Annotated in this window: 31 protein-coding genes and 1 tRNA gene; 14 read left to right on the plus strand and 18 right to left on the minus strand. The window is 57.6% G+C overall.

Translation table 11 applies throughout. From position 1 onward, the window contains the following. The first annotated feature begins 440 nt into the window (after positions 1 to 440). The gene (gene rcsC / locus ACK13D_RS12770) at positions 441 to 3,293 is read left to right on the plus strand and encodes a two-component system sensor histidine kinase RcsC (protein WP_022625067.1); all 2,853 of its coding nucleotides are present in this window, start codon (positions 441 to 443) and stop codon (positions 3,291 to 3,293) included. Between the two features lie 54 nt (positions 3,294 to 3,347). On the opposite strand, the gene rcsB is transcribed toward rcsC, so the two are convergent. From rcsB to ACK13D_RS12785, 3 genes are read right to left on the minus strand one after another with little or no spacing between them, the layout of a single operon-like run. Beyond that, positions 3,348 to 3,998 carry a response regulator transcription factor RcsB gene (gene rcsB / locus ACK13D_RS12775; protein WP_009089068.1) on the minus strand — a complete coding sequence of 217 codons (651 nt, stop codon included), beginning with the start codon at positions 3,996 to 3,998 and terminating at the stop codon, positions 3,348 to 3,350. A gap of 1 nt (position 3,999) precedes the next feature. Next, positions 4,000 to 6,657 (minus strand): phosphotransferase RcsD, encoded by a 2,658-nt coding sequence (gene rcsD, locus ACK13D_RS12780; protein ID WP_010248389.1) that lies wholly within the window; start codon positions 6,655 to 6,657, stop codon positions 4,000 to 4,002. A gap of 19 nt (positions 6,658 to 6,676) precedes the next feature. Continuing rightward, entirely contained in the window at positions 6,677 to 7,831 is a 1,155-nt protein-coding gene (locus tag ACK13D_RS12785) for an MFS transporter (RefSeq protein ID WP_033767459.1), read from the minus strand. 736 nt (positions 7,832 to 8,567) lie between these two features. Between ACK13D_RS12785 and ACK13D_RS12790 the strand changes: the two genes are divergently transcribed. The 6 genes from ACK13D_RS12790 to ompC all read left to right on the plus strand — a co-directional run bounded on the left by ACK13D_RS12790 (position 8,568) and on the right by ompC (position 35,578). Continuing rightward, positions 8,568 to 26,573: an Ig-like domain-containing protein gene (locus ACK13D_RS12790; protein ID WP_418796529.1), complete on the plus strand. Its 18,006-nt coding sequence runs from the start codon at positions 8,568 to 8,570 to the stop codon at positions 26,571 to 26,573. Between the two features lie 348 nt (positions 26,574 to 26,921). Further along, entirely contained in the window at positions 26,922 to 28,865 is a 1,944-nt protein-coding gene (locus ACK13D_RS12795; RefSeq protein ID WP_320513286.1) for an Ig-like domain-containing protein, read from the plus strand. A 304-nt stretch (positions 28,866 to 29,169) separates the two neighbouring features. Then, entirely contained in the window at positions 29,170 to 30,525 is a 1,356-nt protein-coding gene (locus ACK13D_RS12800; RefSeq protein ID WP_010248373.1) for a TolC family outer membrane protein, read from the plus strand. A 16-nt stretch (positions 30,526 to 30,541) separates the two neighbouring features. Continuing rightward, positions 30,542 to 32,695, plus strand: a complete 2,154-nt coding sequence (locus ACK13D_RS12805) for a type I secretion system permease/ATPase (protein ID WP_010248371.1) — start codon at positions 30,542 to 30,544, stop codon at positions 32,693 to 32,695. Beyond that, the gene (locus ACK13D_RS12810; protein WP_010248368.1) at positions 32,692 to 33,861 is read left to right on the plus strand and encodes an HlyD family efflux transporter periplasmic adaptor subunit; all 1,170 of its coding nucleotides are present in this window, start codon (positions 32,692 to 32,694) and stop codon (positions 33,859 to 33,861) included. The genes ACK13D_RS12805 and ACK13D_RS12810 overlap by 4 nt, the downstream gene beginning before the upstream one ends. Positions 33,862 to 34,459: 598 nt before the next feature. Further along, positions 34,460 to 35,578, plus strand: coding sequence for a porin OmpC (gene ompC / locus ACK13D_RS12815; RefSeq protein WP_010248366.1), 1,119 nt, complete (start codon positions 34,460 to 34,462; stop codon positions 35,576 to 35,578). A gap of 17 nt (positions 35,579 to 35,595) precedes the next feature. Here the strand turns inward: ompC and ACK13D_RS12820 are convergent, their stop codons facing one another. Further along, positions 35,596 to 35,790, minus strand: coding sequence for a hypothetical protein (locus ACK13D_RS12820; RefSeq protein WP_010248364.1), 195 nt, complete (start codon positions 35,788 to 35,790; stop codon positions 35,596 to 35,598). A 149-nt stretch (positions 35,791 to 35,939) separates the two neighbouring features. Continuing rightward, on the minus strand, positions 35,940 to 36,050 hold the full coding sequence (locus tag ACK13D_RS12825; RefSeq protein ID WP_010248361.1) for a hypothetical protein: 111 nt from the start codon (positions 36,048 to 36,050) through the stop codon (positions 35,940 to 35,942). A gap of 171 nt (positions 36,051 to 36,221) precedes the next feature. On the opposite strand from ACK13D_RS12825, the gene apbE reads away from it, so the two are divergent. The 3 genes from apbE (at position 36,222) to ACK13D_RS12840 (ending at position 39,658) form a co-directional block, all read left to right on the plus strand. Beyond that, positions 36,222 to 37,268, plus strand: a complete 1,047-nt coding sequence (apbE, locus tag ACK13D_RS12830) for an FAD:protein FMN transferase ApbE (RefSeq protein ID WP_418796531.1) — start codon at positions 36,222 to 36,224, stop codon at positions 37,266 to 37,268. Then, entirely contained in the window at positions 37,268 to 37,909 is a 642-nt protein-coding gene (gene alkB / locus ACK13D_RS12835) for a DNA oxidative demethylase AlkB (RefSeq protein ID WP_033767444.1), read from the plus strand. Before apbE ends, alkB begins: the two co-directional genes overlap by 1 nt. A gap of 96 nt (positions 37,910 to 38,005) precedes the next feature. Next, a complete protein-coding gene (locus ACK13D_RS12840; protein ID WP_010248354.1) occupies positions 38,006 to 39,658 on the plus strand; it encodes a multidrug ABC transporter permease/ATP-binding protein in 1,653 nt (550 codons plus the stop codon). Between the two features lie 169 nt (positions 39,659 to 39,827). Here the strand turns inward: ACK13D_RS12840 and ACK13D_RS12845 are convergent, their stop codons facing one another. From ACK13D_RS12845 to ACK13D_RS12865, 5 genes are all read right to left on the minus strand, one after another. Continuing rightward, positions 39,828 to 40,544, minus strand: coding sequence for a 4'-phosphopantetheinyl transferase family protein (locus tag ACK13D_RS12845; RefSeq protein WP_418796534.1), 717 nt, complete (start codon positions 40,542 to 40,544; stop codon positions 39,828 to 39,830). 71 nt (positions 40,545 to 40,615) lie between these two features. Beyond that, positions 40,616 to 40,819: a hypothetical protein gene (locus ACK13D_RS12850; RefSeq protein ID WP_003854174.1), complete on the minus strand. Its 204-nt coding sequence runs from the start codon at positions 40,817 to 40,819 to the stop codon at positions 40,616 to 40,618. 440 nt (positions 40,820 to 41,259) lie between these two features. Continuing rightward, positions 41,260 to 41,336 (minus strand) — tRNA-Pro (locus ACK13D_RS12855). A 73-nt stretch (positions 41,337 to 41,409) separates the two neighbouring features. Continuing rightward, positions 41,410 to 43,164, minus strand: a complete 1,755-nt coding sequence (gene yejM / locus ACK13D_RS12860) for an LPS biosynthesis-modulating metalloenzyme YejM (RefSeq protein ID WP_022625056.1) — start codon at positions 43,162 to 43,164, stop codon at positions 41,410 to 41,412. 22 nt (positions 43,165 to 43,186) lie between these two features. Then, positions 43,187 to 43,414, minus strand: coding sequence for a YejL family protein (locus tag ACK13D_RS12865; protein WP_010248348.1), 228 nt, complete (start codon positions 43,412 to 43,414; stop codon positions 43,187 to 43,189). A gap of 158 nt (positions 43,415 to 43,572) precedes the next feature. On the opposite strand from ACK13D_RS12865, the gene yejK reads away from it, so the two are divergent. Then, positions 43,573 to 44,577 (plus strand): nucleoid-associated protein YejK, encoded by a 1,005-nt coding sequence (gene yejK, locus ACK13D_RS12870; protein ID WP_010248346.1) that lies wholly within the window; start codon positions 43,573 to 43,575, stop codon positions 44,575 to 44,577. Between the two features lie 118 nt (positions 44,578 to 44,695). Here the strand turns inward: yejK and rplY are convergent, their stop codons facing one another. Continuing rightward, entirely contained in the window at positions 44,696 to 44,980 is a 285-nt protein-coding gene (gene rplY, locus ACK13D_RS12875; RefSeq protein ID WP_003854168.1) for a 50S ribosomal protein L25, read from the minus strand. Positions 44,981 to 45,156: 176 nt separating this feature from the next. Continuing rightward, entirely contained in the window at positions 45,157 to 46,911 is a 1,755-nt protein-coding gene (locus tag ACK13D_RS12880; RefSeq protein ID WP_031292692.1) for a DEAD/DEAH box helicase, read from the minus strand. Positions 46,912 to 47,066: 155 nt separating this feature from the next. Here ACK13D_RS12880 and rsuA point away from each other — a divergent pair, with 155 nt between their 5' ends. The 3 genes from rsuA (at position 47,067) to ACK13D_RS12895 (ending at position 49,647) form a co-directional block, all read left to right on the plus strand. Beyond that, positions 47,067 to 47,786: a 16S rRNA pseudouridine(516) synthase RsuA gene (gene rsuA, locus ACK13D_RS12885; protein ID WP_010248342.1), complete on the plus strand. Its 720-nt coding sequence runs from the start codon at positions 47,067 to 47,069 to the stop codon at positions 47,784 to 47,786. A 49-nt stretch (positions 47,787 to 47,835) separates the two neighbouring features. Next, entirely contained in the window at positions 47,836 to 49,032 is a 1,197-nt protein-coding gene (locus ACK13D_RS12890) for a Bcr/CflA family multidrug efflux MFS transporter (RefSeq protein WP_010248339.1), read from the plus strand. 294 nt (positions 49,033 to 49,326) lie between these two features. Beyond that, on the plus strand, positions 49,327 to 49,647 hold the full coding sequence (locus ACK13D_RS12895; protein WP_010248336.1) for a hypothetical protein: 321 nt from the start codon (positions 49,327 to 49,329) through the stop codon (positions 49,645 to 49,647). On the opposite strand, the gene yejF is transcribed toward ACK13D_RS12895, so the two are convergent. The 6 genes from yejF to mepS all read right to left on the minus strand — a co-directional run bounded on the left by yejF (position 49,634) and on the right by mepS (position 57,576). Beyond that, positions 49,634 to 51,238 (minus strand): microcin C ABC transporter ATP-binding protein YejF, encoded by a 1,605-nt coding sequence (gene yejF, locus ACK13D_RS12900; RefSeq protein WP_418796538.1) that lies wholly within the window; start codon positions 51,236 to 51,238, stop codon positions 49,634 to 49,636. The genes ACK13D_RS12895 and yejF overlap by 14 nt on opposite strands. Continuing rightward, positions 51,239 to 52,261: an ABC transporter permease gene (locus tag ACK13D_RS12905; protein ID WP_418796541.1), complete on the minus strand. Its 1,023-nt coding sequence runs from the start codon at positions 52,259 to 52,261 to the stop codon at positions 51,239 to 51,241. After that, the gene (locus tag ACK13D_RS12910) at positions 52,258 to 53,352 is read right to left on the minus strand and encodes a microcin C ABC transporter permease YejB (protein ID WP_010248326.1); all 1,095 of its coding nucleotides are present in this window, start codon (positions 53,350 to 53,352) and stop codon (positions 52,258 to 52,260) included. Before ACK13D_RS12910 ends, ACK13D_RS12905 begins: the two co-directional genes overlap by 4 nt. 11 nt (positions 53,353 to 53,363) lie before the next feature. After that, positions 53,364 to 55,172, minus strand: a complete 1,809-nt coding sequence (locus ACK13D_RS12915) for an extracellular solute-binding protein (RefSeq protein ID WP_418796543.1) — start codon at positions 55,170 to 55,172, stop codon at positions 53,364 to 53,366. A 43-nt stretch (positions 55,173 to 55,215) separates the two neighbouring features. After that, on the minus strand, positions 55,216 to 56,778 hold the full coding sequence (locus ACK13D_RS12920) for a cyclic di-GMP phosphodiesterase (protein WP_263054150.1): 1,563 nt from the start codon (positions 56,776 to 56,778) through the stop codon (positions 55,216 to 55,218). Between the two features lie 222 nt (positions 56,779 to 57,000). After that, positions 57,001 to 57,576, minus strand: coding sequence for a bifunctional murein DD-endopeptidase/murein LD-carboxypeptidase (gene mepS / locus ACK13D_RS12925; protein ID WP_010248316.1), 576 nt, complete (start codon positions 57,574 to 57,576; stop codon positions 57,001 to 57,003). Between the last annotated feature and the right edge of the window lie 95 nt (positions 57,577 to 57,671).

Below are 57,671 nucleotides of genomic sequence, written 5' to 3' on the forward strand. Positions count from 1 at the left end.
GATGGGCGTGTTGTTTGAGGTCTTAGAGGCGGGTCGGGAAAATGGCTGGTGGCTGGTGGCTGGTGGCTGGTGGCTGGTGGCTGGTGGCTGGTGGCTGTGAGTCGGGAGCCGTCGCAAGGCCTGCTGTGCCCGATCGCAAAGGATTCCCGCATCCATGCGGATCGGCCACGCCATCGCGGGCCAGACGCTTTGCTCTTCGGGCACAGCAGGCCTTTCTTGTTGGGGTTGTGGTGTCGCTTTAAGGAGATGTGTGCGTGCATTTGTTTGAGGGGGAGAGGCGGCGACTTCTTCCTAAGATAAAGATGTTGCTTTGGCTGTCTTAAAAGATTCCCAAACCGCCCGCTAAGCCTGCGGCTGGCTGGCTTTTTACGCCCGATAAAGCTAGTGTATGGGCATTAAAAATCGATGATGCGACTAACCTTGCCAACTGCGAGTTACCTTTGAAATATCCTGTCTCTTTCCGCACTACGCTTCGCATCTCGCGCTATCTTTTCCGCGCGCTGGCGCTGCTAATCTGGACGCTGGGCGCCGTTCTTACTGCGTTTTACATTATCAGCGTGCTGCACAATAAAGAGACGCAGGTTCGGCAGGAGTTTGCCAGCAACTACGGCACCATACAGTGGTATGTGCGTCATTCGGCGGACATGATGCGTGAGCTGAAATATATCACCGAGAACCGCTTAACCAACGCCAGCAGCGGTCTGGATGTGCTGACCGGTATGATGCCAGGCAAAACATCTCAGCCGCAGTTTACGCCCCTGTTTTCGGATGGCGACTGTACCTCGATGAGCAATACCTGGCGCAACTCGCTCGATTCACTCAGTTACTACATCAATTACTGGAAAAGTAACTTCGCCTCATCGTATGAGCTGAATCGGGTGTTCTTTATCGGTGGCGAGAGTCAGTGTCTGGCCGACTTCACGATTGGCAGCAGCAATGCTGACCGGGAACGCAGCCTGAAATCGCTGCGTGAGAATGTGCTGCGCTATCGCAATAGCAGTGAAGAAGATCGCCGTAATCCGATGTACTGGATTAATAGCAGTGCTCAGCCAGGCGTCGGAACCTTCTTTATGGTGGTGCCCGTCTACGTTGCTAATAAGTTACAGGCGCTGCTGGGCGTCGAACAGAATATCCGGCTGGATGAGTTTATTCAGCCGGGCAGCCTGCCGATTATCGCGTCCATTACCGATGAAAATTATCGTCCACTGCTAAATTCGCGGCGCGGCGGGCTGGGCTTCTCGCTCGATAGTCTTCCTGATGATAAAACCTGGTTCGGATACCTGAATGGTTATCGTCAGCTGGTTCTGAAAAAGCCGCTGCCGCCTTCCGATCTTAACGTGGTGTGGTCGATATCTACCGACGTGATGGTGGATCAGCTCAAGCTGATGATCATTAATGCGCTGCTGCTCAATATTTTCAGCGCTGTCATTCTGTTTACCCTCGCCTGGCTGTTTGAGCGCCGGATGTTCCTGCCGGCGGAGGAGAACGCGCACCGGCTGGAAGAGCATGAGCAGTTTAACCGTAAGATTGTCGCCTCTGCGCCGGTCGGGATCTGTATTTTACGCACCAGCGACGGCACCAATATTCTGAGTAACGAGCTGGCGCACAATTATCTGACGTTGCTGACGCAGGAAGATCGCCTGCGGCTGAATGAGATTATTGGCGGGCAGCAGGTCAACTTTGTCGATGTGCTCACCGGCAGTAATACCAATTTGCAAATCAGCTTCGTGCATTCACGCTATCGTAATGAGAACGTGGCGATTTGCGTGCTGGTCGACGTCTCGGCGCGCGTGCGGATGGAGCAGTCGCTGCAGGAGATGGCCCACGCGGCAGAGCAGGCGAGCCAGTCAAAATCGATGTTCCTTGCCACAGTCAGTCACGAACTGCGCACGCCGCTTTATGGCATTATCGGTAATCTCGATCTGCTGCAGACCAAAGAGCTGCCCAGCGGTATCGACTCGCTGGTGACGGCGATGAACAATTCCTCCAGCTTGCTGCTGAAAATCATCAGCGATATTCTCGACTTCTCAAAAATCGAATCAGAGCAGCTGAAAATTGAGCCGCGTCCGTTTGCACCTCGTGAAATCGTGACCCACATCGTCGGCAACTATCTGTCGCTGGTGGTGAAGAAGCGGCTTACGCTCTACTGCTTTATCGAACATGACGTTCCGCAGGTGCTGGACGGCGATCCGCTGCGTCTGCAGCAGGTGATCTCGAACCTGCTGAATAACGCGATTAAGTTCACGCATACGGGCTGTATTATCCTCCACGCTTACGTTGCGCAGGGCTATCTGGCATTCCGCGTCCGTGATACTGGCGTCGGCATTCCGGCAAAAGAGCTGCCACGCCTGTTTGATCCCTTCTTCCAGGTGGGAAATGGCGTGCAGCGTAATTTCCAGGGCACCGGGCTGGGACTGGCGATCTGTGAAAAGCTGATCAATATGATGGACGGCGACATTGAGGTCGACTCAGAGCCAGGCATGGGCAGCCAGTTTATTGTGCGTATTCCAATCTACAAAGGCCAGAAGCCGTCACTGATGCTGCTGGAGGATTTACAGGATAAGAAAATCTGGCTGGCGATGCGCAACGAGTACCTCGCGGAATTTATCACGCGTCAGATTCAGCAGCAGGGCATTCAGGTCGCGGAGTATAACGGTAAGCCTGGCCATGACGATGTGGTGATGACCGATTACGAACTGGATATTGATGTTCCGTTGCGGGCACTGGTCACTTTCGATGGATCGCATGTGGATATGCCGCGTGAACGTCAGCCTGGCCGCTGGATCCACTCTACCGCCACGCTGCATGAGGTTCCGGCGCTGCTGGCGCGCATCTATCGAATCGCACTGGGCAACGACGCCGCAGATGCGCTGTTGCTGGCCGCGCCGGTAGAAGAGAAAGTGCATAACGATGACATCATGGTGCTGATTGTCGATGACCATCCGATTAACCGCATGCTGCTGTCGGAACAGCTCGGCACGCTGGGCTATCAGGTGAAGACTGCGCAGGATGGCGTTGATGCACTTAATGTACTGAGTCGTAACGAGATTGATATCGTACTCACCGACGTGAACATGCCGAATATGGATGGTTATCGCCTGACGCAGCGGTTGCGTCAGCTGGGCCATCTCTTCCCGGTGGTTGGCGTGACGGCGAATGCGCTGGCGGAAGAGAAACAGCGTTGCATGGATGCGGGCATGGATAACTGCCTGTCGAAACCGGTGACGTTAGATGTGCTGAAAGTGACGCTGGCAATCTATGCTGATCGGGTACGTAAAACGCGGATGGGATAGGGCAGGAAAGGGCAGAGGCGAGGCGGTGCAGGCTGCACCGCCTCAGGAAGTAACTTAGTCTCTTTCGACCTGAGTCTGGCTGACAGACGACAGGTAGTTCAGCAGTGCGATATCGTTATCCACGCCCAGTTTCATCATCGCTGATTTCTTCTGGCTACTGATGGTTTTGATACTGCGGTTCAGCTTCTTGGCAATCTCGGTCACCAGGAAACCTTCTGCAAACAGACGCAGCACTTCGCTCTCTTTCGGTGACAGGCGTTTGTCGCCATAACCACCCGCGCTGATTTTCTCCAGCAGTTTCGCAACGCTTTCCGGCGTATATTTCTTGCCTTTCTGCAGTGCAGCCAGTGCCTTTGGCAAATCGGTTGGCGCGCCCTGTTTCAGTACAATCCCTTCGATATCGAGATCAAGCACTGAACTCAGAATCGCCGGGTTATTGTTCATGGTCAGAACAATAATCGAGAGATCCGGGTAGTGGCGTTTAATATATTTAATCAGCGTAATACCATCGCCATACTTCTCACCTGGCATAGAGAGGTCGGTGATCAGGACGTTGGCGTCAAGCTTGGACAGATTATTGATCAGTGCTGTTGAGTCTTCGAACTCACCTACAACGTTAACCCATTCAATTTGTTCCAGAGATTTTCGGATACCGAAAAGGACAATTGGATGGTCATCGGCAATAATTACGTTTAAGTTATTCATCTTATTGGTTACCTTGCTGCAGCAGTTGATTGACGTAAGCGTCAATATCACTGGTGGTATTTGTAATGTTTGAATCGTCACACGCTTTAATGTGGTGTTCTAACTCTTCACAAAGCTGTTTGCCGGGAGTCAGATTGAGCATGGCAAACACGCCCTTTAGGCGATGCGCTGTCTGAGCAAGCGAGGCGTAGTCCTTTTCCGCCGACTCAGTATACAGCCTCTTCACATCAACCGGTACTGTCTCCGTAAACAGCTGGAAATAGCCGCCGCTCATCAATGGCGTGGCCGCGTCGTCTTCCGTGTCGTTATCCATCACATCATGCGACAGTTGCTTCTCTATCAGTGCCAGCAATGCATCCAGCAGCGCATTACTGAGATTGAAATTGACCCGATACTGCTGGTCGTTCAGTGCATGGTGCCCCAGTTCATCTTCCGCCAGCAGCAGTGCCCAGCCGCTAAGCTTTGATGGATCGTCGGTCACCAGCACATCGTGATCCTGACCGGAAATGCGCTCGTCGGGTGTCAGACAACGCGCTCCCCAGTTTTCCAGATGGCGGCAGACAATTTTATGCACGTCCTCCACGGTGATCTCCACCAGCGCGGTAACGCCATCCAGAATTTTTTCCTCTTCTTCTTCGCGCTTCTGCTCCAGCACCAGCGGCAACTGCATGTTGTAGCGCGTGCCGATATCCGCTTTTGCCACGATATCCAGGCTGCCACCCATCTGCTTGCAGAGCTGCTTACAGAGGAAGAACGCCATGCCAGAAGCCTGTCCGTAGCGATCCTGACTGGTATCGCCCAGGAACGGGAAGTCGACATTGGCCAGTTCATCCACCGTCAGGCCCGCACCGGTATCCACCAGCTCGATAATCAATCTATCGGCCTGCTTGTCCGCAGCCTTAACTTCCAGGGTGATTTTCCCCCAGCGGGTGGTGGTCAGGGCGTAGTGCATCAGCGTGGTCAGCACTTTACGCAGGGCGCGACGGTCGCCAAAGCGCGTCTCATCATTAGCCAGGTGATTATTCACCACCAGCGACAGCCCTTTGCGGCGCATCAGCGGCAGGCTTTCCAGCGCGATCTCATCCAGCAGTTCCTGCAGGTTAAAGACGGTCGCATCGGGTGACCAGTCGTGCGCCTCAAGCCGGTTCAGCAGCACGATATCATCCACCAGCCGCGCCAGCCCCTGACTCTCATCAAGCAGGTCCAGCACGGTCTCATCGGCATCACGCTGGCTGAGCTGTACCAGCTGCGTCACCATCTTCTCCAGGGGCTGATTCAGCGCGTGGCCCAGATTGTGCAGCAGCTGCTGTCGCATCTGATGGTTACGATCCAGCACCTGCTGCGCTTTTTGCAGCTTCTTATTCACCAGCAGCTCACGATCCTGGTCACGCATCATAAACAGCTGGGTATGCGGCGAAAGCACGCTGCGGGCGTGGCGAATCTCATACACTTCGTTATTGATGGTGGCCTGCAGCACGCCCTGATGCTGGTCGGACATATTAATGATCTTCTGCAGATTGAGGTGAGGCAAAAGATGTTCAGCAATCTTATTGCTCAACAGGGTGCGGTTGCTGGCAAAGTCATACACCAGCAGGCCGACCGGCAGACTGGCCACAATCTCTTCATTCAATACCCGCAGCGAATCGAGTTCAGCGCTCTGGTTCTCGCTGGGACGCAGCGACTGCTGGCGCAGCAGCACGATACCCGCCAGTGAAAGCAGGAACAGCAGCAGGTTAATCAGCAGCGGCCAGAGCAGATTATGCAGGGTGTCGATAATCAGACGGCCAATCGGCACCTGATAAACCAGCTGCAGCGAGGTGCTGGGCAGGGTGGCCGTAATCTCGATATTGGGATTAACCAGTGAGATGCGGGTATTTTCCACCTCCTGCTGTTCACTACTGCTGGCAGGCATTGAGCTGTCCTGACGCAGCTGGAAATTTTCCAGCGGCATGTTCTGCGGAACAATATCGTTAACCGGCAGATCAAAGGCGACCACTGTGGCCAGATGGCCTGGCTGATTAAAGGTGGTACGCAGCGTGAAATAGTGATCGTTCTGGAAGGCGAGGTGGCGCAGCGGTGAGAAACTCTCGCGCTCATCGAGCGCATTCGCCTGCTGCAACATCTCAGCACGACGGCCATCAACCATTGAACTGATGGCGCTCTCTTTATAACGCGTCGCCATATCTTTCAGCGGCAGGGTCGAGATCATAATCAGGCTATTGTCCTGACCATTTAAAAAGTACATCGACCAGGTGGGATTTTCTGCGCCCCACAGCGTGTCGAGATAGTTCGACATCCGCATGGTCATGTCCAGCGTGCTGCTGTCATGTGAGCCGAAAATCAGCGCTTCCGTTTTACGCCGGGTTTTTTCCAGGTAGTAGACGTCGGGACGCAGTCGCGTCTCCTGCAGGTTACTGCCGGGTGTTGCACCTGCCGCACTGGTAGAGAGGTTTTCATAGATCTGCCAGGTGGCAAAGCGATAGGCATCAATGCGCTTCTGAACGTCACGAGCCAGATCGTCCATGGCATAGCGCTTCCCGGTCAGCCAGGCATTCACCGAGTTATGCACCATAAAGCCCAGCGCCAGCAGGAGCACCAGATTGAAAACCACAAAAAAGCGGGTGACGTTGCCGGAGGTCAGTGGAAACTTATACAACATAGCGTGTCAGGTACCTGAATTATTGCGCAACTTTTCGCGCACTGGCGGCTACCGCTAACAGCAACAGGGCGATCGCTAAAAATGCGCCGCTGAGGCTGATCCATTGCGAAATGAATCCGATTAAAGCCGGACCTGAGAGAATACCCGCATATCCCAGCGTTGTCATGGCAGAAATCGCCAGGTTCGCAGGCATATCCTGTTGATTCCCGGCAGCATTGAACAACATCGGCACCGTGTTAGATAAACCAAAGCCGACCAGCAGGAAAGCCAGCAGGGCGATCTCCGGCCACGGCAGCCAGACGGCCAGACTCATGCCCGCGGCGGCGGTCAGCGCGCCGGTCAGCATCACCGGGTAGCGACCAAAACGCTGGATGATCTTATCGCCGCTAAAACGGCCCAGCGTCATCGCCACGGAAAAGACCGCATAGCCCAGTCCTGCCCAGGCGGGTGACATCTCCGGGTTCTGCAGCAACAGCAGCGCGCCCCAGTCCAGCACGGCCCCTTCCGCCAGGAACAGAATAAAGCAGAGCAGGCCAAGAAACGCGACCCAGCCGCGTGGGATCACCAGCCAGGGTTGATCGGGCTGATGCAGGCGTTCATTCATTAAGACCGGCAGTCGCCACAGCAACAGCAATAACATCACTGCCATTACCACCAGCGTGGCGGCCAGGGGTGAAAAAGACTGGCTCAGCAACAGGCTGACCGTGCCCGCACCCAGAATCCCACCAAGACTGAAGAAGCCATGGAAGCCGGACATCATCGGTTTATCCGCCGCCTGCTCAACCTGAACCGCCTGATAATTCATCGCCACATCCAGCATGCCCAGCCCGGCGCCAAACAGCATCAGCGCAGCCGCCATGATTAGATGAGAGTCAGCCGTGGCCAGCAGCGGCATCATCATCAGCACTAACAGGGTAGAGAAGCACATCACCCGACGGCAGCCAAACCGCGCCACCAGTGTGCCGGTCACCGGCATCGCGGCCAGCGAACCAATACCCAGACAGAGCAGTAACGCGCCCAGTGATGCACCGCTGAGCTGCAGACGATCGCGGGCAAACGGCACCAGTGGAGCCCAGGCTGACATTCCTAAGCCATTGATCAAAAAGATGGTGCGTGTGCCCCAGTTCAGGCGGCTCTGATGTTTGTTTTGTTGTGCAGCGTCCAGTGCGGTCATAGGTCAGATTCATCAATGGTAAAGCGGAAAAGTGTAGCACTGGCCGTGAGTCAGTGGTCGTTGCGCCTCTTATCAGGAAGGGGGCAGCAACATGGCATAAATGACAAAACCGGGAGTTTACCGACTTTTGTCGCGCTGCGAATTTTTTCCAGAACTTTCCTGGCATGACCACCGCCCGCAGAATGACTTAACTCAAATTTCACTGTCGTTTTTCAACGACTTGCTGCTGAAAAACCGGATCAGGACCACGCATAAATGATGGCTGAATCGCTTAATGAACAAATTTTTTTTACAGCCCTGATGTTTCGGTAGTGGTGGTTTTTTAACCTTTTCGCATCATTTTTGGAAACAGTCAGCAACAAATTGACATGTAAAAACAAAGGCAAAGCGGATTTTATGAAAGCCTTATTTCAAGTGAGGCTTATGTAATGAAGATTAAACCATAATGAAATCTGTACATTGAAATTGTTTTTTAACACGGCTACGCTAAAAGTTAATCTGTCAGAAACGTTACATTTTGCGTGAGTCTGTACAAGTAAAACTAACAATAACACCGTCACTCGCCACCCTGATTAGAGCGTGTGCCCAGCTTTGGCTTTGCCGTTTCGACATACACCAGGTTAAGACATCTTCTGATTTTCAGAAGATGAAACTATGTGTGAACACTGTAAGCATAAAATAATTTTATGTTTATGGATTCAGTATATTAGCTAATCTGGTGGAGTAGAGGTTACAAATGGCAGAACTCACGCAAGGCCGTGTAGACATTATCTCGCGCGAAAACGGCACACTCATCTCGCAGTCCGTCAGCGGTTCATCACAATCCATTAACCTCACCGAGCCCAGCGTCGTGCGCATCAGCGGCACCCGCGACATGGTGACGCAGTATGAGCGCCAGGGTAACGATCTGGTGCTGCATATGCGCGACGGCAAGACTGTCCGCTATCAGAAATTCTTCCTCGACGACGCCGATGGCCAGCACAGCGAACTGGTGTTCGATGATGGCGTCAACCCACCGGAACACGCGCTCTTTCCGCAGACCGCAGAAGGGGCTGAACTCGCTTCGACGTCGGTCACGCCAACCTATGAATCACTCGACAGCGTAGAGCCGCTGCTGCTGGCAGATAACGCCAACACCTCGATGGGGGTGATAACGGCGGGCGGTCTGGGTGTGCTCGGCTTAGCCGGTCTGGCCGTTGGCGTCGGCGGTGGTGGTGGCGGCGGTGGTGGGGGTAACGGTGGCGGCAATGACGGTGGCACCGATCCCGGAACACCGGTCACGCCGGGGACGCCTGCCATCACGCTCAATGCGTTCGCTGGCGATGATGTCCTGGATAACGCGGAAAAAAGCAGCGATCAGGTACTGAGCGGCACCACCAGCAATGTCGAAGCGGGTCAGATTCTCACTGTCACGCTGGGCGGCCAGACCTACAACGCCACCGTCGGTGCTGACGGCAGCTGGAGCGTCACTATTCCTGCTTCCGCGCTGGCGGGACTCGCCGCAGGCACCACCACCATCGACGTCAGCGTCACTAACGCGGCGGGCACGACGACCACCGGCAGCCTGCCCATTACCGTCGCGGCAGCCGATCCCGGCACACCGGCTGCGCCGTCCATTAGCCTGAACCCGTTTGCGGGCGATAACCTGCTGGATAACAGCGAAAAAACCACGCCACAAACGTTGTCCGGCAGCACCAGCAATGTCGAAGCGGGCCAGCAGGTCAGTGTGACATTGGGCGGACAGAGCTATAACGCCACTGTGGGGGCGGATGGCAGCTGGAGCGTCTCAATTCCGGCTGCCGCACTCTCGGCGCTGGCTGCAGGCAGCAGCACCATTTCGGTCAGTGTGACCAGCGCCGCGGGCACGGCGGCTGCCGCCAGCCTGGGTATCCAGGTGCAGGCACCTGACACCACCCCTGGTGTGCCAGCCCTGACGATCGCCCCGTTTACCGGCGACGACGTGCTGAGCAACGCAGAAAAAACCAGCGATCAGACTCTTAGCGGCAGCACCACCAACGTCGAAGCCGGGCAGATCGTCACGGTTACCCTGGGCGGCCAGAGCTACAGCGGCAGCGTGGCAGGCGACGGTAGCTGGAGCATTACCGTGCCTGCTGATGCGCTGACCGCACTGGCATCCGGCACCACCACGGTGACTGCCACCGTTGCTAACCAGGCAGGAACCGCTGCCAGCGGTAGCCTGACCGTAAACGTAGAACCACCACTGACTCAGCCGGGTACGCCCGTTATCACCATCGATCAGTTTGCCGGTGATGACATTCTCAGCAATGCCGAGAAAAGCAGCGATCAGGTTCTTAGCGGCACCACCACCAATGTGGAAGCGGGCCAGGTTGTCACCATCACGCTGGGCGATCAGACCTACAGCGCAGTAGTGGATGCGCAGGGCAACTGGAGCGTCACGCTCTCGCCTGCGGCACTGAATGCGCTGGCAGCCGGTTCGGTGGCGATTTCCGCGGTCGTCACCAGCCAGGCTGGCATTGAAGCCAGTGAAAACCGCGCGATCAGCATTGATACGCCGGTCGTTCCGGGCCCGCCATCCGTCACGCTGGATGATTTTGCCGGGGACAACGTGCTGAGTAATGGGGAGAAAGCCACCGATCAGACACTCACCGGCAGCACCAGCAATGTTGAACCCGGTCAGCTGGTAACCGTCACCCTGGGCGGCCAGACTTACAGCGGCAGCGTTGATGCGCAGGGCAACTGGAGCGTTACTTTGCCATCGGCGGCCCTGAGCGCCCTGGCGGCAGGTGAAACGACGCTGACGGTTTCAGTCAGCAATGTGGCCGGTGATACCGTGACCGGCACGCTGCCCATCACCGTGGAAGCCCCTGTCACATTGCCGGGCGAACCCACCGTCACCATTGGTCAGTTTGCCGGGGATGACATCCTCAGCAACGATGAAAAAGGGACGGCCCAGACGCTCTCCGGCTCCACCACCAACATCGAAGCGGGCCAGACGGTGACCGTTACCTTCGGTGGCCAGACTTACCTTGGCACCGTCGATGGCAGTGGTAACTGGAGTGTAATTGTTCCGGCAGCCGCGCTGGGTAATCTGCCAGCGGGAGCTAATGCTATCAGCGTTACCGTCAGCAATGCCGATGGCGTGAGCACTACCGAAATCCGCGATATCGCGGTTGAGACGCCAGTAACGGAACCGGGCGTGCCGTCTCTGACCCTGAATGATTTCGCCGGCGACAACCTTCTGAGCAACGACGAAAAAGCGGTCGATCAGCTTGTCAGCGGTAGCACCAGTAATATCGAAACCGGGCAGATCGTGACGGTCACCCTGGGCGGTCAGACCTACAGTGCCAGCGTGCAGGGTGATGGCAGCTGGAGCGTCGCCGTGCCGTCAGCCGCGCTGAATGCGCTGGCAGCAGGCACCACCACACTGACCGTCTCGGTCAGTAATGCAGCGGGCGACACAGTCACTTCAACGCAGCCAGTCACTGTCGAAGCCCCGGTAACGCAGCCGGGTGAAGCCACCGTAACCATCGACGCCTTTGCCGGGGATGACATCCTCAGCAACAGCGAGAAAGCCAGCGATCAGCTGCTGAGCGGCACCACCACTAATATCGGTGAAGGCCAGCAGGTCACTGTCACTCTGAACGGAGAGACTTTTACCGCCACGGTCGGCGCGGATGGCAGCTGGAGCGTGTCGATTCCTGCCAGTTCACTGGCGGCGCTGACAGCCGGTAGCGCAGCCCTGAATGTGACGGTGACAGATCAGTCTGGTACTCAGATCACTGAAACCCGCGACTTCCTGGTGGAGTCCTCGGGCACCGGGCCAGGCACCCCGACGCTAACCCTCAATGCCTTTGCTGACGACAACATCCTGAGCAACGATGAGAAGCTGGAAGCGCAGGCGGTCTCCGGCAGCACCACCAACGTCGAGGCGGGCCAGATTGTCACGGTGACGCTGGGCGGCCAGAGCTACAGCGGAACGGTTGGCGCCGACGGCAGCTGGAACATTGCCATTCCGGCCGATGCACTCGGTGCGCTGGCAGCCGGTTCTGCCTCGCTGGTGGTCACGGTCAGCAACGCGGCAGGCACCACCGTCAGTGACACGCTGCCGATCACGGTTGAGCCGCCGGTTACCGAGCCGGGCCAGCCCACTATCACGCTCGATCAGTTCGCCGTGGATGACGTGCTGAGCAACGATGAGAAAACCAGCGATCAGCTGCTGAGCGGCAGCTCAACCAATGTCGAGGCGGGTCAGGTCGTGACCGTTACGCTGGGCGACCAGACTTACAGCGCCACGGTCGGCGCGGATGGCAGCTGGAGCCTGAGCGTCCCGGCCAGCGCGCTGGCGGCACTGACGGCGGGCAACGCGACTATCGCGGCCACAGTCACCAATCAGGCGGGCGTAACAGTCAGCGAAGATCGGGTGATTGCGGTGGAAGCGCCAGCGGAACCGGGTACGCCGACGGTGACGATCGCCCTGTTTGCCGGTGACGATCTGCTGGATAACAGCGAAAAAGCGCTGGACCAGACGCTGTCCGGCAGCACCAGCAACGTGGAGGCGGGCCAGACGGTCACCATTACCCTGGGCGGCCAAAATTACACTGCGCTGGTCAACGCGGATGGCAGCTGGAGCACGCAGATCCCCTCTTCGGCGCTCAGCGCACTGGCGGCGGGCAGCAGCACCATCGCGGTCAGCGTCACAACGGCGGCAGGCGCCTCAGCTACCGACACCCGCGATATTAACGTCGCCCCGGCGGCAGGCGAACCTGGCGTGGTCTCCATTAGTGAACCGGTCAGCGTGGATGGCTTCCTTAACCAGCAGGAGCTGAGCAGCGATCTGATCATCAGCGGCTCTGCGGTAGGCGTTAACCCGGGCCAGGCGGTGCAGGTTAACTTTAATGGCAATAATTACAGCGCGGTAGTGAACAGCAATGGCTTCTGGAGCGTCACTGTTCCGGCAGGCGATCTCACCACTATTACCGACGGCGTAAAACTGATTTCGGTCACCACCACCGACGCCACCGGCGCACTGCTGACCGACTCCGCTCAGCTGAATGTAGTCGCAGCCACGCTGCCGCAAATCACGCTGGAGGAGAGCGCAATCACCGATGGCCTTCTCAACCGGGTGGAAGCGGGCAGCGATCTGCTGATCGGCGGCAGCACCGGCAAAGCCGTGCCGGGCCAGCAGGTTGAACTGGAACTTAACGGTAAAACCTACAGCACCACGGTCAATCCTGACGGTAGCTGGAGCCTGGCGCTGCCGGCCGCCGATCTCGCCTTACTGCCACAGGGCGCCAACAGCCTGATCATTACCGCGATTGATGAAGCAGGCAACCGCGTGGACGAGACGCTCAACTTCAGCGTCGACACGCTGCCACCGAATCTGATTGTGGCAGAGGTCGCAGGCGGCGATGGCATTCTCAACAGCAGCGAAGTGGCTGCCGGTCTGCCGGTCAGCGGTTCAGGTGCGTTGCCGGGCGAAGTGGTTTCTGTCTCGCTGAATAACGTGAGTTATAGCGCCACCGTAGATGGGCAGGGCAACTGGACGGTGGATCTGCCGCCAGCGGCGCTGCAGGCCCTGTCAGATGGCAGCAGCTATACGCTGGTGGTTACGCTGACAGATGCCAGCGGTAACACCACCACCCAGACGCAGCCCCTGACGGTCAGCACGCAGTCTCCGGTTGCGACTGTTACCGCACCGGGCGGTGATGGCGTCCTGACCAACAACGAACTCACTACGCCGCTGCAAATCAGCGGAACCGGCACCCCGGGCGACAGCGTGACGGTGGAGTTAAACGGTAAGTCCTACACCGCCATTGTTGACGAAAACAGTAACTGGAGTGCATCCGTCCCGGTGGCCGATCTCGGCACGCTGACCAGTCAGACCTATCCGGTGACCGTCACCGTGACCGATCCGGCCGGTAACATCAGCACTCAGAATACGGAACTGCGGGTGGCTACCGCGGTGCCCGCTCTGACGCTCAACGATCTCAGTGATGATGGCGTGATCAACGTCAGCGACGCGCAGCAGCCGCTAATCGTCAGCGGAACCGGCGACGAAGGCGACATCATCCGCGTCACGCTGAATAACGTGGCCTACAGCGCCGTGGTGGCGCAGGGTGGCAACTGGAGTGTCACCGTTCCGGCATCCGACCTGGCAAATGTGCCCAACGGTACCCAACCGGTATCGGTAGTGGCGACAGACGCCGATGGTAATACCACACCAGCCAGCAGTTCACTGATTTTCGCCACCACACCGCCGTTGCTGGAAGTCTCCACGCCGGGCAGTGATGGTTATATCAATATCGCTGAACACACTCAGGATCTCACACTCGACGGACGCGGGGGGGCCCAGGGCGACACCGTCACGGTGAGTTTCAATGGCGAGACCTACACCGCCACCGTGGATACCGATGGCGCGTGGAGTGTTACGGTGCCCGCCGCGATTATCAGCCAGCTGGGTGACGCAACCTATCCGGTGGATGTGGTACTCAGCGATGCTTATGGCAACAGCAGCACCGTACCGACCAGCGTCACTGTGCTGGCGGCAACGTCGCCGGCGCTGACCATTAATCCCGTGACCGGCGATAATCAGGTCGACAGCGCTGAACAGCTCACCGACATTCTCGTCACCGGTAACGTCACCGGCGTACCGGCAGGTCAGCCGGTATTGCTGACCATTAATGGTCAGTCTTACGATGGCGTAGTACAGGCGAACGGTAGCTGGAGTGTGTCGCTGCCAGCCGGATCGCTGGGCGGTGCAGGCGATAAAACCTTCACCGTGGCGATTACCGATGTGGCCGGTAACCCGGCGCTGCCTGCTGAAGGGCAGTTCAGCGTGGTTACTTCACCCGTACCGTCGCTGTCGATTGCCCCAATCAGTGACGACAATGCGCTGAATGCCCTGGAGGCGCAGAGCGATCTTATCCTCAGCGGCGGTTCAGCGAACCTGCCGGCTAACAGCCCGATCAGCGTAACGCTGGTGACTGGCGGCACCGTCTACACCACCACAACCGATGAAACCGGTGCGTGGACCCTGACCGTGCCGGCTGCCGATCTGGCGACGCTGCCGCAGGGCACGACCACCGTTACCGTCTCTTCGGGTGATGTGCAGAACAGCCTGCCGCTGCTGGTGGCGACCGCGCCGCTGGCAGACCCGCAAATCAACACGCCATTCACTGACGGCATACTCAATACCGATGAAGCCAGCGCGGCGCAGACGCTGACCGGCACAGTCCTGCCAGGCCAGGCGGTCAGCGTGACCCTGGGCGGTACCAGCTATCCGGCCACTGTAGACGCGAATGGTGAATGGAGCGTGACGATACCCGCAGACAGACTGCAGGCACTTGCGCAGGGCAGCAATCCGATTACCGTGACGGTGAGTGATGAAGCGGGTAACAGCACCAGCATCAGCGAGCCGCTGATTGTTGATACCGGCGTACCGGCGCTGACCGTTAACCCGATTGCCACCGATGGCACGATTAATGAGGCTGAAACCGCCACCGATCTGACCCTCAGCGGCACCGTTACGCCAGGTAGTAGCGTCAGCCTTGCGCTGAATGGCCAGACCTATGACGCAGTGGTTGCCGCCGATGGCAGCTGGACCGCCACCGTGCCTGCTGCGAATCTGCAACAGTTGCCAGATGGCCGTTACGATCTCAACGTGACCGTCACCACCGTCAGCGGCAACGTCGCCACTACGCCAGTGTCGGTTACCGTGGATACCACGGCACCAGACTTCAGTATCGCTGCGCCCGCGGGTGATGGCGTGCTGAATATCGCTGAGCAGGCGGCAGGGTTCAGTTTCAGCGGCGCAGGCAGTGAAGGCGACCGCGTCAGTGTGACGCTGAATGGCGTGACCTACACCGGCACCGTTGATGGTGACGGAAACTGGGCGCTGGCTGTTCCGCCAGCGGCGCTTGCCGGTCTGACCAATGGCAGCAGCTATCCGGTGGTGGTCACCGTCACCGACGCAGCCGGTAACAGCAGCAGCCAGAACAGTGCCCTGACGGTTGCGACTACGCCGCCTCCGCTGGTCGTCGCGCCGGTCAGCGGTGATAACGCGCTGAACGTCGGGGAACTGGCAGAGCCGCTGGTGGTGAGTGGCAGTGGTCAGAATGGCGACGTGGTCACGGTCCAGCTCAATGACCAGCTCTACAGCACCACCGTTGGCGTTAACGGCCAGTGGACGCTGCAGATCGCCCCTGAAGCGCTGGCGGCGCTGCCTCCTGGCAGTAATCTGGTGACGGTGACGGAAACCAGTGCTAACGGGAATCAGAGCAGCCAGGTGGTTGATCTGAATGTGGCAACCGCGTCGGACGTGCAGCCTGTACTGACCATCGACAGCAGCACCTTCGCCGGTGACGGCATCGTCACGACAGCGGAGCAGCTGCAGCCGATAACGGTGCGCGGCAGCAGCACGAATGTCGAACCGGGCCAGCAGGTGATCATCTCCCTGAATGGGATCGAATACAGCGGTGTGGTCGAGGCCAGCGGCAACTGGAGCATTATTCTGCCTGCGGGCGCCCTGGCTGAGCTGGGAGAAGGCAACCAGACGCTGAACGTCAGCGTCATCAACGCCGTGGGTAACACCGCCAGCAGCCCGCTTGACTTCAGTGTGGACAACACCCTGCCGTCGATCGCGCTGGCACCCGTCAGTGACGACAACTACCTCAATGCGCAGGAATTGGGTGGCGCCGTCGTGGTCAGCGGCAGCACCAGCGGTCTGCCTGATGGCAGCATTGTTACCGTGCTGGCCAACGGCACCACTGTCAGTACCACCGTGACGGCAGATGGAAGCTGGAGCCTGACCTTACCGGCAGGCACCTTTACCGGATCGGCAGACGGCCCGCAGACCATCACCGCCACCGCCAGCGACGCTAACGGACAGCCGCTGGCGACCAGCGACGCTACCCTGACGGTGATCGCCAGCGCATTGCCGGTGGCGACCCCGGGCGTGGCCTTTGATGATGGCATTCTGAACGGTGAGGAAGCCGCCGCCGGTGGCGCGATCACTGGTAACACGGGCGTGACCGGCGACGGCCAGACCGTCGTCGTGACGCTGGGCGGCAACAACTACAGCGGCACGGTCGATGCCGCAGGCAACTGGCAGGTCGCCGTTCCGGCCGATGTCTTGTCTGCATTGCCGCAGGGCAATAGTGGCTACACCGTGGTCGTCAGTGATGTAGCGGGCAACAGCAGCCAGGCGGATGGCAACCTGGTGGTGGATACACTGCCTCCGGTGCTGAACTTCATTACGCCATCCGATGGCATCATTAACGCCGCTGAAAGTCAGCAGCCGCTGACGCTGACCGGCAGCAGCGAAGCTAACGCCCTGATTGTGGCCAGCTTCAACGGCACCACCCTGAGCACCACCGCTGACGTTAACGGCGTCTGGTCGCTGGAGCTGCCCGCCACGGTTTACACCGGGCTGGGCAACGGCAGCTATCCGCTGACCGTGACCGCCAGCGATGCGGCAGGAAATGCCACCACCACCAGCCGCGACCTTGCGCTGAAAGTGGAGCCAGGCACACTGCCGACCCTGACGCTGGATGCCTTTGCCGGTAACAACGTGGTCGATGGCGCGGAGCGCCTCACCGATCAACGTCTCTCCGGCACCACCACCAACGTCGAAGCGGGTCAGCTGGTTACCGTCACCGTTGACGGCACAGTCTACAGCGCCGCCGTGCAGGCGAGCGGGGCATGGAGCCTGATCGTGCCAGCCGGTGCGCTGGCCGCGATTAATGATGGCAGCGCCAGTTTTACCGTGGCGGTCAGCGATGTGGCGGGCAACACCACCACCAGCAATCTCACCTTTGACGTCAACAGCAATGCCTCTGGCCTGGCGATGGATGCCATCAGCGAAGATAACTACCTGAATGCGCAGGAGCTGGGTCAGGCCCTGATCGTCACCGGTACGTCGGTGAACGTGACAGAGGGCAGCACGGTCACGTTGCTGTTTAACAACATCAGCTACACCGCGCAGGTCTCGGCCAGCGGCCGCTGGACAGTGATCGTTCCGGCTGAGGCACTGACGGCGCTCGCCGATGGACCTTACACCCTGACGGTCACCGCAACGGACAGCGGCGGGGCGACCCTGAGCAGCGAGGCAGCGCTCAGCGTGCTGGCGACGCTGCCAGCACCGCAGATCGTCTCGGCCTTTGGCGATGGTCTGCTCAACAGCAGCGAGATCGCCACAGCACAAACCCTGAGCGGCACCACCGGCATAACCGGTGACGGCCAGACGGTGAGCGTGCTGCTGAATGGCGCAACCTACAACGGCACCGTCGACGGCAATGGCAACTGGCAGATCAGCGTGCCGGCTTCCGCGCTGGCCGGTCTGCCGGAAGATCTACTGAATTACACCGTCACAGTCCAGGATGCGGCGGGTAATACCGGCAGCAGCCAGGGCAGCGTGACGGTGGATCTGACGCCACCGACCCTGACACTGAATACGGTTGCGGGCGATAACAGTATCAATATTGCCGAAAGCACCGCGCCGATAGTTCTCAGCGGCAACAGCAATGCCGAAGCCGGACAGCAGGTCACCATTACCCTGAACAACCAGACCTGGACCACCACGGTTGACCAGAACGGCGAGTGGAATCTGACGCTGCCTGCGGGTTCGCTGGCCGGCATTCCGGCCGGGGCGTACATTCTGACCGTGACGGTCAGCGATGCGGCGGGTAACCCGGTAACCGAAACCCGTGAAATCACCGTGGCAACGGCGTCGCTGGCCGTCAGCATAGACACCCCGTTTGGTGATGGTTATCTGAACCTGGCGGAACAGGGGGTCGGTCAGACGCTGACCGGCAGCACCGGTGTAGCAGGCAATGGCCAGACCGTCAGCGTGACGCTGGGCGGGAATGATTATTCCGCTACGGTGGATGCGCAGGGTAACTGGACGCTGACCTTAACAGCGGATCAGGTGCAGACGCTGGGCGAGGGGGTTACTACGCTGGTGGTCAATGCCAGCGATGCCGCGGGTAACAGTGGTTCGCTGACCAGCGCCGTTACGGTCGATCTCACGCCGCCAGTGCTGACCGTCAATGCCATCGGCGGCGACAACATCATCAATTCGGTAGAGGTGCTGGAAGCGGTCGCCATCAGCGGCAGTGCGTCGATAGCGGACGCCGGACAGACGGTCACCGTCAGCTTCCAGAACGTCGATTACACCACTCAGGTGCTCTCTGACGGCACCTGGGAGGTGACACTGCCAGCCAGCGTCGTGCAGGGGCTGGCAGACGGCAACTACACCGTTGCTGTCTCGATGACCGATGCCGCGGGGAACCCTGCCACGGCCACCCAGACCCTGACGCGTGATGCTGACACTCTGAACCTGCCAACCCTGACCATCGGGACCATCAGTGATGATAACTTCCTTAATCAGGCGGAGTCGCTACAGGATCTGAACATCGGCGGCACCAGTAACAACCTGGCGGAAGGCCAGCTGGTGACGGTGACGCTGAATAACATTCAGTACAGCGGCACGGTGGCAGCCGATGGCAGCTGGACGGTGACCGTTCCGGCCGCCGATCTGGGTAATCTGCCGGATGGCGATCAGCTGCTGGTCGTGGTCTCAGCGGATACGTCTGGCAATCCGGCCAGCGCCAGCACCAGCCTGGTCGTGCTGGCCAGCGAGCAGGTTCAGCCGACGCTGACCATGAACGTGGTAGCCGGCGATGATGTGATTAACGCCACCGAGGCCACAGCGGATGTCGCGGTCAGCGGCAGCAGCACCCTGCTGGCAGCGGGTACGCTGGTGACGGTGTCGTTTAACGGCACTGACTACAGCACCACGCTCGACGCTGACGGCAACTGGACGGTGAATGTGCCGTCTGCTGCCTTTACCAGCGTGGCTCCGGGCAGCACGCAAATCTTTACCGTGACCGCCACTGATGTCGCAGGCAATCCGGCGACCGCCACTCAGGAGGTTAGTTTCATTACCACACCGCCTGCGCTGACGAATATCACGGTCGATGCGGGAGATGCCCTTAACCTGGCGGAGTCGCTGCAGGATCTCACCATCAGCGGCAGCACCACGGGCGCATTGCCGGTGACCGTGACGCTGAATAACGTCAGCTATACCACCACGGCCGATGCCGACGGTAACTGGTCACTTACTATTCCGACCGCTGACCTGCAGCAGCTGGCGGACGGCCCCAATGCGATTACCGTTTCGGTCACCGACGCGGCGGGCAATATCACCACAGACAGCACCACGTCACTGGACGTAGCGTTTAATACCCTGCCAGCGCTGACGCTGAATACGCCGTTTGGCGATGCGCTGATCAGTGCGGCAGATGCGGAAGGGGCGTTAACGCTGAGTGGTGACAGTACCAATCTGCCGGAAGGCAGCGTGGTGAACATCTCTGTAGGCGGGCAGAACTTCAGCACCACCACGGATGCCAGCGGTAACTGGACGCTGAACCTGGCACCGGGCGCGCTGACGGGCCTGGCCGATGGATTGACACAGGTGGTGGTCAGCGCCGCGGATGGTGCCGGTAATCCGGCGCAGGTTACCGCAGGCGTTGAGATCCTGCAGAGTGATCCTGTTTCAGCCGCCTTCGACACGACACTGTTCGGCGATAACATCATTAATATCAGCGAAGCAGGCTCCGTTCAGCTGGTCACCGGCACCTCCACCGTCGTGCCGGGCCAGACCCTGAGCGTCACGGTAGGCGATGACAATATCCCGCTGTCGGTGACGGTCGATGCCAATGGCAACTGGACTGCCAGCCTGCCCCCAGAGTTCATCGCCAGCCTGGGAACCGGTGAACACACGCTGACCCTGATTACCACCGATCGGGCCGGTAACAGCATTGAAACGACCAAAACGTTCGTCGCTGCGATTACGCCGATTGCTAATCCAACGCTGGATACGCCATTTATTGATGGCCGTATCAATGCTGAGGAGGCCGCCGCAGGCGGATCACTGACCGGTGCGGTAAACATTGATAATGCCACCTCGGTTACGGTAGCCGTTAATGGCACGGTCTATTCCGCTACGCTCAGTGCGGATGGTTCGCGCTGGTCGCTGGATCTGCCGCCTTCTGTATTGCAGTCATTGCCGGATGGCAACTGGCCGGTGAGCGTGACGGTTACCGATGCGAACGGCAACGTCGGCAGCACCAGTGGCACTGTGCTGGTGGCCGTGAATGCGCTGCCGGACGTGACGCTGAACCTGCCGTTTGGAGACGGTGCGCTGAACGCAGCAGAGGCGGCCGGTGAACAGATCCTCAGTGGCACAACCGGCATTACCGGTGCCGGACAGACGGTAACGGTGCTCATCTCCGGCTTTAACAACGGTCAGCCGCTGGCAGCCACGGTGCAGACCGATGGCAGCTGGTCTCTGGCCCTGTCGCCAGCGCAGTTAGCCACCTTCACCAGCGGCACCCACACCATTACCGTGACGGCGACCGATATCGCGGGTAACAGCGACGCGACGGCGCAGAACGTGGTGACAGAGGTGGCGCTGCCTGTGCCGACCTTCAACCCAGGCGCATTTGGCGGCGACAACCTGCTGAACATCAGTGAAGCCGCGGCAGGGGTGACCCTGACCGGCACCACCGGCAGTGTCGGGGCGAACCAGGCTGTCAGCATTACCGTGGATGTCAACGGCAGCCTCTATTCTGGCACGGTGGCAAGCAACGGTAACTGGACTGTTAACATTCCTGCCAACGCCCTGAGTTCACTGGGTGACGGTGCGCAATCACTGACGGTTAACGTCGTGGATGCGGCGGGCAACAGCGCATCGGCGCAGCTGCCGTTCACCGCAGATCTCAGCGCGCCGCAGCCTGCGGTCAATCCGGAATTCCTTGGCAGTTATGTGAATGGCGGCGATGTGGCCGCGGGAGTTACGCTGAGCGGAACCACCGGTGAGGCGGGCGCGAATCAGACTGTGCAGCTTACGCTTGGCGGCACAACCTATTCCGCGACAGTGGATGCCAATGGTAACTGGACGGTGCCACTGACAACGGCGGAGCTTTCACTGCTGCCGGATGCCACCTATCCGGTTACCGTGACAGCAACCGATGCGGCGGGCAACAGCACCACCATTAACAGCTCGCTGGTGCTCGACACCACACCACCGGTGCTTAATGTTGCCGCCTTTACCGGTGACAATGCGCTGAACTACGCCGAGAGCATTCAGCCGCAGAGTCTCAGCGGCACCGCAGCGGGAGCCGAGCCGGGATCAGTGGTTTCGATCTCACTGAATGACACGCTGCTTGGCACCGCGATAGTGACAGCCAACGGCAACTGGAGTGTAACGCTGACGCCAGAACAGATGGCCACCTTTGGTCCATCGACGACCCTGGCGCTGGCAGTGACCGATCTGGCAGGCAATACCGCCAACGGCACGGTTGCGCTGACGGTAGATCTTACCCCACCGCCAGGGCCGCTGGTCACGCTGGGCACGGTGTCGGGCGACAACATCATCAGCACTCAGGATGTAGCGGGCGGTGTGGTAGTGAGTGGCACCTCCGCTAACCTCGGCGCGGGTGGGGTAGTGACGGTGTCGATCAATGGTCAGGAGTACGCGACTACGCTGGATGGGTCGGGCAACTGGTCAACGGCGGCATTGCCGGTCAGCGCCTTTGGCAATGCGGACGGCAGCGTCGCCATCACGGTGAATGCTACCGATGGCACTACCCCTGTGACCACCAGCGGTAACGTGCTGATCGACCTTACGCCACCGGCACTGACTCTCAATCCGTTTACCGGTGACAACCAGGTCAATGGCAATGAAAGTGCCACCAGCCAGGCCATCAGTGGCACCGCCGATCTCAGCGAAGTGGGTCGCACGGTGGTGGTGACCTTCAATAATCAGACCTACAACGCCGTGGTGCAGAGCAACGGCACCTGGTCCACAACGGTTCCTGCCAGCGCGATGCAGGCTCTTCCCGATGGCAGCTCGCCGGTGATCACCGCGCAGCTGGCGGATGCGGCCGGTAACGTGACGACGACCACCCAGACGGTGACGGTGGATACCGCTGCACCGCTGGTCCAGGTCGACGCGTTCCTCGGCGACAACGTGATCAACGCCGCTGACCTGGTGCTAAGCCAGGTGCTGACCGGCAGCGCGCAGGGGGCTGAAGGCCAGACCATCGGTCTCTATCTGGGCGATGCCGCGCCGATCGCCACCGCGACGGTGGGTGCTGACGGACGCTGGAGCATCGATCTCGCGCCGGATGTCCTGTCGAGCCTCACTGAAGGCGCGCTGGTGTTTGGCGTGCGGGTCAATGATGTAGCCGGAAACCAGACCGACGCCACGCTGACGGTCAACAAAGTGGTCAATAGTGCGCTGACGCTGGTGGTCGACTCGGTGTTTGGCGACGGCACGCTCAGCGCGCTGGATACCACGGTGGCGCAGACTATCTCCGGGGTTGCGACCTCGGCGGGTGTGGGTGCCACGGTATCGGTGGTGCTGGGCGGCACAACGCTCTCTGCGTCAGTGGGCCAGGATGGTAAATGGGCCATCGTGGTGCCGCCTTCGGTGCTGGGCCTGTTAAGCGATGGCAATCTTGCGCTTGATGTCACCCTGACCGATGCCGCGGGCAACACCCGCACCGTCGGTGAAACCGTCACCGCGATTGTCGATGCGGTGCCGGTGGTTGGCGCGCTCACCGGGCTGTTTGGCGGTGATAACCTGCTGAACATTGCGGAAGCCGCTGCCGGACAGCTGGTCAGTGGCGTGATAGAAAATGCGGCGGTGGGTTCCCAGGTGACGGTCACCTTTGGCAGCAAGAGTTACAGCACGACGGTGCAGGCGGGTGGAGTGTGGAGCGTTAACCTGCCGGGCAGCGATCTGACCTCTCTGCTGGATGGCAATCTGACGCTGGGCGTCAGCGTCAGAGACGTGGCGGGTAACGTCGCCTCCAGCAGCGCATCCATCGGCATCTTTACTCAGACGCCATCAATTTCGCTGACCTCACTGTTTGGTGATGGGGTGCTGAACCTGGCCGATATCGCCACCGGACAGGTGATCAGCGGGGTGGTGAACAACGTCGCGCAGGGCAGTGTGGTGACGCTCTCGGTTGGCAACAGCCAGGTGACCGCCACCGTGGGTGCGGGCGGGGCGTTCAGCGCCACAGTGACGCCAGATATTCTGGGCACGCTGGCGCAGGGCAACCTGACGGTGGGCGCGTCGGTAACGGATGCGGCGGGCAATACCGCCAGCACCAGCGCCGGTATCCGGGTCGATACGCTGCTGCCGACCATCACCGTGAATCCGCTGTTTGGCGACGGTCTGCTGAACGTGGCGGATTCGCTGGTCACCCAGGTGATCGGTGGGGTGATTGGCGGCGCGGAAGCGGGATCGCGCGTGGTGGTGTCGGTAGGTTCACAGCAGTTGGTGACGGCGACCGATGCCAATGGCAACTTTAACGTCTCGCTGACGCCAGCGCTGTTGCAGGGGATTGCAGATGGCAATCTGACCGTGGGCATCAGCGTCACCGACAGCGCGGGTAACACCAACAGCACCACGGCCGGGGCACTGGTCGGTATTCACAACCTGCCGAAAGTTACCCTCAATCCGCTGTTTGGCGACGGCGTGCTGAACCTGGCGGAGTCGCTGGTGACTCAGACCATCAGCGGCACGGTCTCCGGGCTGGCTGCGGGTAGCAGCGTCAGGCTGGCAATTGGCAGCACCATCGTCAACGCGCAGGTCAACGCGGATGGCAGTTTCTCAACCGCCGTCTCGCCAGCGATTCTGTCAACGCTGCTGAACGGTAACTTCACCGTCAGCGCGGCCGTCACCGATCCGGTCGGTAACGTCAGCAGCACCAGCGCGGGCGTGTCACTGGGACTGTTCCAGCCGACGCTGTCGGTGAATACGGTGTTTGGCGATGGCGTGCTGAGCGCCGCGGATCTGGCCTCTAACCAGACCCTGAGCGGGACGTCCAGCCTCTCTGCCGGTTCAACCGTCAGCGCCACGCTGAATGGCCTGACCTACACCACCAAAGTGGTCAGCGGCGGCAACTGGAGTATTACCGTCCCGAAAGCGGATCTGGTTGCTATCACTGACGGCAGTAAAACCGTCACGGTCACCGGCACCGATGCCTACGGTAACGTGGCAAACAGCAGCGGAACGCTGAGCGTCATCAGTCAGTCGACGCCGGTGGTCGCCATTACCTCGCTGTTTGGTGACAGTGCACTGAGCGCGGTGGATGTGAAAACGGCGCAGACCATCAGCGGCACCGCCAGCAACGCCGAGGGATCGGTCGTGCGTGTCACGCTGGGTGGCCAGACTTACAGCACGACGGTGAGCAGCAACGGCAACTGGAGTCTCTCTGTTCCGGCGGCTAACCTTGCTGCCATTACTGACGGTCTGCAGACCGTCACCGCCAGCGTGACCAACGGTGCGGGCAGCATTGGCAACACCTCGGCGTCGCTGGGTGTGGTCAGTCACACCACGCCAACGGTCAGCGTCAACAGCTTCTTTGGCGGCGATGGCTACCTCAATATTGCGGAAGCCAACAGTACTGAAACCATCAGAGGAACCAGCACCAACGCGGCGGGCGGCACGGTCACGGTAAACGTGGCGGGCAATATCCTCACCACTACTATTGGTGCGAATGGCGCCTGGAGCATCATCGTGCCGTCAGCGACGCTGAAAGGGATCGCCGATGGTAGCCATCCTCTCACCGTCACGGTGGCGGATATTGGCGGCAACACCGCAACCAGCACCAGCAGCTTTACCGCGCTGTCGCACAATCAGCCGCTGGTCGGGGTCGATCCGGTGCTGAGCATCGTCGGTTCTTTACTGGCGGGTCTGGTGGTGCAGGGGGGATCGCTGAATGCCGCGCAGGGCTCGAAAGTGAACGTTACGCTGCTGCTCTCCAACGGCAACAACGGCCCGACGCTGAACACCACGACCGATGCGCTGGGGCGTTACGCGGTTAACTTCTCACCTTCACTGCTGTCGGTGGGTGGCCTGCTGCTGTCGCTGGGAACGCTGGCGAAAGTCACGATTACCGACGCGGCCGGTAACAGCTACTCGACCACCAATACCCTGTTGCTGGGTGCGCTGCTGCCGGTAACGCTGGCGGCAAACGAATCGGTTGCGCTGTTCTCGGTGGCGGACGACAGCGCCACTGTCGCCAGCGCGGAGACGCAGCATAACAGCAGCACCAGCAGCGACGAGAGCAGCGCCCATGTGGCGGTGGCTTCCACGTTGATCACCGAAGCGGATACCGTGACGCCAGTCAGCAGCAGTGAAAACGCGGCGGCAAATGACGCCGCGGTGGCAGCGACACCGGCAGAGGAGGCGGGTTACACCATCGGCGGCGTCGTGATTACGCTGGCCGATGGCAGCACCATTGAGGGGGCGACAGTGACCGGCAGCAGCGGGGCGGATATCGTGACGGTCAGTGACCTTAACTTTACCCATATTGATGGCGGCGCAGGCACCGATACCCTGGTGCTGAATGGTGAGCATCTCAATCTGGATCTCACCGCGCTGGGCCTGAAGGTCGAACACATTGAGGTGCTCGATTTGGGTAAAACCGGAACCAACTCCGTGAAGCTCGATCTCAATGAAGCACTCAATATCACGGATAAGCAGAGTGACGATTTGCTGATCAAAGGCGCAGATGGCAGCCAGGTGACACTGGCTAACAGCAACGGCGGAATCTGGGAAGTGACGGGCGAGCGTACCGTTGAGGGCAGAGTCTTTGAGATCTACCACAACTCGGCGCTGACCAGTGATAACACCCTGGGCGATGTGCTGGTGCAGCAGAACCTGCAGGTTCATGTTGTGTAGTGACTGAAAGGTCTGTTCAGAAGATGAATAGAGCGGGTGCGAAAGCACCCGCTTTTTTTTGTTTTAGTCACGTGATAATTGCATTTTCCAGATTATCGCCACTATTCATTAGCAGAATGAAAGATTAGGGTAAGCGCAACAAACGGCGTCACGCCGTAAAATCAGCATTCTGACTCTATTTGTCGCTTTTATTAGCGTCCTGTTTATCAATCCTTGTTACCTGCGGGTAATCAGTTCCGACCAGCGGAAACGGGCAGCTTCAGCTGTCCCACTACCATGTCGTCAGACTAAACGATCGGTTTATCCGATCGTTTTTGTCTGCGTTTCTGTTCTGAACTGAGGTTACCTATGTCATCACGCGATACGCTTCGTACCATCCGGCTCGAATCCATTTTCCAGACGGCGGTGAGCGATTTTGCCGTCGCCGATAGCGCTGTGCCCGCCATTGCGCCAGCCGCTACGCAAAGTCTGAGCCTTCCTTTCGCCACGCCGGGCCAGAGCCTGCCGATCACCACGCTCTCCACCGAGTCACTGCATAGCAGCCCGCTCAACGACAGCACACTGGCTGTCAGTGCGGTCAAAAGTTCGCCGCCCGCTATGCTGCGACCCTATGAACCGATCGCCAGTGATGGCGTGATCGCTGGCTGGGAAGCGCAAAAGCCGGTGCATCTGCGCGGCCGTGCGGAAGGAGAAGCGGGCTCCACCGTCACGCTGACCTTCAACGATCAAAGCTGGCACAGCACCGTCAATAAGTGGGGCTACTGGAACGCCTCAATGCCGGCTGATACGCTGAAAGGCGTAGCGGATGGCAATCACACGCTGACGCTGACCATTACCGATAAAGCAGGGCAAAGCACGGCAACCACCGTAGATTTTGGTCTCTATACCGACCGCACGATTAAACCTACCCTGACCGTGGACACGGTCAGTGGTGACAACGCGGTGAGTATTGCTGAGAGCATTTATGGCGTCGAGATTAGCGGCAGCGCAACGCACTTGCCGGTGGGGTCGGTGCTGAAACTGACGCTGGGTACGCAAACCACCACCGCCAGCATGGGAAATGACGGTAAGTGGTATGGCACATTTCATGAAAGCGATATGCAGGCGCTGAAAGACGGGGTCTACAGCCTGAAAGTCACGGCGACCGATCCCAATGGAAAAACCGCCACCGAATATCACGATCTGACGCTGATCACCCATCTGAGTAGCCTGCCAAAAATTACCTTTGATAAGGTCACTGCGGACGATGTGATAAACCTGGCAGAAAGCCAGCAGGATCTGCTACTGAGCGGCACGCTCTCCACCGTCATGCCGGGCCATCGCCTGGTGATCACGGGTGCCAACCAGAAAGATTATGCCGCCACCATAGGCGATGATGGACACTGGCAGGTGGTGATCCCGGCAGCGGATGTGCACGCCTTTATCAACGTTGGGGAAATCCGCGCCTGGTCGATCGACGGGGCCAAAAACTACATCGACGTCACGCATGAGCTGAATATCCACACCGGTTTTATTCCGATCTACACCGAAATGGATATCGGCGGTGACATGACGCTTAACTATCAGGAGGCGCAGCACGATCTGAGCTTCTACGTTGAAGGCGCCAACACCCTGGAGATCAACGGTAAAACCTACCAGCCCGATGCCAAAGGTATGGTAACACTGACCTCCAGCGAGCTGCTGGCACTGCCGGATGGCCCGGTCGCCGCCACCTTTCACCGCTGGGATGAATATGGCAACAGCGACACCCAGACCAGCGATAAACTCTTTACCGTAGCCGTGCACCAGCGGCCAACGCTGACCCTGGACACGGCTTTTGGTGATAACAAAATTGATGCTGCCGATGTCAACAGCTGGCATCTGATTCAGGGCAGCTCCAGTCATCTGCAACCGGGCAGCCTGGTGGAATTAACGCTGGGCGATCAGCACTACAGCGCCAGTGTAAAAGCCGATGGCGGCTGGGCGCTGACCATTCTGGCCGGGCAGCTGGCACCGCTGGACGATGGTGAGTACCAGATGACAGTCAGCGGCAAAGACAGCGCCGGTAATCTGGCCAGTGCCAGCCAGACGGTGCAGGTGGCATCACATACCGAAAGTGCCAATCCGCTGGAGGGTCAGACGGTGGACCAGCTGCTGGAGACCGTCAGCCTGACCCAGCAGGCGGAGACGGCGCACGTGGCGCAGGCATCTTCTGCCGCCGCCGCACCGCAGGAAAGCCAACTGTTCTCCGATATTCCTTATACGCTCGCCGACCACCTGCTGCAGCATCCTGCGGCACACCCCCTGGTCTGACGCTGACACATTAGTAAACGCACTGCCTTCCGGACAGGTCTGTTAAGCCTGTCTGGATTGGCGCGAGCTCGCTCAGTGGTTGCTTTTCGTTCGTTCAGCAGAAATATTAACGATTTCATCTGTTTTTAGCAGGAATAAGCGCGGGATCTGATCTAATAATGTTAAAGGTCGTTTAGCGTCTCGCTTGCGAACCATAAATAAAATAACGCAGTAAATCTGTCAGACGCTGAGTAGTACCCCTTTTTGCTCGCTTTGTTCACCAGGAAAAACACCATGATGATAAGAACCCCTGTTGGTATGGATAATGAACAAAGCGCGATTAACTTTTTTGTTGTGCGCCCTGAGTGGCGTTGCAGTGCACGCGGCCTTTGCCGCACCGTTACCTAAAGCCGAATTTAACTGGCGCGCCGCGCCCACCGAAGAGCAGATTGCCAGCTTAACGCTGCGCGACGCCATTCTTCGGGCCTTCGCCCGCAATCCGAAAATCTCGGAAGCGGCGGCACAGATCCACATCGGTGAGGGGGATCTTGATGCCGCCCGCAGCGCCTGGTATCCGCAGATCTCACTGCAGGGCGCGGCGGGACGCTCTCATCAGACCGACTCCGCCGGGAGCCTGAACAATAACGGCTCCGGTGGCATCACGCTCAGCCAGCTGCTCTACGACTTTGGCCGCACCGGCAGCGCCATCGATGAGCAGCACGCGCTGTCGGATGCTTATCGTTACAGCCTGTTCGACTCGATGACCACCGTGGCGGAAGATACGCTGCAGGCCTACCTCGAAGTCAAACGTTACCAGGCGCTGGCAGAAACGGCGCATACCAATATTGCCTCGCTGAAGCGCGTGCGGGATATCGCGAAGCTGCGCGCCGATGCCGGCCTCAATTCCCAGTCCGACGTGCTGCAGGCGGAAACACGCATCGCCGCGATGCAGGCTACGCTGGAGCAATATCGTGCACAGCACCGTTCCGCCACCGCGCAACTGACCGTGCTGACCGGCGTGGTCCCCGCTACGCTGCCTGAACTGCCCCAGGCGCTGCTTAAGCAGCAGATCACCCTCGACAAAATCGCCTATGAAAGCAGCGCGGCGGTGCGCAGTGCGCAGTCGAAGCAGGAAGCCGCTCGTGAACGGGTGCGCCAGGCAGAGTCCGGTCACTGGCCGACGATTAAAGTGCAGGCGGGCCGGACCCGCTATGAAAACGATCGTCAATCTTACTGGGATGATGAAGTGCAGCTGCAGGTGGAAGCGCCGCTTTATCAGGGCGGCCTGGTGAATGCGAAAACCCAGTCAGCGGAGGGCGATCGTGAAGCGGCGCAGGCCGCTATTCAGCAGGCTAAGCTCGCCATCAATCAAAACGCCTCTACCGCCTATGCCGACATGATTGGCGCGCAGCAGCGGCAGGCTGCCGGGGAAGTGCAGCTGGCCAGCGCCGACCATACCCGTAATGTCTACGCCGATGAATATCGCCTGAGTAAGCGCAGCCTGAACGATCTGCTTAGCGTGGAACAGGATGTGTTTCAGGCTGACAGCTCACGTATCACCGCGCTTTACGATGGCTGGGACGCCACCGTGCGTTATGCCGCCGCGGTAGACAATCTGCTCGATATCATGGGTATCGATCGCCAGCAAAGCAGCGGCGATCTCCTTCCTTCGCTGCAATAGCGATAAGGCATTAATAATGAGTACATCAACCCTGAATACCGATAACTGGATTGCCGCCATGCTGCGCGTAGCCGCGCGATTCGGTAAACCTGCCGATGGCAAAACCCTGCGTCAGCAGATGCGCTGGTTTGAACATCTGCCGGTGTCACAGCAGCTGGAACGACTCTCCGGCCTGCTGGGACTGCATCTGACCATGGTGCCGCAGAACAAACTGCGCTGGCGTCAGGAGATCACCCCGGTGGTGCTGGTGCTGGAGAATGCCAGCGTGGCGGTGCTGGAGAGCATCGATTCAGACAACAGCGCGCGCTACTGGCTCAGTGAGGGCGGCGATGTGGTGCGTGAAAGCGCGTTATCAGAACTGCTGGCACGCGCCCAGGGCGATGTCGGCGTGATTGGCGTAGCGGCGCGTGGCCGTGATGCGCGCATCGACGAATTCGTTCAGCCTTATGAACCACACTGGTTCTGGAAAAATTTTCGCGGTATGGGCCGCCGTATCACGGAAATTTCGCTGGCCTCGGTGATCAGTAATGTGCTGGCACTGGCCGGTATTCTCTTTTCGATGCAGGTCTACGATCGGGTCATCCCGGCCCAGTCGCAGTCCACGCTGTGGGTACTGTTTGTCGGCGTGCTGATCGCTGCGGCCATTGAGTATCTGATCCGGCTGATGCGGACCCAGGTGTCAGACTTAATGGGCAAACGCATCGACCTGAAAGTCTCGGCCATGCTGTTTGCCCGGGCGATGAGCATACGTAATGAGGCGCGTCCGAAATCGACCGGTTCGTTTATCTCGCAGCTGCGTGAGATCGACCAGGTGCGTGAGCTGCTCACCTCGACCACGGTAGGCGCAGCGGCCGATCTGCCGTTTGTTATCCTGTTCCTGTTTATTATGTCGTTTGTTGGCGGCTGGCTGGTGCTGATTCCGCTGGCAGCGATCCCGCTGATCGTCATTCCCGGTCTGCTGGTGCAGATCCCGATGGCGCGGCTGGCCAAAGAGGGGCTGCGCGAGGGCGCGCTGCGCAATGCGGTGCTGGTAGAGACCATTGAAGGGATTGAGGATATCAAGGCGCTGCAGGCGGAACCCTATTTTCAGCGTCAGTGGGAGCAGACGCACGAAGTCAGCGCCTCAATCAGTAACCAGCAGCGGTTGTGGGGCGCGCGTCTCACCGGCTGGGCCTCGACTGTGCAGCAGCTCACCTATGCGGGCATGCTGGTATTTGGTGTCTATCTGGTGCTCGATTCGCAAATCACTACCGGTACGCTGGTTGCCTGCAGCCTGCTCTCATCACGCACCATCGCCCCGCTGATGCAGCTGACCATGGTTTTCTCGCGCTGGCAGCACGCCAAAATGGCGATGAAAGGGCTGGATGAGTTGCTGAAAAAGCCGCTTGATCAACCTGAAGCGACGACGCTGGCACACTGCCCGACGCTCACCGGCCAGTACGATCTGCGCAATGTGCACTACAGCTATGACGAAGAGAATGAAAAGAATGTGCTCAACGTTCAGCAGCTGCAGATTAAGCCCGGCGAGAAGATTGCCATACTGGGCAAAGTCGGAGCAGGGAAATCGACGCTGCTGAAGATCCTCGCCGGTCAGGCGCTGGCTACGCAGGGCAAAGTGATTGTCGATGGCGTCGATATTGAGCGTATCGATCCCACCGATTTACGTCGTCAGCTCGGCTGGCTGTCGCACGACTCCCGCCTCTTTTTTGGCACGCTGCGGCAGAATCTGATGCTGGGCAATCCCCATGCCAGCGAACAGGAGATGCTGCAGGCGCTGCGCATCAGCGGCGCGCTGTCGCTGGTCCAGCAGGATGCCGCCAGCCTGGACCGCATTATCAATGAAGGCGGGCGCGGGCTTTCGGGCGGCCAGCGTCAGATGGTGATGCTGAGCCGGTTGATCCTGCGTCAGCCGCAGGTGGTGTTGCTGGATGAACCCACTGCGGCGATGGATGAACAGCTGGAGGAGCATGTGATCCGTCAGCTACAGGGCTGGATCAGCGGCCGGACGCTGGTGCTGGTGACGCACCGTCCGGCGCTGCTGAAGATGGTCGATCGTATAGTGGTGATGGATAACGGCCGGATTGTGGCCGACGGCCCGCGCGACGAGATCCTGCGCCGTGCGACGACACCCGCGTCGGCACCGTCGCCAGGTAAAGGAGACACCGCATGAGCCTGGTTATTGTTGATAAAGATCTTGCCCGTCATGAACGCCGGACATCGGCGATTATCTGGCTCTGCACCGCCGCGCTGGCGATTTTTCTCATCTGGGCGCACTTTGCCATTCTGGATGAGGTCACGGTCGGCACCGGTAAAGTCACCCCTTCCAGCCGCGCGCAGGTGATCGACAGCCTGGATGGCGGCATCGTCAAACAACTTAACGTGCATGAGGGCGACATTGTCGAAAAAGGGCAGGTGCTGGCGACCCTCGATCCGACACGCTTCCAGTCGAACTTCGGCGAGGCGCAGGCCAAAGTGCGCACCCTGCGCGCCTCGTCCGAGCGGCTGGAGGCGGAGCTGTCGGGCACGCCGCTGACATTCAGCGCCGAAACGCTGAAGGAGCCGAACCTGGTGACGCGCGAACGGCAGCTCTACGAGTCGCGACGCCGTAATCTCACCGAAACCATCAGTAATCTGCAGCAGTCGCTGCGACTGGTGCAGGATGAACTGCGCCTGACGGAACCGCTGGTTGCCAAAGGCGCAGCAGGGCAGGTCGAGGTGATTCGACTGCGTCGTCAGGTCAGCGATCTGCGCGGCAAAATCGATGAGGCGCGCAATGACTATCTGGTGCGCGCCCACGAAGAGCAGGTGAAAAACAATGCCGAACTGGATGCGCAACTGCAGGTTGCTGCAGGCAAAGAGGATCAGCTGACGCGTGCCACGCTCTATTCACCGGTGCGCGGCATTGTTAAAGATATTCAGGTCACCACGGTCGGTGGGGTACTGGAGCCTGGCGGCAAACTGATGGAAATCGTCCCGCTGGAGGATCAACTGCTGATTGAGACGCGCATCAATCCACGCGATATCGCTTATATCCGGCCCGGTCTGGCGGCTACCGTCAAAGTGACCGCCTATGACTCCTCTATCTATGGCGATCTGCACGGCGAAGTTGAAACGGTGTCGCCAGATACCCTGCAGGATGAGGTAAAACGTGATCAATATTACTATCGTGTTTATGTTCGTACCCAGAAAGCCGAGCTGACTAACCGTGCCGGACGAAAATTCCCGATCGTGCCCGGTATGGTGGCCAATGTAGAGATTAAAACCGGTCAGAAATCGGTTATGGATTATCTGATTAAGCCCCTGAATAAAGTCAAAGAATCGATGCGCGAGCGCTGAAAATCCGCACCAGCTAAAATATCCGCCTGCTTAATTACGGTGATAAATTAACATGGCGGATATTTGGGCAGTCAGGGCGCAAAGTGTGCGTATTTTAACAATATGTGCGGAAACAGGCCGTAGTTAATTTAACCCTGTTAAGAAAGTTTACGAAAATATAACGGAACGGCAAACAGCAGGCAAAAAAATGCCGGACAACTTGTCCGGCGGGAAATAATAAGTTGTACATCTCATTCGGGGAGAATGAAGGTAATAATGGAATAAATGATGATAGCGGGGTCTATTCTATTACCAGATGCCGTATAAGTTTTATCATTCAGTGCTTCGGAATACTCTGATGTAACCTGTTGATAACATAGCTCTCTGAATCGGTTTATCGATTTGTGCGCCATTTTTTATCGATCCGTGCTGGTTATTAGTTCCCCGTTATTTACATTATGAAATAACTGTTTCGACGTATGAAACACTTTTGGAAATTTAGTAGCATTTTCCTGGTGGATTATTGCCCGTTATAAAACAACAATGGCCTGCCGGCTGAATTTTTAATCATTCAGTTAGCAGTGGCAAATAATAAAGGCACATAACAGAGGGTAATAAAATGAAACGTCGCGTTCTCTCCCTGATGATCCCTGCGTTGCTGGTTGCAGCAGGATCAGCAAACGCAGCTGAAATCTATAACAAAGACGGCAACAAATTAGATCTCTTTGGTAAAGTTGACGGTCTGCACTACTTCTCTGATAACGATGGTTCTGATGGCGATCAGTCTTACGTTCGCTTCGGCTTCAAAGGCGAAACCGAAATCAGCAATGAGCTGACCGGTTACGGCCAGTGGGAATACCAGGCCGCGCTGAACAACGCCGAGTCTGAAGGTACGGCTGACAGCTACACCCGTGTTGGCTTTGCCGGTGTGAAATTTGGTGATGCAGGTTCGTTCGACTACGGTCGTAACTACGGCGTAGCTTACGATATCGGCGCATGGACCGACGTGCTGCCAGAGTTCGGCGGCGACACCTACGGCGCAGATAACTTTATGTATCAGCGCGGTAACGGCATGGCGACCTACCGTAACAATAACTTCTTCGGTCTGGTGGATGGCTGGAACTTTGCAGTCCAGTATCAGGGCAAGAATGGCAACAGCACCGAGTCTCCGAATGGCCGTGACGTACTGGGTCAGAATGGCGACGGCTGGGGTCTGAGCACAACTTATGATCTGGGTTCAGGTTTCGGCATTGGTGCGGCTGCTTTCCAGTCTGACCGTACCAACGACCAGAACAGCGCAACATCAGGCATCCTCGGGAGTGGCGATAAAGCGGAAGTCTATACTGGCGGTCTGAAATATGACGCGAACAACGTCTATCTGGCGGCTATGTACTCACGCTCGTACAATGCGACCCGCTTCGGCGACAGCACCAACGACTCTTCAGCTTATGGCTATGCGGATAAAGCGGACAACTGGGAACTGGTTGCGCAGTATCAGTTCGACTTTGGCCTGCGTCCATCCCTGGCGTACGTCACCTCACGCGGCACCGATGTTCAGAACTGGGGTAAACAGAATCTGAAAAAATATATCGACGTTGGCGCGACCTACTACTTCAACAAAAACATGTCCACCTATGTTGATTACCAGATCAACCTGCTGGACGACAACGCTTTCACCGACGCAGCCGGTATCAATACCGACGACGTGGTGGCACTGGGTCTGGTTTACCAGTTCTGAGTTGTACGGGAGCGCAGTTACCGCTGCGCTCCTGCGTCACCTTTCGGGCTGAGCGCTTCAGCCTTTCGCCACTTGGTGGCTTCCGGCGCGGTTGTCACTGACGACACCACGCTGCCGAATCGCGCGCCTTCAAATGCCACGCCTGCCAGGGTGAAGGCTGAAAAGCTCAGCCAGTGATGCCATGCTGACTGCCACTTCTGTGAATTTTTCATTCTGCACCTCTCAGAGATAAACACTGTTTCAACAGTGCAGAATTCATGCCAGCTTTACCGCTCTCACAGCCACAGACCTCGCGCGCACTTTGGTACACTTGCCGCGCGCGTCAGGGCGATCTTGCCCCAATCAGGTGCAGTGAAGCCTGTTATTGGCGCGGGCGTGAGGGTGTCATGTGACGATGACGACGCTGATGCAAGACTTTATAGCTACTGAAGATAAACAGCCCCAGGGCAATGACGAGAATCAGATAGATCATCTGCCGCTCCTTACTTTGATTAACGTTAGTCGCCTGATAAAAGGCGGATACAGGGTAGATGACCGGTGAATACTGATAGGTTTCAGAGAAATATTCAACTCTCTTTAAGCGTCTTTACCCGAAGTTTATGCTTTGTAGCAGAGCTGAATAAAGTGTTACAAGTGAGGAAAGATGCGTTCTCAGATTAATCTGCTGTTTATAGCGATGTTAGCGTTGGTGTTAACGGCCTGTGATAAGCCAGCGACCACATCCGCGCTGGTGCTGGAAGGAAAAACCATGGGAACCGTCTGGCGGGTAAGCCTGGCCGGTGTGGCGAGTGAGCGCAGAGCGGAACTGCAACAGCGGATTCAGCAGCAGCTGGATGCGGACGATGCGGAACTCTCTACCTGGAAGCCAGACTCCGCCTTATCGCGCTTTAACCAAAGCCGTGACCTGTCACCGCAGCCGGTGAGTGAAAACATGGCAGATATTGTCACGACCTCACTGCGGATTGGCCGTAAAACCGGCGGGGCGATGGATATTACCATCGGGCCACTGGTCAACTTATGGGGCTTTGGCCCGACGAAGCAGCCCGGCCATACGCCGGATGCGGCACAAATCGCCGCCGCCCGGGCGCAGACCGGATTGCTGCATCTGCGGGTGGTGCAGGGCGCAGACGGACAGTGGCTGCAGAAAGATCTGCCAGGTCTCTATGTCGATCTCTCGACGGTGGGCGAGGGCTTCGCCACCGATCATCTGGCGCGACTGATGGAGCAGCTCGGCATCAATAACTATCTGGTGTCTGTGGGCGGCGCCGTGCTGAGCCGTGGCCTTAATGCGCAGCAGCAGCCGTGGCGGGTGGCGATTCAGAAACCGACCGATCGTGAGAATGCGGTTCAGGCGCGCGTTAATCTGCAGGGACACGGCATCAGTACCTCCGGCAGCTATCGCAACTATTATGAACTGGACGGCAAACGCATTTCTCATGTTATCGATCCCGTTACCGGACGGCCAATTGAGCATAAACTGGTTTCCGCCACGGTGATCGCCACCACGGCGCTGGAAGCCGATGGCTGGGATACCGGACTGATGGTACTTGGCACGGAAAAAGCCCAGGCGCTGGCGATCGAACAGCATCTGGCGGTCTATCTGATCAGCAAGCAGGGCGATAAATTTGTCAGCTGGATGTCGCCGCAGTTCGCTGCTTTCCTGATCCCCGCTGAATCCGGAGAACCCTGATGTTAGATCTGTTTAGTGAAGAACAACCCTGGCAGGAGACGCTGGCTGAGGGCGCGGTGATCCTGCGGCGTCGCGCACGTGAGGATGCAGAGGCGCTTTATCAGCAAATAATGGCAATTGCGGAGCAGAATCCGTTTGCCCATCGCATTACGCCCGGTGGCCATCGCATGTCGGTGGCGATGACCAACTGTGGCGATTTCGGCTGGTCGGTGGATTCTCGCGGCTACCAGTATCAGCAGCAGGACAACCTGAACGGGCGTAAATGGCCGGCTATGCCGCCGCTGTTTCGTACTCTGGCGCAGCAGGCGGCGTCTGAGGCGGGGTTCCCTGGCTTTAATCCGGATGCCTGCCTGCTTAATCGCTATGAGCCGGGCGCGAAGCTGACGCTGCATCAGGATAAAGATGAGAAAGATCTGCGTCAGCCTATCGTTTCGGTGTCGCTGGGTTTACCGGCGGTCTTTCAGTTTGGCGGTTTCGAACGGGGTGATAGTACCCAGCGTGTGCTGCTGGAGCATGGCGACATTGTGGTGTGGGGCGGGCCGTCGCGCCTGCGTTACCACGGCATCCTGCCACTTAAGCCAGGCGTTCATCCGCTGGTGGGTGCCTGGCGTTATAACCTGACGTTTCGACGCGCTTTCTGACCCACCACGCCGGTTACGGCGTGGTACGAATAACTATTGCTATCATTTTGCATCCCATTACACTGCAGGCTGTTTTTTGACTGCTGGATTGCCTGCATGACGTTGCTAAGCGTTGTTTTTCGCCAGTTCCGCTGGCCTTTTATCGGGGTGATTGCGCTCACGTTGTTAAGCGCCGTGCTGGGTATCGGCATGATCGCCTTTATCAATCGCGAAATGATTGTCGCCATCAACACCTCATTTGCGGTACTGCCGCAGTTTCTGTTGCAGCTGGTGGTGCTGATGGCGGTGACACTGGCCTCGCAGCTGGCGCTGACCATGCTTGGCCATCAGTTTGTCTGGCGACTGCGCGGCGAATTTATCAAGCGTATCCTCGATACCCGCATTGAACGCATCGAGCAACTCGGTAGTGCGCAACTGCTGGCGGGACTGACCAGCGACGTGCGGGCCATTACTCTGGCCTTTGTACGCCTGCCGGAGCTCTTTCAGGGCGTGATTATTACGCTTGGCTCAGCGATCTATCTCGCGTGGCTGTCGCCTAAAATGCTGCTGGTAACCAGTGTCTGGCTGGGTGTCACGCTGGTTGGCGGCTGGCTGCTGGTCTCGCGGGTTTACCAGCACATGGCAAAGCTGCGGGAAATCGAAGATAACCTCTATCGCGATTATCAGACGGTGATTGAAGGGCGCAAAGAGCTACAGCTTAACCGCTCACGCGCTCAGCAGGTCTACGACACGGTTTATCAGGAAGATGCCCGCGCCTGGCGACACCACATTGTCCGCGCCGATACTTACCATCTCAGTGCGGTCAACTGGTCAAATATCATGACGTTAGGCGCTATCGGTATGGTCTTTTTTATGGCCAACAGCCTGGGCTGGGCCAATACCGCCGTCGCCGCTACCTTTTCCCTGACGCTGCTGTTTTTACGCACGCCGCTGCTCTCCGCGGTGGGCGCGTTACCGACGTTGCTCAGTGCCCAGGTCGCATTCCGTAAGCTCAATGCCTTTGACCTCGCTCCTTATCAGTCAGGATTCCACTCCGCCTCCACGTCCTCAGACTGGCAAACGCTGGAGTTGCGCGACGTCTCTTTTCACTATGGTGATAACGGCTTCCAGGTCGGGCCGGTTAACCTGACGCTGCGCCGGGGCGAACTGGTCTTTCTGATTGGCGGCAACGGCAGCGGGAAATCGACGCTGGCGATGCTGCTGACCGGTCTTTATCAGCCTCAGTCCGGCACGCTGCTGCTGGATGGCAAGCCGATAACGGCGGATGAGCTTGATGTGTGGCGCAGTCAGTTCTCGGCGGTCTTTACCGACTTACACCTGTTTGACCGGTTAATGGGACGGGAAGGGGTTGCAGCCAACCCGGCGCTGGTTCAGCTCTGGCTGGAGAGACTGAAGATGCAGGATAAGCTGAAGATTGAAGGCAACAAAGTGCTGAATCTGCAGCTTTCTAAAGGACAGAGTAAGCGACTGGCACTGCTGCTGGCGGTGGCAGAAGAGCGCGATGTGCTGCTACTGGATGAGTGGGCGGCGGATCAGGATCCCCATTTTCGCCGTATCTTCTACCGCGAGCTGCTGCCGTGGCTACAGCAGGCGGGTAAAACGGTGTTTGCCATCAGCCATGACGATCACTACTTCATTCATGCCGATCGGCTGCTGGAGATGCGTGAAGGCAAGTTGACGGAGCTGACCGGTAATGAGCGCGATCTTGCCACGCTCGACTCGGTAAAACGCACCGACACCGGGCTTTAACGGCAGCTGGCAAAGCTTAGCAAAAAAGCGTAGTGGCGTGCTTCGCCTGAACCAGGCTACGTTAGCGATCAGCAGAAACTCCGGTTTCTGCCATTCTGAACCTTTTCTTTCGTCTGTGTTACCCCCGGCTAAACCGCAAAGTTTTAACGCGTATTGTTTAGCCGGTTTTTTAAAGCCGATGTGTGATTAGCGTGATTACCTGAGTCTCCCGCCACACAAAGCTCGCCTCCAGTAACGTCCCCATCGCAAAACATCCGCTGAAGTCCTGAGTCAGTCGCAACGTCGCGCGCTGCTGTGAGAAATCTACCGACGCCAGTTCCGCATCCGGAAAGTCCATCGGCTGAAGCAGTTGCGGCCACATGGCTTTGTAAACGCTCTCTTTGAGGGAGAAGAGCAGGGTAGCGGCAGCGCGAAAAGAGACGGGCAGCGTCCGTAACAGGTGCTGTTCCTGCTCGTTCATCAGCAACTCAGCCGTTTCATGCGCCGTCGTCTCCGACATGAACTGCTCGACATCCACCCCAACAGCGCAGGGCTGACGGGTTGCCGCTACCACAACGATGCCTGCACTGTGCGACAGTGACGCCTGAATGCCAGCGGGCCAGCAGGGGGATCGATCGGCTGCATTGGTCAGAATGAAATCAGCAATACCCAGTTCTGCCATCACTGACCGGACCAGCAGACGGCTGGCGAGGTATTCAGCACGCCGTTTACTGACAGCCTGCTGCAGTCGGGCGGGCAGCGGAATATCCCATTCGACAGCCAGCCCGTCATGATACTTTTGCGGATCGAAGTGACTCACCGCCAGCAAAGGATCGCTGCGGTTAAGGTGCCGGGAAAGGATAAAGCCGCCTGCAACAGGCGGCAGCGGCAGGTCGGGATAGCGCATGCGGGACCATCATCAAAACCAAAAAGGCATTAAATCAGGCGCGATGGATCAGGGCAAGCAGCCCGCCGGAATCAGTCGTTGGGAGGAATGGCAAAACTCTTCAGAGAAACAACGAAATGGTGGTGACCCCTGCTGATGCGTGCACCTCGGTCGCACCAGTGGCTTGCCAGACGAAAGAAATCGTCGCTGCCAATGTCATACGCCAGTTCCACTTTGCTAATGCCTGAATGCAGCAACGCTTCTGCATCTTTCAGGCTTTTCGCTTTGATCGCCATAAAAATTATCCGTCAATTTCTGGAGATTTCAGGGTAGGCATTTTCTGTGACATTTTTGTTTCAGTTTGATGAATAAGCGCAGCCGGTAGCCGATTTTGTGAAGCAGATCAGATTATAATGCAACTGTTAACCTGCTGATTGTAAGAGGAATGTTAACTGCCATACGGGACTATTCTGAATGTTAAACGGAGAGGTAAGCTTACATAGAAAGGCCGCGTCAGACGCGGCCCCGTGGGTTACTTCTGGTCTGGCGGGGAAGGTTGCTTATCGCCTGACTCGGGTGCTTCTGTTGGATCGTCTTTTTCAATATATGTCATGAACTCTCCTCTTGTTACCCACACGCAGTTAAGTATAGAACGGATTGCGGGAGGTGCGAGGAAAGTGAAGGTTTGATGACAGAAACGAAAAAAGCAGCCTTTAGGGCTGCTTTTCAGGGAATTTGGTCGGCACGAGAGGATTTGAACCTCCGACCCCGGACACCCCATGACCGTGCGCTACCAGGCTGCGCTACGTGCCGAACACTGGAGGATTAGTCTACTGGTTATCACCATTAATGCAAGATACCTGCCGGCTATTTGCCTGATTATTAATCAGTTAGCGATAAACCGCTTCTCTTCAGTTAATACCTGCAACAGCAGCGCCAGTTCTGGCTTGTGATCTTTCAGGGCGTTGCCCTGCGCATCATAAGCGCGATAGCTGCCGTTGTTGTTGAGTACCAGCGTCACCTGCGGCGTGGTAATCACCAGCTTATTCTCTTCGCTGCTGACGACCCAGTCATGGCGACGGCGCGCAGCAAACAGATCTTCACCCTGAGAGTAGTTCACTGGATTGGTCCGCACATGCAGCAGTCGCTGCATCAGCGTCGACATCACATCCTGATGATCAGAAAGGCGATCAACGGTCTGCGCGGGCGTATCAGGCCAGTGAATCACTAACGGCACCTGCAGAGTCTGGCGGTTTCCAGCGCTGTCAGGATTGCCATCCAGTGCCAGTCCACGCTGCGCCGTAATCACCACCACCGTGTTCTTCAGTAAATCACGCGCCTGCAGGCTGCTGAGCACCGCGTGGATCTGCTCATCAACGGCAGGAGCCTGGCGCAGATAGCTGCGCTGACGCGCTTTTGCACTGTCGCCGGTGACGTCCGGGCCGTTCAGGGCAATCCATGAGAACCACGGCGCCTGTGAACCGTTCTGTTTCTCCAGCCAGTTCTGCCATTGCGCCACAGTACTGGCGTTGGGCTGGCTGGTGGTTGCAGGCAGTGAATAATCAGTCAGCAACGCCTGCCGGTAGAGCGGCGGATTAAAGCCTTCCGAGGAGAAGAGGCCAAACTGGTAACCCTGGGTGCTAAGCGCGCCCAGCAGCGCCGACGGCGTTCGGGATGCCAGAATACCGTTCATGTAGCTGGATGAGATCCCATAGAACAGGCCAAACAACCCTTTCTCCGGCGTATCACCCGCGCTGTAGTGCTGGGTAAAACGCACGTTCTCGCTGGCGAACTGATTAAGCTCCGGCAGCGCTTTGGCCAGCGTGGCGTTGTTCAGACCATCGACCGTCAGCACCAGCAGGTTGTTGCGTGTGCCGGCATCACGGAAAGTAATCTCGCTCAGCGGATATTCCACCGCCACTGCTTCCGGATCACCCTGCTGAATCAGCCGACGCTGATACTCCTGCGCATCCAGCAGACCATGACGCTCAAGGAAGCGGCGGGCGGTCATCGGGTAGGAGAGCGGCAGGTTGGCACGCTGCATCGTAATCGGACGATAGAAATTCGCATCGGCCCAGATATACATCAGGTGGCTGGCAAAGAAGGCGCTGATAAACAGGGCGGCGACAGGCTTGCCAAATGAACGGCGATTCAGGCTGCGAAGCTTCTGCCAGCTCCAGGTCGCAAACAGCATCTCAACCAGGAAAATCAGCGGCACGCTGATAAACATCAGCTGCCAGTCGCGCGCCATCTCGCTCTGATCAGGGTTAATGACCAGCTCCCACACCACCGGATTCAGGTGCAGGTGGAAGCGGCTGAACACTGCACTGTCGACCATCACCAGCGTCAGCCCGGCGGTAGCGACCACCGCGGACAACACCCGCATCAGCCGTTGCGACATCACCACAAAGGTCAGCGGGAAGATAATCAGCAGATAGGCGGCAAAAACAACAAAACTGAAGTGGCCAACCCAGCTGGTATAGGCGTAGATGCGCCCCGCCAGCGAAGAAGGCCAGTCGGCGACCAACAGGTAGCGACTGCCTAAAATCAGCGCGAATAAGATGTTAAACAGAGCAAACCAGTGACCCCAACTGATCATCTGGGAAACTTTTTCGCGGTAGCGCTGCCGGTTGGTTACCATATTATGAAGTCAAATCAGCCAATTAATGGGCGTTATCGTCACGCACAGACGCCTGAAGGGCATCGGCGAAAGATCGTGCCAGTGAACGACGTTGCGCCGGAGCGACATCGCTGTTAATTAAGTTGGTCACCATATTTCCCAGAACCATCAGGGAGAGATCGGTGGGGGCTTTGTCCTTGTGCAGGATTTGGGCCATTTCCGCGAGGAGTTGTTCCACGCGTTCGTCACTGTAACGGGATGATTGTGCCATATCGTCGTCTAAGCTCATTTCAAAAGGCGATATATTACCGGAACAGCGCACTTTTTACCGCAATTTTATCGAAAGCCGCGCGTTCGCTATACGCATGGAGTTGAAAGCCGATGCTGGCGGTGTTTGAATACGCGCCTGTGCTAAAAGGAGAGTCTACCATGAGTCTGGATATCGACCAGATTGCCCTGCATCAGTTAATTAAACGCGATGAAAACCAGCTTGAACTGGCGCTGCGCGATTCGCTGCTGCCTGCCACCAACACGGTCAACGCGATGGTGGAGGAGTTACACCGGGTTTATAGCGCAAAAAGCAAAGCCTATGGCCTGTTCAATGCAGAGAGTGAACTGGCAGAAGCGCTGCGTAATTGTCGTAAGGGCAACGATGATTTTCTCGCTTTTAGCCGTGCCGCGACCGGTCGTCTGCGCGATGAGCTTGCAAAATACCCCTTCGCTGAAGGCGGCGTGGTGTTGTTTATTCACTACCGCTATCTGGCGGTGGAATACCTGCTGATTGCGGTGCTGAACAGCCAGTCCAGCATGCGCGTCAACGAGCAGATGGATATCAGCAGCACCCACTATCTTGACATCAATCATGCCGACATCGTGGCACGCATCGATTTAACCGAGTGGGAAACTAACCCGGAATCGACCCGTTATCTGACCTTCCTGCGTGGCCGCGTCGGACGTAAAGTGGCTGACTTCTTTATGGACTTCCTGGGTGCCGAAGTGGGATTAGACACCAAGGCGCAGAACCGCGGTCTGTTGCAGGCGGTAGATGACTACTGCAACGAATCGGAACTGGATAAGCAGGAGCGGCAGAACTATCGCCAGCAGGTCTACAGCTACTGCAACGAGCAGTTGCAGGCGGGCGAGGAGATTGCGCTGGAAGAGTTATCGAGCGAACTGCCACCGCTGGGTGAAAAAACGTTCCAGGCTTTTACCCAGGAGCAGGGGTATGAACTGGAAGAGAGCTTCCCGGCGGATCGCAGCACTCTGCGCCAGCTGACGAAGTTTGCCGGAAGCGGCGGGGGACTGACCCTGAACTTCGATGCGATGTTGCTGGGCGAACGCATTTTCTGGGATCCGGCAACGGACACCCTGACGATTAAGGGCACACCACCCAATCTGCGCGATCAGCTGCAGCGCCGTACCAGCAGCAAATAAAAAAGCCGGGCTTAGCCCGGCTTTCATTCCCTGCGCGCGGCGATCATTTCACCGGGCAGCGCCAAAAGAAAAGGGCCGGTTTCGCAACCGGCCCTTCTGCTTTCAACGAAGTTCGCGATTAAGCGCGAACGAAGTCGATGTGAAACAGTTTTGGCTTGAACGGGTGACGCTGAACAGCCTGAACTTTCACTTTAGTTTCTTTACCGTCAACTGACAGGGTCAGCACTTCGTCGTAGAAACCTGGCTTAGATTGCAGGTTCATTACGGAGTCGTGATCCAGGTCGATGGCAACAGCCGCTTCAGAACCACCGTAGATGATGGCCGGGAAACGGTTTGCTGTACGCAGGCGGCGGCTCGCACCCTTACCCTGCTCTTTACGTTCTACTGCATTGATAGTGAGCATTAATATATCTCTTTATTTAATTCCTGCTACAGGCGACCCAGTAACAGGCTGGTTATTCAATACCGCTGATGCACATGCAAAAGCGGGCGGCAGTATAGCCGTTATGCCGGGTGGTAGCAAACGATATACCCGCCAGCCGGGCTCGGCATCCGGTTAGCCGGACCCGATAGCGCTCATTAGCGCAGCTCATTGGCACGGCGATAGCGACCCTGATAATCGAACATTTTTTCGCGGATCTGCCAGAACTGACCTTTGGCCCGCGCCACCACAAAGTCGGGATGACGCAGCAGCGGCTGCAGCGCCAGCACGTCAGCGGCGCTCTGCCAGCCCAGCGGCACGCCGGGCGCGCGCTGATGCGGGCGCATAAAGAGCTGTTCAAACGCTTTGCGCTGGGCCGGTGTCTGCAGACGAAACCGTTCGCTGACGCTGGTGCCTTCCTCGTCATAATAGGTCGCCTTGAGCCATTCACCTTTGGCGTCACGGCCCTGTTCCAGCGTCATGCCGCCACAGCGCAGCACCAGCGCATCTTTAAGCTTCAGCGCCGCTTTGAGCATATCGTCAGGATCGACCAGAATTTTGTCGCACTGGTGACAGCGCCGTGCGGCAATATCATTTTCTGCGCCACAGTCGGGGCAGCTTTTAAAGCGGAAGCGGAAGTCACACTGTTCGCGCTCGCCCTCATCATCTTCCAGCACGCCCTGACAGCGTCGGCCAAAATGTTCGATAACCATGCCATCTTCGGTCGCCTTGCCCCAGAAGGTGTTGGCGAAACCGCAGGCGGGACAAAAAACCTGTACCGGCTGATTGTCGCTGGCCCCTTTGGGCGCGCCGACCTCGGGCGTAAAGAGATCGTGCGGATTACCGGCATAATCGAGAATCAGACAGTCGGTTTTACCGGGCGAGAGCCGCAGGCCGCGTCCGACGATTTGCTGATAGAGGCTGACCGACTCGGTCGGGCGCAGAATCGCAATCAGATCAACGTGCGGAGCATCAAACCCGGTGGTCAGCACCGCCACGTTAACCAGGAATTTCAGCTGCTGCGCCTTAAAGGCCAGAATCAGGGCATCGCGCTCTCTGGCAGGCGTTTCCGCTGACACCAGCGCGCTGTTAGCGGGCAGCAGCCGCAAAATTTCATGCGCATGCTCCACCGTTGAGGCAAAAATCATCACTCCCAGTCGATCTTCAGCGAACTCCACGATCTGACGGATAATATGGGGCGTCACGCGCTGCTGCTGTTTCAGTTCACGATTAAGATCGGCTTCGCTGAACAAGCCGCTGCTTTGTGCCGTCAGGCGGCTGAAGTCATACTGCACCACCGGCATATCCAGTCGCTCCGGCGGCACCAGAAACTGATGTTTAATCATGTAGCGCAGCGGCAGTTCATAGATACAGTCGCGAAACAGCGATTTTTCATCGCCACGCACCATGCCGTGATAGTGGAACTGATAAATCCAGCCTTTACCCAGCCGGAAAGGCGTGGCCGTCAGGCCCAGTAAACGCAGTTGCGGATTATGCTGACGCAGATGATTGAAGATCTGCTGATACTGACTCTCTTTATCATCACCGATACGGTGGCACTCATCGACAATCACCAGTGAAAAGGCGCTGTCGAACTGGTCGAGGTTACGCGCCACTGACTGCACGCTGCCAAACACCACTTTGCGCTGACTCTCTTTACGCTGAAGTCCGGCGGCAAAGATATCCGCCTCCAGCCCGTAAGCCTGATATTTACTGTGGTTCTGCGCTACCAGCTCTTTGACGTGCGCCAGCACCAGCACCCGGCCACGCGCCAGCCGTGCCAGCTCGGCAATGACCAGGCTCTTTCCGGCACCGGTCGGCAGCACAATGACTGCAGGCTGATGATGACGACGGAAATGCGCCACGGTGGCATTCACCGCATCCTGTTGATAGGGGCGTAAGGTAAAAGACATGATGCTCACTTTTGCAAAACTGGGGGTAATTATGCCATGAAAGTGCGGTAAACGCGCTGTCAGGCTGGCGCGGATCACGTTATACTTCCCGCACATTTTCAACGGTTAACCAGGCCGTTTCAGATTCCCTCCGCAGTAACAGGCAAAACGAATTCATGCGACTCGACAAATTCATCTCTCAGCAACTGGAAATCAGCCGCGCCATCGCCCATCGCGAGATCCGTGGCCAGCGTGTCACCGTTAACGGGGAAATCGTACGCGATACCGCGTTTAAACTGCTGCCCGACCACGAAGTCGTCTATGACGGCAACGTACTGCAGATGCAGACCGGTCCACGCTACTTTATGCTGAACAAACCGCAGGGTTACGTCTGCTCAACCGACGATCCCGATCATCCCACCATCATCTATTTCATTGAAGAACCGATGTCATTCAAGCTGCACGCGGCGGGGCGTCTTGATATCGACACCACCGGACTGGTGCTGCTGACAGATGATGGCCAGTGGTCACACCGTATTACCTCGCCACGTCATCACTGCGAGAAAACCTACCGTGTGACCCTGGAATCACCGGTCAGTGACGATACCGCCGCGCAGTTTACGGCGGGCGTGCAGCTGCACAATGAGAAGAGCCTGACTAAACCGGCACAGCTGGAGGTGATCACCCCGACAGACGTCCGGCTGACACTGAGCGAAGGCCGTTATCATCAGGTAAAACGGATGTTTGCGGCAGTCGGCAATCGGGTCCTTGAGCTGCATCGCGAGCGTATCGGTGACATCGTACTGGACGCCGATCTGGAACCGGGCGAATATCGTGCCCTGACAGAAGAAGAGATCGCCAGCATCGGTCTGCCGAAAGAGCTGCAGACAAAATAACCGGACGGGCCCGGCGGCCCGCATTACGACCATAAGGGCAGGAGAGGGTGTGCGTAAGGAAAAGAATTCGCCAACAGGACTGGTGGTCATCCTCGGTCTGTTAGCCATGCTGATGCCGTTGTCGATCGACATGTATCTGCCCGCCATGCCGCAGATTGCACGTGAGTTCGGCGTTTCAGCCGGTAGCGTGCAGATGTCGCTCAACCTCTACATTCTTGGCTTCGCGATTGGGCAGCTGATCTATGGGCCGCTGGCAGACAGCTATGGGCGTAAGCCGGTGATTGCGCTCGGCACCCTGATCTTTGCCTGCGCCGCCGCGGCCTGTGCGCTGTCGCAAACCATCGATCAGCTGATTACGATGCGCTTTCTGCATGGACTGTCGGCTGCCGCAGCCAGTGTGGTGATCAATGCGTTAATGCGTGACAGTTACTCGAAAGAGGACTTCTCCCGCATGATGTCCTTTGTGATGCTGATTACCACCATTGCGCCGCTGCTGGCGCCGATCATCGGCGGCTGGCTGCTGGTGCTCTGGAGCTGGCACGCCATCTTCTGGGCGCTGGCGGGCGCGGCGTTAGTGACGACCGTGCTGGTGACCACGCAGATCCGTGAAACCCTGAAGCCGGAGCAGCGACAGCGGTTTCATCTGCGTACTACGCTGGGCAATTTCGTAACGCTGTTTCGCCACAAGCGCGCGTTCAGTTACATGCTGTCGAGCGGTTTCTCCTTTGCCGGGCTGTTTACCTTTCTCAATGCCGGTCCCTTTGTTTACATCGAACTGAATCACGTTTCACCGCAAAACTTTGGCTACTACTTTGGCCTCAATGTGGTGTTTCTGTTTGTCCTGACGCTGATTAACAGCCGCGCCGTGCGCCGCTTTGGCCCGGTGGCGATGTTCCGGATGGGACTGCTGATACAGTTCTGTATGGGGATCTGGCTGCTGCTGGTCAGCGCCTTCAGCCTCGGCTTTTTGCCGCTGGTGATGGGGATCGCGATGTTTATCGGTTGCGTGTCGATGGTCTCATCGAATGCGATGGCGGTGATTCTGGATGAGTTTCCGCATATGGCGGGTACGGCATCGTCCCTGGCGGGCACCCTGCGTTTTGGCGTCGGGGCATTTGTCGGCGCGCTGCTGTCGCTGGTGAGTTTCAACAGCGCCTGGCCAATGGTCGGCACGATTGCACTGTGCGCGACAATCTCTCTGCTGCTCTTTTTCTACGCTTCACGTCCCCGCACTGCGTCCCGGTAATCGGGCGCAGTGGTTTCCCTCTGCAATGACCTGCCGACTTGCACGCCTCCTGACTTTGTTTCGATATTGTGAAAATATTTAGTTAAAAAAGTAATCACAATGCAGCTAAAATGATTGTTAACGGCGTGTGAACGCGGTACATATAGGCTGAAGTGCGATGTGAGTCGCAAAAAATGCGCTTCTGCAATCCACACGGACGGGCCATTAAACCCTGTCCGGACTCAGCGGTTATCAGGCCGCTTCCAGCTGGGCTGCTTTGTGTTGCGACATAAACTCATCCGGGGAGAGTAAACTATGCTGCAACTTTCGATTGTGCATCGTCTGCCACAGCATTTTCGCTGGGCCAGCGATCACCACAGTGCTATCGAATCCGATGACACCACGCTGGACGAGCAGGATTTCGTTGCGCTGCGCTTGATCAGCCATGATGGCATTCCGGCGTGGGAGATCCTTCAGCAGCTAAAAGAGGTTCTGGCGGATATTCAGGTCGATTGTAAAGTGGCCGAGTGCGAAGGACAGCCCTGCCTGTTCATTCAGCGTCGTGACGAAAGCGCCACCAACTGCTGCCTGAAAAATCAGGGCGTAGCGATTGCCGAAACCTTTATCGCAGGTTGAGTTGCGCCGACTGCAGCAGCTCGCGGGTATATCCGGCCGCGGGTGAAGCAAACAACCTTTCACACTCTCCCTGTTCCACCACTTCTCCCTGACGCAGCACAATAAGCTGGTGACACAGGGCGCGTACCACATCCAGATCGTGACTGATAAACAGATAGCTGAGCTGCCGCTGCTGCTGTAAGCGGCGCAACAGCGTCAGAATCTGCTTCTGCACCGTGCGATCCAGCGATGAGGTCGGTTCATCCAGCACCAGCAACTCCGGTTCCAGAATCAGTGCCCGCGCAATGGCAATACGCTGTCGCTGACCGCCCGAAAATTCGGACGGATAACGATGGCGACTTTCCGCTTCAAGCCCCACCTCCGCCATCACCGCGATGACCCGCTGCTCCTGCTGCGCATGGCTAAGTTCGGGCTGATGTACCGCAAGCCCTTCCGCAATGATCTGCTGCACTGTCATACGCGGATTCAGTGAAGAGTTGGGATCCTGGAACACTACCTGAATGCGCTGACGCAGCGGCAATAACTGACGACGTGACAGCTGATGCAGCGGCTGGCCGTCAAACCAGACTTCGCCGCGCGAGGCAATCAGCCGCAGCAGTGCCAGCCCGGTAGTGCTTTTACCTGATCCGGACTCGCCCACCAGCCCCAGACTTTCGCCGCGCCGCAGGCTAAAGCTCAGGCCGGAGAGCACCTGTTTCTCACCATTCTGCCGGCGGAACAGCCCGCGCCGCAGCGGAAAACTGACCTGAAGATTATCGACCCGAAGAATGACCGGCGCGTCTGCGGGCAGCGGCAGCGCTTTTCCTTCCGGTTCGGCGGCCAGCAACTGCTGGCTGTAAGGGTGTTGCGGCTGATTCAGCAGGACCTGGCAGCGGTTCTGTTCGACGATGTGACCATTGCGCATCACGCTAACGTTATCCGCCAGCTGACGCACGATATTCAGATTATGGGTGATAAACAGCATGCCCATATTCAGCTCTCGCTGCAGTTCACGAAGCAGCGTCAGGATCTGCGCCTGCACCGTCACATCCAGCGCGGTGGTCGGCTCATCGGCAATCAGCAGCTGAGGCTCGGTCAGCAGCGCCATGGCGATCATCACCCGCTGACGTTCCCCACCCGAAAGCTGGTGGGGGAAATCATTGAGCCGGGTGGCGGGCTGTCGTATCCCGACCCGGTCAAGCACGCTGAGAATTTCATCGCGTGCCGCCGGACGACGCAACCCGCGATGCAGCGACAGCACTTCATACAGCTGCTTCTCCACGGTGTGCAGCGGATTAAGCGATACCATCGGCTCCTGAAAAATCATCGCGATCTGGTTGCCGCGAATCCCGCGCAGGCGCTGCTCGCGCGCGCGCAGCAGATCTTCACCGTTAAACAGAATCTCCCCGCTGGGATAAGCCACCGCAGCCTCATGCAGCAGTCGCATCACCGACAGTGCTGTGACGCTCTTACCGGAACCCGACTCGCCCACCAGCGCCAGCGTTTCGCCCGCGTCGATGCGCAGTGAAACGTCATTCACCACCTGGCGAAGCGTCTCGCCCTGACGAAAGGCGACCGAGAGATGATTGATGGCAAGCAATGGCGTGTTCATTCAGGCTCCTTTGCCCGGATCAAAAGCGTCGCGTACCGCTTCGCCAATAAAAATCAGCAGCGAAAGCAGGATCGCCAGGGTGAAAAAGCCCGCCAGGCCTAACCAGGGTGCCTGCAGGTTATTTTTGCCCTGCAGCAGTAACTCGCCCAGCGAGGGCGAACCCAGCGGCAGGCCAAAGCCGAGAAAGTCGAGTGAGGTCAGCGTGGTAATCGATCCGCACAGAATAAATGGCAGAAAGGTCAGGGTGGCGACCATGGCATTTGGCAGCATGTGGCGCAGCATAATCCGGCCGTCGCTAACCCCCAGCGCCTGCGCCGCACGGATGTAATCAAAGTTTCGGGTACGCAGAAACTCGGCCCGGACCACGCTGACCAGGCTCATCCAGCCGAAAGCCACGGTGACCAGCAGCAGCCACCAGAAACCCGGCTGGATCACGCTGGAGAGGAGAATCAGCAGAAACAGCGCAGGCATGCCGGACCAGACTTCAATCAGCCGCTGCCCAATCAGGTCAATCGTGCCGCCGAAATAGCCCTGCACCGCGCCGACTACAATCCCGATGACGCTGGAGAAGAGCGTCAGCATCAGTCCGAACAGCAGAGAAATGCGCGTGCCATAGAGCAGGCGTGCCATCACATCGCCGCCGTTAGCATCCGTGCCGAGCCAGTTTTGCGCAGAGGGCGGAGAGGGGAAGGGCACTTCGGTAGCAAAATTGATGGTGCTGTCGCTGAAACGAATCGGTGCCCATATGGCCCAGCCATTCTGCTCAATGCGCTGCCGCAGCCAGGGATCCTGATAATCTGCCGCTGTCGCCAGTACGCCGCCATAGTCGGTTTCGCTGTAGTCAAACAGCAGCGGCACTGTCCAGCGCTGCTGGTAACGCACCAGCAGTGGCTTGTCATTGGCAATCAGTTCGGCACCCATCGACAGCAGAAAGATGATCAGAAAGATCCACAGCGACCAGTAGCCGCGCCGGTTATGACGAAAGCGCTGCCAGCGCTGTTGATTCAGCGGAGAGAGCGTCATGAGCGGCTCCCGAAATCGATGCGCGGATCGACCAGCGTATAGGTGAGATCACTGAGAATATTCATCAGCAAACCTATCAGCGTAAAAATATAGAGCGTGCCAAACATCACCGGATAGTCACGTTGCAGAGTCGCATCATAGCCGAGCAGCCCAAGTCCGTTGAGCGAGAACATAACCTCGATCAGCACTGAACTGGTAAAGAACATGCTGATAAAGGTGGCGGGGAAGCTGGCGATCACCAGCAGCATCGCATTGCGAAACACATGGTGATAGAGAATACGGCGCTCCGGCACCCCTTTGGCGCGCGCAGTCACCACATAGAGCTTGCGGATCTCATCCAGAAACGCGTTTTTCGTCAGCATGGTCAGCGTGGCGAAGCCACCGATCACTGTCGCCAGCACCGGCAGGGCGATATGCCAGAAGTAGTCCAGCACTTTGCCATACCAGGGCAGTGTGTCGTGCTGCGCAGAGGTGAGCCCGCGCAGCGGAAACCAGTCCAGATAGCTGCCTCCCGCAAACAGCACGATTAACATGATGCCAAACAGAAAAGCCGGGATGGAGTAGCCAATGATAATAAAAGCGCTGCTCCAGACATCAAAAGCGCTGCCATTGCGCACCGCTTTGCGGATCCCCAGTGGGATCGACACAAGGTAGATGATCAGTGTGCTCCATAATCCCAGACTGATCGAAACCGGCAGACTCTCTTTAATCAGCCCAATCACCGAGGCACTGCGAAACAGGCTGTCGCCAAAATCCAGACGCAGGTAATTCCACAGCATCTCGCCGTAACGCTGCCAGAGAGGTTTATCGAAACCATAACGCTGTTTAATCTCGGCAATCACTTCGGGATCCAGCCCGCGTGCGCCACGATACTGATTATCGGCAGGATTGAGATGACTGACGCTGGCGCGTGAACCGGCGCTGTCTGCGCCACTGCCGGGCAGACCGGTTGTCTGACCAAACTGAATGTTAGCCAGCGCCTGATCGACCGGTCCGCCGGGCGCGATTTGCACGATAAAAAAATTAAGCGTGATGATCGCCCATAACGTTGGGATGATCAGCAGCAATCTGCGCAGAAAGTAAGCGGCCAACGGTGATCTCCTTAGCGTTTGCTGGCCGGCAGGCGTCCGGCTTTGTTTGTGTCGTACCACCAGTTTTCCAGTCCGACGCTGTAGGCTGGCTTGCGGGCAGGGTGAGAAAACTTATCCCAGTACGCCAGCCGCTGCTCTGCGTTGTACCACATCGGGATCATATACGCATTCCACAGCAACACCCGGTCCAGCGCCTGGGCCAGCGGCCGCAGCGCGGTGGGATCACCCTGATGCGCCACAATCTGTTTCACGAAATGATCGACTACAGGCTCTTTGACCCGCGCGGTATTCCACGACGAGGCGATAAAGTCAGACTGCCACAGGATCTGCAGGCTGGAGGTCGGGATCGGCATTGCCCCATAGACCGTGGCAATCATGTCATAGTCGCCTTCGCGCCAGCGCCGCAGATACTGCGAGTTGTCGATCTGCCGCAGGTTCAGCGTAATGCCAAGCCGGGAAAGATTGTGCTGGAACGGTAACGCCCAGTCGGTATTGGTGCCACCGCGCAGCAGGAGTTCTATGGTAAACGGCTGACCGGTTTTATCATTGACCAGACGGTGATTTTTTATCTGCCAGCCCGCCTGTTTCAGCAGGTCAGACGCTTTTAACAGGCTGGCGCGGTCATAGCCGCTGCCGTCGGTTTTGTGTGGCTGATAAGGCTGGCTGAACAGCTCAGGTGGCAGTTGCGCGCGCCAGGGTTCAAGCAGGGCCTGCTGCTGTGCATCCGGCACGCCGCTGGCCGCATACGCCGTGTTCTGGAAATAGCTGCTGGCGCGCTGCCAGGCACCGTAATAGAGCGCCTTGTTCATCCACTCGAAATCGAACATCAGTGACAGCGCCTGACGCACGCGGCGATCCCGGAACAGCGGTTTTTCATTGTTGAATGCCAGCCAGCGGGTATCGATAGCGGCATCGTTAGGCGTGGTCTCTTTAACGATGCTGCCATCGTCAAAATTGCGGCCACGATACTGAGTGGCCCATTTCTTTGCCGATGTCTCTTCACGCAGATCGTAAGCACCCGCCTTGAAGGCTTCAAATGCCACATTGTCATCCAGATAGTAGTCATAGCGCATTCGATCAAAATTAAAGCGTCCGCGATTGACCGGCAGATCAGCGGCCCAGTAATCTTTTACCCGGCTGAACTCAATAAACTGTCCCAGCTTCCAGCGAGTGATGCGATAGGGTCCGCTCGACAAGGGTGGCTCGCTTAACGGCTCATTAAACTTCTTATCGCGCCAGAACGACTCTGCGATAACCGGCAGCGTCAGTAAGCCAAGCAGCAGATCTTTATCCGGCTTCTGTGCCTCGATGCGTACAGTGAGATCGTTCAGCGCTTTAACGGTCACGCCACGGTAGGCGACGCGAAATTGAGGCACGCCCTCGGTCATGAATTTCTGATAGGTGAACGCCACGTCGCGGGCGGTGATGGGTGTGCCATTCTGAAAACGGGCGCGGGGATTAAGGCGGATCTCAATCCATGTAAAATCGCTGGCGTAGCGCGCTGACTCGGCAATCAGCGGATAATAACTGCCAGGTTCATCGTCTGAGCTGGTGTAAAGCCCATCATAAAGCGTGCCGGTGTTAATGCCCGGATTACCGCGAGAAGCGTAGCGGTTGAAGTTGTCGTAAGTGCCCACTACCGCCATGGTGATGCTGCCGCCTTTGGGTGCGCGGGGATCGGCGTAGTCGTAATGGCTGAAGCCGGGCGGATATTTCGCTTCACCGGCCTGGGTGAACGCGTAGCTTTGCTGGACAGAGGCCGCCAGCAGCGGGGCGCTGAGCAGGCCGCACAGCAGCAGAAGTCCGGAACGAAACAGCATGCACTCTCCTGTCAGATGTCTGGCGCGATTGGGCCAGGTAGTGTCAGGCGTTATGACGCCGGAAATAGTCTATCAGCGTTTCCGGCCGCAGCGGACGGCTAAAGATGTAACCCTGCAGATGGGTCACACCGCGGTTAATCAGCCAGGCAGCCTGCTCGCCGGTTTCTACCCCTTCGGCCACACTTTTCAGGTTCAGCTTCTTCGCCAGCTGCAGCACGGTATCGAGCACCGGCGAGGTCAGGCTATCCGTACCGATACTCTGAACAAAACCGCGATCGATTTTCAGATAATCAAAGTCATAACGTTCCAGATAGATCAGCGCGCTGTGACCGGTACCGAAATCATCAATGGCGATATGGATCTGCTGCTGATGCAGCCAGTCAAACAGTTCTCCGACATTTTCGTCGCGCACCATGGCTCGCTCGGTGATCTCAAACACGTAAGTAAAGTGGTCCGCAGGCATAGTATCAAGCCAGCGCAGCACATCCTGACGGAAACCGCTGTCAGCCAGATGCAGGGGCGAAATGTTGAGGCTGAGGCAGGCATGACGGGGAATGGTATGACACAGCAGGTGGGCATCACGGGAAACCAGCTGAAACAGATGTCGGGTCAGGGGAATAATCAGGTTCTGCGCCTCGGCATAGTGAATAAACACATCGGGCGGAATCGGGCCTTTCGTCGGGTGGGTCCAGCGCAGTAACGCTTCCATCCCATACGGCTGACCATCATGGGAGGTGACCAGCGGCTGATATTCGACGTGAAATTCACCGCGCTTCATGCCCCGAATCAGCTCTTTACCAGGGCGCTGATAAACCGACAACAGCAGCCAGCAAGCGCCTGAAACCAGCAGCGACAGTAGCAGGCCGCTCAGCAGGATATTCTGATAATCGCTGAACGCCAGAGTGGAACCGTACAACACAAACTGCAGCGGATAGCCTGTCAGCGTCTGCCGGTGCAGCGGCGTCGGCAGGTTTTTATTCTGCATGACGACGGATTGCCAGCTGGTTAAGGCACTGCGTTGTGCCACCAGTGCCATACCGGTGATTTCCGGATGCCCGGAAGCCAGCAGCTGATAGGGTGCCAGGGTAATATTCAGCGTCGCGAAAACGCCTGACTGCACGCTGCCGGGATTTTTGATCCACAACGCCAGCGCCGGTTTATTGGGCTGCAACGGCGTGCCCGGCATCAGCTGCAGATCGATATCACGTGACATATCACTCAGGGGCGCAATCACATTGAGCGGCAGATTAAAACTGCCGGTGGCCGAGGAGCAAAAGGCATTACCTTCGTTAACCAGCAGGATGGCGCGAAGATTTCCGGCAAAGGCGGCGCGTGAGGTGAGTTCACGATTGATGGTATTGCAGGCAGTGTGGGTAAACGGAAGCAGGGGGCTGAGAGTACTGTTAATCAGGCTGGAGAGCGTTTGCTGTAATGCCGTGCGGCTGTTCTCCAGCAGTTGCTGATGCTGTCGTTCGCGCTTCTGCCAGGTCTGGTGAAGCGAGAGTGCAGCAAATAACAGAAAGAATAAGCCGCCAGCCATCGCACTACTCCATGCGATACGGCGAGGATAGGTGGCATGGCGCCGTAGCGCCCCCGACAGTGGCATGAGGAGCTTCCCCTAATCAAATTATTATTATGTTATTGCGCACGACGGCTTCGGTTTAAGCGACCGAGAATATAACGAGACGGCGGGAAATGTCTTGCTATTAATCTGAGTCAGAATGCTTTTATCTTATATAACTGCTGGTAAAAATGATTAAAGGCGAAAAAAAACGCTGCATAAGCAGCGTTTCATGTTCTCTGGCTGAGAGAAGATCGAAAGTGGTTATCAGGTCGGGTTACGACTTAATACACGGCGTCCTTCACGGTAGCGCTTTTTCCAGTAATCATCATTCAGACTGGAGATCATCACGCCACTGCTGGTCGAGGCATGAACGAAGTTATCGTTGCCAAGATAGATGCCAACGTGACGGCCCGTAGAGCCTGCACGGAACATCACCAGATCGCCGGGACGCAGTTTACTGCGGGTAATCTCTTTACCGGTGTCCTGCTGCTGAGAGGTAGAACGCGGTAATTCTAAGCCAAACTGATCGCGGAAGGTGCGTTGTACAAAGGCGGAACAATCGATCCCGCGTTTAGTATCGCCACCGAGGCGATAGCGCACACCTTTCCAGACGGCGTATTGTTCCATGATGCGCGACTTAACGTCGACATTACGCACCATTTCTTCAAACTCATCCTGAGACGCCTGAAGTAAAAAACCATTGTGGTTGTTAACTTCATGATTCTCGTTATTCGCGTTTTGACTGCTATGGGTACTGCTACAAGCTGAGAGGAGTGTTGCCAGCGCCACTGCGGGCACGATCCGCAAGATATATCTCAGTATTGGTTGAGACTTGACCATTATTCGGGTTTTCCTTCGATTTCCTTACGACAAGATTGTCGCCAGCCAGATGACAAAACAGGGAGATTAATAAGCGAAACAGACTAAGACAAATC

The sequence above is a fragment of the Pantoea sp. K16 genome (assembly GCF_048452805.1).
Taxonomy (GTDB): domain Bacteria; phylum Pseudomonadota; class Gammaproteobacteria; order Enterobacterales; family Enterobacteriaceae; genus Pantoea; species Pantoea agglomerans.

What these genes read in the sequence shown, in the direction of transcription:
- ACK13D_RS12805 (WP_010248371.1), top strand. Translation starts at nt 30,542, where the DNA reads ATGAGTACATCAACCCTGAATACCGATAACTGGATTGCCGCCATGCTG.
- ACK13D_RS12825 (WP_010248361.1), bottom strand. Translation starts at nt 36,050, where the DNA reads ATGATCTATCTGATTCTCGTCATTGCCCTGGGGCTGTTTATCTTCAGT.
- alkB (WP_033767444.1), top strand. Translation starts at nt 37,268, where the DNA reads ATGTTAGATCTGTTTAGTGAAGAACAACCCTGGCAGGAGACGCTGGCT.
- rplY (WP_003854168.1), bottom strand. Translation starts at nt 44,980, where the DNA reads ATGCTCACTATCAATGCAGTAGAACGTAAAGAGCAGGGTAAGGGTGCG.
- ACK13D_RS12840 (WP_010248354.1), top strand. Translation starts at nt 38,006, where the DNA reads ATGACGTTGCTAAGCGTTGTTTTTCGCCAGTTCCGCTGGCCTTTTATC.
- yejM (WP_022625056.1), bottom strand. Translation starts at nt 43,164, where the DNA reads ATGGTAACCAACCGGCAGCGCTACCGCGAAAAAGTTTCCCAGATGATC.
- ACK13D_RS12795 (WP_320513286.1), top strand. Translation starts at nt 26,922, where the DNA reads ATGTCATCACGCGATACGCTTCGTACCATCCGGCTCGAATCCATTTTC.
- rcsB (WP_009089068.1), bottom strand. Translation starts at nt 3,998, where the DNA reads ATGAATAACTTAAACGTAATTATTGCCGATGACCATCCAATTGTCCTT.
- ACK13D_RS12880 (WP_031292692.1), bottom strand. Translation starts at nt 46,911, where the DNA reads ATGTCTTTTACCTTACGCCCCTATCAACAGGATGCGGTGAATGCCACC.
- ACK13D_RS12845 (WP_418796534.1), bottom strand. Translation starts at nt 40,544, where the DNA reads ATGCGCTATCCCGACCTGCCGCTGCCGCCTGTTGCAGGCGGCTTTATC.
- ACK13D_RS12865 (WP_010248348.1), bottom strand. Translation starts at nt 43,414, where the DNA reads ATGGCACAATCATCCCGTTACAGTGACGAACGCGTGGAACAACTCCTC.
- ACK13D_RS12895 (WP_010248336.1), top strand. Translation starts at nt 49,327, where the DNA reads ATGCTGCAACTTTCGATTGTGCATCGTCTGCCACAGCATTTTCGCTGG.
- ACK13D_RS12790 (WP_418796529.1), top strand. Translation starts at nt 8,568, where the DNA reads ATGGCAGAACTCACGCAAGGCCGTGTAGACATTATCTCGCGCGAAAAC.
- apbE (WP_418796531.1), top strand. Translation starts at nt 36,222, where the DNA reads ATGCGTTCTCAGATTAATCTGCTGTTTATAGCGATGTTAGCGTTGGTG.
- ACK13D_RS12820 (WP_010248364.1), bottom strand. Translation starts at nt 35,790, where the DNA reads ATGAAAAATTCACAGAAGTGGCAGTCAGCATGGCATCACTGGCTGAGC.
- yejK (WP_010248346.1), top strand. Translation starts at nt 43,573, where the DNA reads ATGAGTCTGGATATCGACCAGATTGCCCTGCATCAGTTAATTAAACGC.
- ACK13D_RS12800 (WP_010248373.1), top strand. Translation starts at nt 29,170, where the DNA reads ATGAACAAAGCGCGATTAACTTTTTTGTTGTGCGCCCTGAGTGGCGTT.
- ACK13D_RS12905 (WP_418796541.1), bottom strand. Translation starts at nt 52,261, where the DNA reads ATGACGCTCTCTCCGCTGAATCAACAGCGCTGGCAGCGCTTTCGTCAT.
- ompC (WP_010248366.1), top strand. Translation starts at nt 34,460, where the DNA reads ATGAAACGTCGCGTTCTCTCCCTGATGATCCCTGCGTTGCTGGTTGCA.
- mepS (WP_010248316.1), bottom strand. Translation starts at nt 57,576, where the DNA reads ATGGTCAAGTCTCAACCAATACTGAGATATATCTTGCGGATCGTGCCC.
- rsuA (WP_010248342.1), top strand. Translation starts at nt 47,067, where the DNA reads ATGCGACTCGACAAATTCATCTCTCAGCAACTGGAAATCAGCCGCGCC.
- rcsD (WP_010248389.1), bottom strand. Translation starts at nt 6,657, where the DNA reads ATGTTGTATAAGTTTCCACTGACCTCCGGCAACGTCACCCGCTTTTTT.
- ACK13D_RS12920 (WP_263054150.1), bottom strand. Translation starts at nt 56,778, where the DNA reads ATGCCACTGTCGGGGGCGCTACGGCGCCATGCCACCTATCCTCGCCGT.
- yejF (WP_418796538.1), bottom strand. Translation starts at nt 51,238, where the DNA reads ATGAACACGCCATTGCTTGCCATCAATCATCTCTCGGTCGCCTTTCGT.
- ACK13D_RS12915 (WP_418796543.1), bottom strand. Translation starts at nt 55,172, where the DNA reads ATGCTGTTTCGTTCCGGACTTCTGCTGCTGTGCGGCCTGCTCAGCGCC.
- ACK13D_RS12785 (WP_033767459.1), bottom strand. Translation starts at nt 7,831, where the DNA reads ATGACCGCACTGGACGCTGCACAACAAAACAAACATCAGAGCCGCCTG.
- ACK13D_RS12810 (WP_010248368.1), top strand. Translation starts at nt 32,692, where the DNA reads ATGAGCCTGGTTATTGTTGATAAAGATCTTGCCCGTCATGAACGCCGG.
- ACK13D_RS12850 (WP_003854174.1), bottom strand. Translation starts at nt 40,819, where the DNA reads ATGGCGATCAAAGCGAAAAGCCTGAAAGATGCAGAAGCGTTGCTGCAT.